The sequence below is a fragment of the Amycolatopsis sp. NPDC031561 genome (assembly GCF_055580625.1).
The window spans coordinates 161,543-215,927 of the sequence record NZ_JBVILA010000007.1 but is presented as its reverse complement, the minus strand read 5'-3'; the positions used below and the strand labels follow the sequence as shown (position 1 = coordinate 215,927).

General features: G+C 69.0%; 61 protein-coding genes (2 of these 61 cut by a window edge). 38 read left to right on the top strand and 23 right to left on the bottom strand.

Annotation, left to right across the window (positions count from 1 at the left end; genetic code table 11):
- A protein-coding gene (locus ACZ5IK_RS17855; protein WP_465488671.1) for a nitronate monooxygenase crosses the window boundary here: on the top strand, positions 1-902 show its 3' portion. It extends 148 nt beyond the left edge of the window; 902 of the gene's 1,050 nt are visible here — the last part of the coding sequence; its start codon lies beyond the left edge, outside the window; the stop codon is at positions 900-902.
- Here the strand turns inward: ACZ5IK_RS17855 and ACZ5IK_RS17850 are convergent.
- From ACZ5IK_RS17850 to ACZ5IK_RS17840, 3 genes are all read right to left on the bottom strand, one after another.
- The gene (locus ACZ5IK_RS17850; RefSeq protein ID WP_465488670.1) at positions 877-2,355 is read right to left on the bottom strand and encodes an amino acid permease; all 1,479 of its coding nucleotides are present in this window, start codon (positions 2,353-2,355) and stop codon (positions 877-879) included. The genes ACZ5IK_RS17855 and ACZ5IK_RS17850 overlap by 26 nt on opposite strands.
- Positions 2,356-2,490: 135 nt before the next feature.
- Complete coding sequence (locus ACZ5IK_RS17845; protein WP_465488669.1) at positions 2,491-3,537, bottom strand: alpha/beta hydrolase; 1,047 nt, start codon at positions 3,535-3,537, stop codon at positions 2,491-2,493.
- Between the two features lie 173 nt (positions 3,538-3,710).
- Entirely contained in the window at positions 3,711-4,676 is a 966-nt protein-coding gene (locus ACZ5IK_RS17840) for a zinc-binding dehydrogenase (protein WP_465488668.1), read from the bottom strand.
- 59 nt (positions 4,677-4,735) lie between these two features.
- Here ACZ5IK_RS17840 and ACZ5IK_RS17835 point away from each other — a divergent pair, with 59 nt between their 5' ends.
- Genes ACZ5IK_RS17835 through ACZ5IK_RS17825 form a run of 3 tightly spaced genes read left to right on the top strand, consistent with a single transcriptional unit; the run spans position 4,736 to position 5,789 of the window.
- Entirely contained in the window at positions 4,736-4,939 is a 204-nt protein-coding gene (locus tag ACZ5IK_RS17835) for a CDP-alcohol phosphatidyltransferase family protein (RefSeq protein ID WP_101606032.1), read from the top strand.
- Between the two features lie 11 nt (positions 4,940-4,950).
- On the top strand, positions 4,951-5,436 hold the full coding sequence (locus tag ACZ5IK_RS17830) for a guanyl-specific ribonuclease (RefSeq protein WP_465488667.1): 486 nt from the start codon (positions 4,951-4,953) through the stop codon (positions 5,434-5,436).
- The gene (locus tag ACZ5IK_RS17825) at positions 5,433-5,789 is read left to right on the top strand and encodes a barstar family protein (RefSeq protein WP_101606034.1); all 357 of its coding nucleotides are present in this window, start codon (positions 5,433-5,435) and stop codon (positions 5,787-5,789) included. The genes ACZ5IK_RS17830 and ACZ5IK_RS17825 overlap by 4 nt, the downstream gene beginning before the upstream one ends.
- 160 nt (positions 5,790-5,949) lie before the next feature.
- On the opposite strand, the gene ACZ5IK_RS17820 is transcribed toward ACZ5IK_RS17825, so the two are convergent.
- From ACZ5IK_RS17820 to ACZ5IK_RS17775, 10 genes are all read right to left on the bottom strand, one after another.
- Positions 5,950-6,723, bottom strand: coding sequence for an enoyl-CoA hydratase family protein (locus ACZ5IK_RS17820; protein ID WP_465488666.1), 774 nt, complete (start codon positions 6,721-6,723; stop codon positions 5,950-5,952).
- A 78-nt stretch (positions 6,724-6,801) separates the two neighbouring features.
- Positions 6,802-7,425 carry a cyclase gene (locus ACZ5IK_RS17815; RefSeq protein WP_465488665.1) on the bottom strand — a complete coding sequence of 208 codons (624 nt, stop codon included), beginning with the start codon at positions 7,423-7,425 and terminating at the stop codon, positions 6,802-6,804.
- A 194-nt stretch (positions 7,426-7,619) separates the two neighbouring features.
- Positions 7,620-8,369, bottom strand: a complete 750-nt coding sequence (locus tag ACZ5IK_RS17810) for a sirohydrochlorin chelatase (protein WP_465488664.1) — start codon at positions 8,367-8,369, stop codon at positions 7,620-7,622.
- Positions 8,366-9,628, bottom strand: a complete 1,263-nt coding sequence (locus ACZ5IK_RS17805; RefSeq protein WP_465488663.1) for a sulfate adenylyltransferase subunit 1 — start codon at positions 9,626-9,628, stop codon at positions 8,366-8,368. The genes ACZ5IK_RS17810 and ACZ5IK_RS17805 overlap by 4 nt, the downstream gene beginning before the upstream one ends.
- The gene (cysD, locus tag ACZ5IK_RS17800) at positions 9,628-10,548 is read right to left on the bottom strand and encodes a sulfate adenylyltransferase subunit CysD (protein ID WP_465488662.1); all 921 of its coding nucleotides are present in this window, start codon (positions 10,546-10,548) and stop codon (positions 9,628-9,630) included. Before cysD ends, ACZ5IK_RS17805 begins: the two co-directional genes overlap by 1 nt.
- 11 nt (positions 10,549-10,559) lie before the next feature.
- The gene (locus ACZ5IK_RS17795; RefSeq protein WP_410666080.1) at positions 10,560-11,255 is read right to left on the bottom strand and encodes a phosphoadenylyl-sulfate reductase; all 696 of its coding nucleotides are present in this window, start codon (positions 11,253-11,255) and stop codon (positions 10,560-10,562) included.
- Complete coding sequence (locus tag ACZ5IK_RS17790) at positions 11,252-11,404, bottom strand: eL43 family ribosomal protein (protein WP_101606041.1); 153 nt, start codon at positions 11,402-11,404, stop codon at positions 11,252-11,254. Before ACZ5IK_RS17790 ends, ACZ5IK_RS17795 begins: the two co-directional genes overlap by 4 nt.
- Positions 11,401-13,095 carry a nitrite/sulfite reductase gene (locus ACZ5IK_RS17785; RefSeq protein ID WP_465488661.1) on the bottom strand — a complete coding sequence of 565 codons (1,695 nt, stop codon included), beginning with the start codon at positions 13,093-13,095 and terminating at the stop codon, positions 11,401-11,403. The genes ACZ5IK_RS17790 and ACZ5IK_RS17785 overlap by 4 nt, the downstream gene beginning before the upstream one ends.
- Before the next feature lie 36 nt (positions 13,096-13,131).
- Entirely contained in the window at positions 13,132-13,218 is an 87-nt protein-coding gene (locus ACZ5IK_RS17780; RefSeq protein ID WP_350573702.1) for a putative leader peptide, read from the bottom strand.
- A 152-nt stretch (positions 13,219-13,370) separates the two neighbouring features.
- Positions 13,371-13,943 carry a TetR/AcrR family transcriptional regulator gene (locus ACZ5IK_RS17775; RefSeq protein ID WP_465488660.1) on the bottom strand — a complete coding sequence of 191 codons (573 nt, stop codon included), beginning with the start codon at positions 13,941-13,943 and terminating at the stop codon, positions 13,371-13,373.
- Positions 13,944-14,025: 82 nt separating this feature from the next.
- Here ACZ5IK_RS17775 and ACZ5IK_RS17770 point away from each other — a divergent pair, with 82 nt between their 5' ends.
- From ACZ5IK_RS17770 to hemW, 3 genes are all read left to right on the top strand, one after another.
- Complete coding sequence (locus ACZ5IK_RS17770; RefSeq protein WP_465488659.1) at positions 14,026-14,439, top strand: VOC family protein; 414 nt, start codon at positions 14,026-14,028, stop codon at positions 14,437-14,439.
- An 85-nt stretch (positions 14,440-14,524) separates the two neighbouring features.
- Positions 14,525-14,881 (top strand): hypothetical protein, encoded by a 357-nt coding sequence (locus ACZ5IK_RS17765; protein WP_465488658.1) that lies wholly within the window; start codon positions 14,525-14,527, stop codon positions 14,879-14,881.
- Between the two features lie 64 nt (positions 14,882-14,945).
- Positions 14,946-16,160: a radical SAM family heme chaperone HemW gene (gene hemW, locus ACZ5IK_RS17760; protein WP_465488657.1), complete on the top strand. Its 1,215-nt coding sequence runs from the start codon at positions 14,946-14,948 to the stop codon at positions 16,158-16,160.
- Positions 16,161-16,207: 47 nt separating this feature from the next.
- Here hemW and ACZ5IK_RS17755 read toward each other — a convergent pair whose 3' ends face one another.
- Positions 16,208-16,882 carry a TetR/AcrR family transcriptional regulator gene (locus ACZ5IK_RS17755; protein ID WP_465488656.1) on the bottom strand — a complete coding sequence of 225 codons (675 nt, stop codon included), beginning with the start codon at positions 16,880-16,882 and terminating at the stop codon, positions 16,208-16,210.
- A gap of 113 nt (positions 16,883-16,995) precedes the next feature.
- Between ACZ5IK_RS17755 and ACZ5IK_RS17750 the strand changes: the two genes are divergently transcribed.
- The 5 genes from ACZ5IK_RS17750 (at position 16,996) to ACZ5IK_RS17730 (ending at position 21,156) form a co-directional block, all read left to right on the top strand.
- Entirely contained in the window at positions 16,996-17,409 is a 414-nt protein-coding gene (locus tag ACZ5IK_RS17750; RefSeq protein ID WP_465488655.1) for an SgcJ/EcaC family oxidoreductase, read from the top strand.
- Positions 17,406-17,762 (top strand): hypothetical protein, encoded by a 357-nt coding sequence (locus ACZ5IK_RS17745; RefSeq protein WP_465488654.1) that lies wholly within the window; start codon positions 17,406-17,408, stop codon positions 17,760-17,762. Before ACZ5IK_RS17750 ends, ACZ5IK_RS17745 begins: the two co-directional genes overlap by 4 nt.
- Before the next feature lie 30 nt (positions 17,763-17,792).
- Positions 17,793-18,593: a siderophore-interacting protein gene (locus tag ACZ5IK_RS17740; protein ID WP_465488653.1), complete on the top strand. Its 801-nt coding sequence runs from the start codon at positions 17,793-17,795 to the stop codon at positions 18,591-18,593.
- Between the two features lie 10 nt (positions 18,594-18,603).
- Positions 18,604-19,839, top strand: a complete 1,236-nt coding sequence (locus ACZ5IK_RS17735; protein ID WP_465488652.1) for a serine hydrolase domain-containing protein — start codon at positions 18,604-18,606, stop codon at positions 19,837-19,839.
- An 87-nt stretch (positions 19,840-19,926) separates the two neighbouring features.
- Complete coding sequence (locus tag ACZ5IK_RS17730) at positions 19,927-21,156, top strand: styrene monooxygenase/indole monooxygenase family protein (protein WP_465488651.1); 1,230 nt, start codon at positions 19,927-19,929, stop codon at positions 21,154-21,156.
- Here ACZ5IK_RS17730 and ACZ5IK_RS17725 read toward each other — a convergent pair.
- Positions 21,132-22,601, bottom strand: coding sequence for an alpha/beta hydrolase (locus tag ACZ5IK_RS17725; protein ID WP_465488650.1), 1,470 nt, complete (start codon positions 22,599-22,601; stop codon positions 21,132-21,134). The genes ACZ5IK_RS17730 and ACZ5IK_RS17725 overlap by 25 nt on opposite strands.
- A gap of 216 nt (positions 22,602-22,817) precedes the next feature.
- On the opposite strand from ACZ5IK_RS17725, the gene ACZ5IK_RS17720 reads away from it, so the two are divergent.
- The gene (locus ACZ5IK_RS17720) at positions 22,818-24,308 is read left to right on the top strand and encodes an FAD-dependent monooxygenase (RefSeq protein ID WP_465488649.1); all 1,491 of its coding nucleotides are present in this window, start codon (positions 22,818-22,820) and stop codon (positions 24,306-24,308) included.
- Positions 24,309-24,384: 76 nt separating this feature from the next.
- On the opposite strand, the gene ACZ5IK_RS17715 is transcribed toward ACZ5IK_RS17720, so the two are convergent.
- Genes ACZ5IK_RS17715 through ACZ5IK_RS17700 form a run of 4 tightly spaced genes read right to left on the bottom strand, consistent with a single transcriptional unit; the run spans position 24,385 to position 29,136 of the window.
- Positions 24,385-25,374 carry a TIGR03842 family LLM class F420-dependent oxidoreductase gene (locus ACZ5IK_RS17715; protein ID WP_101606061.1) on the bottom strand — a complete coding sequence of 330 codons (990 nt, stop codon included), beginning with the start codon at positions 25,372-25,374 and terminating at the stop codon, positions 24,385-24,387.
- Positions 25,375-25,386: 12 nt separating this feature from the next.
- Positions 25,387-26,772: a dihydropyrimidinase gene (hydA, locus tag ACZ5IK_RS17710; RefSeq protein WP_465488648.1), complete on the bottom strand. Its 1,386-nt coding sequence runs from the start codon at positions 26,770-26,772 to the stop codon at positions 25,387-25,389.
- Positions 26,772-27,614 (bottom strand): nitrilase-related carbon-nitrogen hydrolase, encoded by an 843-nt coding sequence (locus ACZ5IK_RS17705; protein WP_465488647.1) that lies wholly within the window; start codon positions 27,612-27,614, stop codon positions 26,772-26,774. Before ACZ5IK_RS17705 ends, hydA begins: the two co-directional genes overlap by 1 nt.
- A complete protein-coding gene (locus ACZ5IK_RS17700) occupies positions 27,565-29,136 on the bottom strand; it encodes an NCS1 family nucleobase:cation symporter-1 (RefSeq protein WP_465488646.1) in 1,572 nt (523 codons plus the stop codon). The genes ACZ5IK_RS17705 and ACZ5IK_RS17700 overlap by 50 nt, the downstream gene beginning before the upstream one ends.
- Positions 29,137-29,378: 242 nt before the next feature.
- Between ACZ5IK_RS17700 and ACZ5IK_RS17695 the strand changes: the two genes are divergently transcribed.
- The 3 genes from ACZ5IK_RS17695 (at position 29,379) to ACZ5IK_RS17685 (ending at position 32,736) form a co-directional block, all read left to right on the top strand.
- Positions 29,379-30,062, top strand: coding sequence for a response regulator transcription factor (locus tag ACZ5IK_RS17695; RefSeq protein WP_168214530.1), 684 nt, complete (start codon positions 29,379-29,381; stop codon positions 30,060-30,062).
- Positions 30,059-31,096 (top strand): HAMP domain-containing sensor histidine kinase, encoded by a 1,038-nt coding sequence (locus ACZ5IK_RS17690; protein ID WP_465488645.1) that lies wholly within the window; start codon positions 30,059-30,061, stop codon positions 31,094-31,096. The genes ACZ5IK_RS17695 and ACZ5IK_RS17690 overlap by 4 nt, the downstream gene beginning before the upstream one ends.
- A gap of 68 nt (positions 31,097-31,164) precedes the next feature.
- A complete protein-coding gene (locus ACZ5IK_RS17685) occupies positions 31,165-32,736 on the top strand; it encodes a DUF4153 domain-containing protein (RefSeq protein WP_465488644.1) in 1,572 nt (523 codons plus the stop codon).
- A 161-nt stretch (positions 32,737-32,897) separates the two neighbouring features.
- On the opposite strand, the gene ACZ5IK_RS17680 is transcribed toward ACZ5IK_RS17685, so the two are convergent.
- Both ACZ5IK_RS17680 and ACZ5IK_RS17675 read right to left on the bottom strand, forming a co-directional pair.
- Entirely contained in the window at positions 32,898-33,263 is a 366-nt protein-coding gene (locus ACZ5IK_RS17680) for an SSI family serine proteinase inhibitor (protein ID WP_465488643.1), read from the bottom strand.
- Between the two features lie 59 nt (positions 33,264-33,322).
- Entirely contained in the window at positions 33,323-34,945 is a 1,623-nt protein-coding gene (locus tag ACZ5IK_RS17675; protein ID WP_465488642.1) for a PucR family transcriptional regulator, read from the bottom strand.
- 142 nt (positions 34,946-35,087) lie between these two features.
- Between ACZ5IK_RS17675 and ACZ5IK_RS17670 the strand changes: the two genes are divergently transcribed.
- From ACZ5IK_RS17670 to ACZ5IK_RS17565, 22 genes are all read left to right on the top strand, one after another.
- The gene (locus tag ACZ5IK_RS17670) at positions 35,088-36,584 is read left to right on the top strand and encodes a CoA-acylating methylmalonate-semialdehyde dehydrogenase (RefSeq protein WP_465488641.1); all 1,497 of its coding nucleotides are present in this window, start codon (positions 35,088-35,090) and stop codon (positions 36,582-36,584) included.
- A 156-nt stretch (positions 36,585-36,740) separates the two neighbouring features.
- Positions 36,741-37,604 carry an aldo/keto reductase gene (locus ACZ5IK_RS17665; protein WP_465488640.1) on the top strand — a complete coding sequence of 288 codons (864 nt, stop codon included), beginning with the start codon at positions 36,741-36,743 and terminating at the stop codon, positions 37,602-37,604.
- Between the two features lie 108 nt (positions 37,605-37,712).
- Positions 37,713-38,738, top strand: coding sequence for a heat-inducible transcriptional repressor HrcA (hrcA, locus tag ACZ5IK_RS17660; RefSeq protein ID WP_465488639.1), 1,026 nt, complete (start codon positions 37,713-37,715; stop codon positions 38,736-38,738).
- Between the two features lie 40 nt (positions 38,739-38,778).
- A complete protein-coding gene (gene dnaJ / locus ACZ5IK_RS17655) occupies positions 38,779-39,945 on the top strand; it encodes a molecular chaperone DnaJ (protein WP_410604241.1) in 1,167 nt (388 codons plus the stop codon).
- Positions 39,946-39,948: 3 nt separating this feature from the next.
- The gene (locus ACZ5IK_RS17650; RefSeq protein WP_465488638.1) at positions 39,949-40,701 is read left to right on the top strand and encodes a 16S rRNA (uracil(1498)-N(3))-methyltransferase; all 753 of its coding nucleotides are present in this window, start codon (positions 39,949-39,951) and stop codon (positions 40,699-40,701) included.
- A gap of 898 nt (positions 40,702-41,599) precedes the next feature.
- Positions 41,600-41,950 carry a histidine triad nucleotide-binding protein gene (locus ACZ5IK_RS17645; protein WP_465488637.1) on the top strand — a complete coding sequence of 117 codons (351 nt, stop codon included), beginning with the start codon at positions 41,600-41,602 and terminating at the stop codon, positions 41,948-41,950.
- 114 nt (positions 41,951-42,064) lie between these two features.
- Positions 42,065-43,165: a PhoH family protein gene (locus ACZ5IK_RS17640; RefSeq protein ID WP_465488636.1), complete on the top strand. Its 1,101-nt coding sequence runs from the start codon at positions 42,065-42,067 to the stop codon at positions 43,163-43,165.
- Positions 43,162-43,716 (top strand): rRNA maturation RNase YbeY, encoded by a 555-nt coding sequence (gene ybeY, locus ACZ5IK_RS17635; RefSeq protein WP_465488635.1) that lies wholly within the window; start codon positions 43,162-43,164, stop codon positions 43,714-43,716. The genes ACZ5IK_RS17640 and ybeY overlap by 4 nt, the downstream gene beginning before the upstream one ends.
- A gap of 2 nt (positions 43,717-43,718) precedes the next feature.
- A complete protein-coding gene (locus ACZ5IK_RS17630; RefSeq protein WP_465488634.1) occupies positions 43,719-45,071 on the top strand; it encodes a hemolysin family protein in 1,353 nt (450 codons plus the stop codon).
- Positions 45,064-45,390, top strand: a complete 327-nt coding sequence (locus ACZ5IK_RS17625) for a cytidine deaminase (protein WP_101606079.1) — start codon at positions 45,064-45,066, stop codon at positions 45,388-45,390. The genes ACZ5IK_RS17630 and ACZ5IK_RS17625 overlap by 8 nt, the downstream gene beginning before the upstream one ends.
- A complete protein-coding gene (era, locus tag ACZ5IK_RS17620) occupies positions 45,390-46,289 on the top strand; it encodes a GTPase Era (protein ID WP_101606080.1) in 900 nt (299 codons plus the stop codon). The genes ACZ5IK_RS17625 and era overlap by 1 nt, the downstream gene beginning before the upstream one ends.
- A gap of 156 nt (positions 46,290-46,445) precedes the next feature.
- Entirely contained in the window at positions 46,446-46,781 is a 336-nt protein-coding gene (locus tag ACZ5IK_RS17615; protein ID WP_465488633.1) for a CD225/dispanin family protein, read from the top strand.
- A 25-nt stretch (positions 46,782-46,806) separates the two neighbouring features.
- Complete coding sequence (locus tag ACZ5IK_RS17610) at positions 46,807-47,157, top strand: CD225/dispanin family protein (RefSeq protein WP_020629387.1); 351 nt, start codon at positions 46,807-46,809, stop codon at positions 47,155-47,157.
- Positions 47,154-47,606 (top strand): DUF2752 domain-containing protein, encoded by a 453-nt coding sequence (locus ACZ5IK_RS17605; RefSeq protein ID WP_465488632.1) that lies wholly within the window; start codon positions 47,154-47,156, stop codon positions 47,604-47,606. The genes ACZ5IK_RS17610 and ACZ5IK_RS17605 overlap by 4 nt, the downstream gene beginning before the upstream one ends.
- A 147-nt stretch (positions 47,607-47,753) precedes the next feature.
- Positions 47,754-48,950: an RDD family protein gene (locus ACZ5IK_RS17600; protein WP_465488631.1), complete on the top strand. Its 1,197-nt coding sequence runs from the start codon at positions 47,754-47,756 to the stop codon at positions 48,948-48,950.
- Between the two features lie 55 nt (positions 48,951-49,005).
- A complete protein-coding gene (locus tag ACZ5IK_RS17595) occupies positions 49,006-49,512 on the top strand; it encodes a CD225/dispanin family protein (RefSeq protein ID WP_410604251.1) in 507 nt (168 codons plus the stop codon).
- A gap of 27 nt (positions 49,513-49,539) precedes the next feature.
- Positions 49,540-49,980: a CD225/dispanin family protein gene (locus ACZ5IK_RS17590; protein ID WP_465488630.1), complete on the top strand. Its 441-nt coding sequence runs from the start codon at positions 49,540-49,542 to the stop codon at positions 49,978-49,980.
- A gap of 49 nt (positions 49,981-50,029) precedes the next feature.
- Positions 50,030-50,791, top strand: coding sequence for a DNA repair protein RecO (gene recO / locus ACZ5IK_RS17585; RefSeq protein ID WP_101606087.1), 762 nt, complete (start codon positions 50,030-50,032; stop codon positions 50,789-50,791).
- Between the two features lie 39 nt (positions 50,792-50,830).
- Positions 50,831-51,652, top strand: coding sequence for an isoprenyl transferase (locus ACZ5IK_RS17580; RefSeq protein ID WP_465488629.1), 822 nt, complete (start codon positions 50,831-50,833; stop codon positions 51,650-51,652).
- The gene (locus ACZ5IK_RS17575) at positions 51,649-52,071 is read left to right on the top strand and encodes a hypothetical protein (protein WP_410604253.1); all 423 of its coding nucleotides are present in this window, start codon (positions 51,649-51,651) and stop codon (positions 52,069-52,071) included. The genes ACZ5IK_RS17580 and ACZ5IK_RS17575 overlap by 4 nt, the downstream gene beginning before the upstream one ends.
- 37 nt (positions 52,072-52,108) lie before the next feature.
- Positions 52,109-53,125, top strand: a complete 1,017-nt coding sequence (locus ACZ5IK_RS17570) for a permease (protein ID WP_465488628.1) — start codon at positions 52,109-52,111, stop codon at positions 53,123-53,125.
- Positions 53,122-53,847: a TIGR03943 family putative permease subunit gene (locus tag ACZ5IK_RS17565; protein ID WP_465488627.1), complete on the top strand. Its 726-nt coding sequence runs from the start codon at positions 53,122-53,124 to the stop codon at positions 53,845-53,847. The genes ACZ5IK_RS17570 and ACZ5IK_RS17565 overlap by 4 nt, the downstream gene beginning before the upstream one ends.
- A 79-nt stretch (positions 53,848-53,926) precedes the next feature.
- Here the strand turns inward: ACZ5IK_RS17565 and ACZ5IK_RS17560 are convergent, their stop codons facing one another.
- Entirely contained in the window at positions 53,927-54,340 is a 414-nt protein-coding gene (locus tag ACZ5IK_RS17560; RefSeq protein ID WP_101606092.1) for a Fur family transcriptional regulator, read from the bottom strand.
- A 2-nt stretch (positions 54,341-54,342) separates the two neighbouring features.
- Positions 54,343-54,385, bottom strand: the 3' portion of a protein-coding gene (locus ACZ5IK_RS17555; RefSeq protein WP_101613013.1) for an ArsR/SmtB family transcription factor. Its footprint extends 341 nt past the window's final position; the window shows 43 of its 384 coding nt (coding positions 342-384); the start codon falls outside the window, past its right edge — the gene reads right to left on this strand; it ends in the stop codon at positions 54,343-54,345.

Here is a 54,385-nt window from a genome sequence, read left to right as displayed (position 1 = left end):
TCGCGAAGACGGCCGAACTCACCGGTGAGTCGTTCGGGGTGAACCTTTTCGTCCCGGGTGGCGCCGCGACCGCGGATCTCGGCGGCCACCTCGAGCGCTGGCGCGCGGAGGCCGAGCGCTACGGCGTCGAGCCGGGCGAGCCGCGCTGGGACGACGACGCCTACACCGCGAAGCTCGAGGTCGTGCTGGAGCGGAAGGTGCCGGTCGTTTCCTTCACCTTCGGCACGCCCTCACCCGAGGACGTCGAACGCCTGCACGTCAACGGGAGCAAGGTGGCCGTCACGGTCACCAGTCCGGCGGAGGCCGACCAGGCGGTGGCGGCCGGTGCGGACGCGCTCGTGGTCCAGGGATTCGAAGCCGGAGCGCATCGAGGGCTCTTCGCTGACGAGCCCGGAGCCGAAGGCGGGGGAGCGCAGTACGGCGTGCTCAGCCTGCTTCGCCTGGTCTCGGCGCGGACGGACTTGCCGCTCGTCGCCACCGGTGGGCTCGTGCACGGCGCCGACATCGCGGCGGTGCTGGCGGCGGGCGCCGTCGCGGCGCAGCTGGGTACCGCGTTCCTGCGGGCGGACGAAGCCGGGACGCAGCCCGCGCACCGGCAGGCGCTCGCGGACGGGGGAAGGGCGACGGCGTTCACCAGGGCGTTCAGCGGACGTCCCGCCCGGTCACTGGTCAACCGCGCGGTCGCGGACTTCTCGGCCACGGCGCCGTCGGCGTATCCGGAGGTCAACAACCTGACCAAACCGATCCGCGCGGCGGCGGGCAAGGCGGGTGACCCGGAAGTGATGTCCCTCTACGCGGGGCAGACCTACGAACTCGCGGGCTCCGGCCCGGCGGCGTCGATCGTCGAACGCCTCCAAGCCGAAGCCCGCGAAGCCGCTACGCGTTTGAGTCGTCTCCGCTGACCTGCTTCGCGTTGCCGTTGCCCGGGTTCATCGCGGAGTGACGGCGGCTGTAGGCGAAGTAGACGATCAGGCCGAGGCCGAACCAGGCCGCGAACCGCAGCCAGGTGTGGTAGTTCAGGAACGTGATCAGCCAGATCGAGAAGACGATGCCGATGATCGGCACGACCGGCATGCCCGGGGTCTTGAACGTCCGCGGCAGGTCCGGCTGCTTGTAGCGCAGCACGATCACCGCGACGCAGACGACGACGAACGCGAGCAGGATGCCGATGTTCGTCAGTTCCGCGGCCTCGCCGATGGGCAGCAGCCCGGCGATGATCGCCGACGCGACGCCGAGCACCCACGTCATCCGGCTCGGCACCTTGCGCACCGGGTGGGTCTTGCTGAACCACTTCGGCAGCAGGCCGTCGCGGCTCATCGAGTAGCCGACCCGGCTCGCGCCCATGAGGAAGGTGAACAGCACCGTGGTGATACCGATGATCGCGCCGACCGCGATGATCAGGCCGAGCCACTTCATCCCGACACCGGCGAAGGCGCTGGAGAACGCGGCTTCGCTGTCGATGTCCTTGTAGTTGACCATTCCGGTCAGGACCAGGCAGGCCAGCACGTAGAGCACCATCGAGATGGCGAGCGAGTAGATGATCGCCTTCGGCATGTGCTTCTGGGAGTCGGTCGACTCCTCGGCCGCGGTGGACATGGCGTCATAACCGAAGACCGCGAAGAACACCGTCGCCGCGCCGGTGAACGCGCCGCTGAGGCCGAACGGGAAGAAGTTCGAGTAGTTGTCGGTGTTGATGTGGAAGACGCCGACGACGATCACCAGCAGGACCAGGCCGACCTTCAAGTAGACCAGCAGCGTCTCGAACCGGGCCGCGTTCTTCATGCCCTGGTTGAGGATGAAGGCGATCAGCAGGCACAGCAGAACGGCGAACAGGTTGATCTTGTAGGACCCCGGCTCCACGCCGGCCTTTTCGGTGCCCGGAGCGCCCAGCATCCACGTTGGGAGGTCGATGTTGAGATAACCCAGCAGCTCGTTGAAGTAGCCGGAGATGCCGATCGCGACCACCGCCACGATCGCGGTGTACTCCAGCAGCAGGTCCCAGCCGATGAACCAGCCGACGATCTCGCCCAGGACCGTGTACCCGTAGGTGTACGCGGATCCGGCGCGGGGGATCAGCCCGGCGAACTCGGCGTAGGAGAACGCGGCGGCCGCGCTGGCGATGCCGGCGATGAGGAACGAGATGAGCACGGCGGGGCCGGCCGTCTGGTTCGCGACCGCGCCGGCCAGGGAGAAGATCCCCGCGCCGATGATGCCGCCGACGCCGATCGCGGTCAGCTGGCGCAGGCCCAGCGTGCGCTGGAGCCCGCCACCGCCGTCACTGAGTTCTTGGATCTGGTCGATCGGTTTGCGGCGGAACATCCCGGATCCCGTGCCCAGGCTGCGCGGTGCGGACATCGTCGTCTCCCAACAGATTGTGACTTTCGGACTGGGTCACAGTCCGAGTGGAGACTAGGCAAGTGCCGCGAAGCGGCTCCGTTGAGGGTGGCGGCGGGGGCATGGATGGACGTAGCGGGAGTCGGGACACCGCACCTATCCGGCGACGGTGTCCTCGCTCACTTCGGCGGCCACGCGAGCGGCGGCGATCTTCGACGGCCTCGACGCGCTGGCGGAGAAGTAGGTCAGCAGCTCCGAGATCTCGACGGGGTCGTCCAGCTGCGGGCAGTGGCCCCAGTCCTCGCGCACCATCAACCTGCTGTGCGGGACCAGTGCGTGCAGCTGCCGTCCGGAGGCGGCGCTGACCAGCTTGTCCTTGCCGCAGACGACCACCAGGAGCGGGATGCGGACCTCTTCGAGCCGGTACGCGTTCGTCAGCTCCTCGACGAGTTGCCTCGCCTGTTCGAGCCGGCTGGTGGTGGAGCGGTAGTCCGGGAATAGCGACGTGAACCGGCGCACCTGCTCGGCGTCCGCGGCGGTGGCGTTGGCGTACAGCAGCCGGGGGACGACCTGCTCGGCGACGGCGCGCACGAGGAAACCGGGGATCGGCAACGGCAGGGCCGAGTACATCCTCAGCGGCAGTGGGTAGCGGGCCACGGTGCGGATCAGCCAGCTGTCCACGAAACCGGGCGCGGCGATCGACACCACGCCCGAGACCGGCAGCCGGTGGTTCTCGGCGGCACGCAGGCTCATCGTGCCGCCGAGCGAGTTGCCGGCGAGCACCACCGTGCCGAGTACGGCCTGCTCCTTGATCACGGCCGCGGTGAAGGCGTCCAGCTGCGGGAGCATCGGGCCCGGCCGGAGTGGCTGAGCGTCACCGAAGCCGGGCAGATCGACCGCGACCGCCGGCACACCGGCGGCCGCGAGCAGCTCCAGAACCGGGCGCCAGGTGTCGGCGCTGTCGCAATAGCCGTGCAGCAACACCAGTCTCGGCGCCGTCGGCTTGGCGTGCCCGCGCGCGGTGGCCCGCTTGCCGAGTACCCGCCGGGGCGCGCGGTCGGTGGATTCCACCGGCTGCGGCCCGACTTCGAGCACTCTGGTGCGGACACCGGCATAGCGCCGGAAAGAGACGCGGATCGGGTCGGCGTCGGCGATGTTCCGGCCCCCGGGGTCCGCCGGTTCGGGCCGCTGCGATGCGGTCATGGTTCCAGGTTAACCGCGAGAGGTCGGATTTTGGTCGAACTTTGGTCGTGAGAATCTTGCTGAGTCATAACATTCTTGACACTTGACAAGACCGGGAAATCGCGGTTTGACCTGCGAGGAACGCGTGGATGTGCGTCTGCGTGCGCAGTGAAAGGGAGGCCGCACCCCTCCGATCAATGCGCGAAGACGACCTTTCCTGAAGTTTCCCCGTCGAGCATGTTCTTAAACCCGGTTTCCGCTTCCGAAAACGGCAATTCCGCGCCGATCTGCGGCCGAACCCCGGTGAGCTCCAGATAAGCGAGGAGATCGGTCAGTTCGTCCCTGGTCCCCATCGTCGAACCCGCGATACGCAGTTGCAGAAAGAACACGCGCTGCAACTCCGCGTGAGCGTCCGGACCGCTGGTCGAGCCCGAAACCACGATGATCCCGCCCGGTTTGAGCGACTTCACCGAGTGGGACCAGGTCGCCTTCCCGACGGTCTCGAAGACCGCGTCGACCCGCTCCGGCAGCCGCGCGCCGGACTCAAAGGTCTGATGTGCGCCCAGATTCTCGGCCAGCGCACGCTTCTCTTCGCTACGCCCTGTCACCCAAACCCGGAATCCGGCCGCACGCCCGAGCTGCACGAGGGCGGTCGAGACGCCGCCGGAGGCGCCCTGGACCAGCATCGTCTGTCCCGGCCGCAGCCCGGACTTCACGAACAGCATCCGGTACGCGGTCAGCCATGCCGTGCCCATGGTCGCGGCTTCCGCGAAGCTCAGGCTCGACGGCTTCGGCACGACATTGCGCGCCGGGACCACGACCTGTTCGGCGAAGGAGCCTTGGTGCTTCTCGGTGAGCAGGGTGCGCTTCGGGTCGAGAGTGTCGTCGCCCTGCCAGCCCGGGGCGTTGATCACCGAGTGGAGGACGACCTCGGTGCCGTCGTCGAGGGTGCCCGCCCCGTCACAGCCCAGGATCATCGGGAACTGCTCGGGTTTGATGCCGACGCCGCGCAGCGTCCACAGGTCGTGCATGTTGAGGCTGGCGGCCTTGACGTTGACCCGCACCCAGCCTTCGGGCACCTCGGGCTCCGGTCGCTCGCCGATCACGAGCGAGTCCAGCGGCTTTTCGGCGTTGGGTTCGGAAGCGTAAACGGCGAACATTCCAGCAACCTACATGGCCTGACCGGCGGTGGCAGGGGGTGCGAGCGTAGGCTCACAGCGTGTTCAACGGGCTTGCAGACTGGTGGGACGGCGTCGAGCTGTGGCTCGCGCAGGCCCCGTTTCCCGTGCAGTTCGTGCTGGTCATGGCGGTCGTGGTGCCGCTGTGCCTGGTCGCGGCCTGGTTGCTCGACACGCTCTTCGGGAAGGTCGCCCGGCTCTTCGGCACGGCCCGCGATGCGAACGACCCCGACCGGCCCTCCTAAGCTGGCGCACCATGTTCAACCGTAGGCGGATCACCGCCGCCCTGATCGGCCTGATCGTGCTGGTGCTCGCCGGCTGGTTCGTCAAGGACGGCATCAGCGGTGACGATTCGAAGAGCACCTCGGCCCCGGCGAGCTCGTCCGCTTCGGCGAAGCCGTCGGGCGAGACCGGAGCGAACCGGGCCAAGGGCAAGATCGCGGGCGAGGAGTCCGGTCTCCCGGTCAAACCGCTCACGGGACTGCCCCCGCAGGCATCCGAGACCTGGGGACTCATCAAGGCGGGCGGGCCGTATCCGTATCCGCGTAACGACGACGTCCTCTTCCAGAACCGGGAAAAGGTCCTGCCCGCCAAGGCGTCCGGCTACTACCGGGAATACACGGTCAAGACGCCGGGCAGCCCTGATCGCGGCGCGAGGCGGCTGGTGACCGGTACCGGAAAAGAGCTGTACTACACCGAGGACCACTACAAGTCCTTCGTCGTAGTGGACACCGCTCGATGAGCGCGGCGAAGGACGCGGCGGACAAGGCGTTCACCCGCGGCGCGCATCCGCATCTGATCGACGGCGGCCGGACGGTCGACAAGGCCACCACGCTCGACGCGATCGCGGAGGCGCTGTCGTTCCCCGACTACTTCGGGAAGAACCTCGACGCGCTCTACGACTGTCTCACCGACCTGTCGTGGCTCCCGACGGGTGAGCACGTGCTGATCTGGTCCGGTTCCTCGGTGCTCAAGGATCGCGATCCGAAGGCCTACCTGGCCGTCCGGAGCGTGCTCTCGGACGCACAGCGGGCGCTGGGACCGACCGGGGACCGATCGGATTCCCGGCGCCTCACCGTGGTCCTGCCGGACTAGGGCGTGTTTCATAAGCCAAGTTCGCGGTCTTCGCGCCCAGGCGGCCCCTGACGGCACGGGCGGACGCGGCCGAGTACGACCCGGTACGAGGCCGATCCGCCCGCACCGTCAGGAACCACCTGGATCACGAAGCCCATCGAACAGCCTCATGAAACACGCCCTAGGCCTCAGGGACCCAGTTCGGTTTGCGCTTCTGCGCGAAGGCCGTGATGCCCTCCTGGCCCTCTTCGCTCGCGAAGAACCCGGCGGACAGCTTGTTCATCGCCTCGAAGCCTTCGCCAGGTGTCGCCGGGCGGGGCTTGCTGAGGAGCTCCTTCGTCGCCGCGAGCGCCTTCGGGCCGCCGAGGGCGAGCGCCTTGACGTAGCGGGCGACCTCGCCGTCGAGCTCGTCGGCCGAGACGGCCGAGTTCAGCAGGCCGATCTCGACGGCGCGCTTCGCGTCGAAGGTGTCGCCGGTCAGGAACAGCTCGTGCGCGGCGCGGGCGTTGAGTCGCGGCAGCACGGTGAGCGAGATGACCGCGGGTACGACGCCGATCCGCACCTCGGAGAAGGCGAAGGTCGCTTCGCGGGTGGCGACGGCGATGTCGGTCGCGGCCACCATGCCGATGCCGCCCGCCCGCGCCGGGCCCGCCAGCCTCGCCACCACGGGCTTGGGGCTGGTCCACAGCTGCTCGAGGATCTTCGGGAACTCGTTGACGCCCTGGGCGCCCGCACCGGCGCCACGGGCCTCCTTGAGGTCCATCCCGGCACAGAACACCGGACCGGTGTGGGTGAGCACGATGACCCGTACCGCGTCGTCCGCCTGGGCCTTGTCCAGCGACTCGCTCAGTTCACGCCGCAGCTGGGCGGAGAGCGCGTTGCGGTTGTGCGGGGAGTCCAAGGTGATCGTGGCGGTGCCGCCCACCACGTCGTAGTGCACCAGTTCGTCAGCCATGGCCACACCTTCGCACGGGCGAAGTCGGGCCGGGCAGTGGCCTGCGCCACCATGCTCCGATGGTGGCGCAGGCGTTGCTCAGCCGATGGTCGTCGTGGTGAAGGTGGGGCTGGGGTTCGGGAAACACGACGTCGGCGCCGAGACGTCGAAGCCGGCGCTGACCACCGCGGTGAAGGTCAGGCCCGGGTCGCCGTAGCCGCTGCCCGCCAGTTTCGTCTCGATGGTGCCGGACGAGCCCGCGGTGAGGTGCGCCATGACGGTCGGCAGTTCGAACGTCGAGCCGCCCGCGATCGGGCCGGGGAAGCTCAGCGTCGCGACGCTGCCCGAGACGGTGATCTTCGGTGGGGTCGAGCCGATACCGGAGCCGCCGCTGAGCTCGGCGCCCACCCAGGTCGAGTTCGCCGGGATCGGGATCTTCAGCGCGAAGTCCTTGATGTGCTTGACCTTGTACCCGCTGACCTCGGCCGGGACGGTGTTGGCCGCCGGGTCGATGACGACGTCGAGGGCGGCACCGGGCGCGACCGTGGCGGGCGCGGTGACGTCGGCGTCCTGGTTCAGCTTGAGGTACTTGTTCCCGACGAGCGGCGGTTTCGCCTCGCAGTCGAAGACGACGGTGGTCGCCGCCGAAGCCGGGGCGGAGAGACCGACTAACGGGACGAGGACGGCCGAAGCGCAGACGAGGGCACGGATGGCAGCCTTCATGTTCCACCTACCTGGGGGTTCGATGGGGAGAAAGGGCGCTGCGCAGCGTTTAGAGAGTTACCGGCAAGTTAAGTAACTCGTCAAGAATTCTCCGTTCCCATACGCGGGGCGTCACGGAACTGGGAACAAGACCCTCCGAAGATCGGCATCAAGCGCCCGAATGGGACAGGCCGGGCTACTGTGCCGATGAATGATCAGGCGGCGAGCCGGGCGGCGGCGACGTCGTAGCGGTCCAGGACGAGTCCGGCGATCCGCGGATCCGGTCCCAGCGGGCCGGCGACGATCACCGACGGGTCGGCTTCGCGGGCCAGGCGCGCGATCCGGTCCGGCAGCAGTCCCGGCGCGAGGAACCAGCCCGCGACGGCGAGCCGCCGCGCGCCGTTGAGCCGCAACCGCGCGATGGCGGTGGGGACGTCCGGCTGTGCGGCGCTGGCGAACGCGGGCGTCGCGAGCAGTCCGCGACGCAGGTGCCAGCGGGTGGTGATCCCGGCGACCGCGTCGTTCGCCGCGACGTTCGACGAGCCGACGCCCGCCAGCAGGACCCCCAGCCCGGGATCGTCCAGGTCGGCGCCCGCCTCGGTGAGCCGGTCCAGCGCGACCGTCTCGATGATCGGGTCGATGCCCAGCACCCCGGAAACCCGCACGTCGAGGCCGGGACAGTCCGCGGTCGCCTCGGCGACGAGCGCGGGCAGGTCGACCCGGGCGTGGTAGGCCACGCCGAGCAGCAGCGGAACCACGACGACCTCGCGATGCCCCTCGGCGTAGAGACCGCGCAGGGCGTCGGTGAGCAACGGCTCCGAGAGGTCCAAAAAGGACTCACGGATGTCGAGGCTCGGTGCCAGCCCGCGGGAGACGTCGAGCAGGGCGCGGATGGTCGCGGCGGACCGCGGATCGCGGCTGCCGTGGGCGACGGCGACCAGTGGCGGAGTGGGGCGTGGGGTCATGCGAACCTTTCGCCGACGAGCCCGGCGGCGAGGGTGTCGCCGTCCTTCGGGTCGATGACCAGGAACGCGCCCGTCCGCGGGCTGACGCCGTAGTCGTCCACGCCGATCTCCTCGGCCAGCCTCAGCGTGACCCGGCCGATGTCGTTGAGCTCCAGGGTGGCTGGATCGTCCACACTGGACAAAGTCTGCTCGTCGAAGCGGGCGTGGAGTTCGCCGACGAGGGCCTGTACCGTCCGCGTGCCGTGCTTCACCAGCACCCGCGCGCCCGGTTTGAGCGGCTTGGCCGAGAGCCAGCACAGGGTCGCGGTGATCTCGTCGGTCACCGTCGGCTGCCGGTCGGCGGCGGCGATCAGATCACCCCGCGAGATGTCGAGGTCGTCCGCGAGCAATAGGGTCACCGAGGTGCCCGACCCGGCTTCGGAAAGCGGCCCGTCGGCGGTGTCGATACCCTCCACCCGGCTCCGGATGCCTTGCGGGAGCACGACGATCTCGTCACCCGGCCGGACCGTGCCCGCCGCGATCTGTCCCGCGTAACCCCGGTAGTCGGGGTGATCGGCCGTACGCGGCCGGATCACGTACTGCACCGGGAAGCGGAACGCCGAATCGTGCGGATCCGGCGCCACGGGCACGGTTTCCAGGTGCTCCAGCAGGGTCGGGCCGGAGTACCACGGGGTCTTGTCCGACTTCTCCGCGACGTTGTCGCCCTCCAGCGCCGAAACCGGCACCGCGAGCACGGAACCCCGCTCGTAGCCCAAGGACGCGGCGTGCTCGGCGAACTCCTCGGCGATCACCGTGAAGGTCGCCTCGTCGTAGCCGACGAGGTCGATCTTGTTCACCGCCAGCACCAGATGCGGGACACCCAGCAGGGCGAGCACCGCCGCGTGACGGCGGGTCTGCTCGATGACGCCCTTGCGCGCGTCGACCAGCAGCACCGCCAGTTGCGCGGTGGACGCCCCGGTCACCGTGTTCCGCGTGTACTGCACGTGGCCCGGGGTGTCCGCGAGCACGAAACTGCGCCTCGGCGTCGCGAAATACCGGTACGCCACGTCGATCGTGATGCCCTGCTCGCGTTCCGAGCGCAGGCCGTCCACGAGCAGCGAAAGGTCCGGAGTGGACAGTCCTTTGTCGACACTGGCGCGGGTGACCGCGTCCAGCTGGTCGGCGAGAACGGATTTGGTGTCGTACAGGAGCCGCCCGACCAGGGTCGACTTCCCGTCGTCCACGCTGCCCGCGGTCGCGAGCCGGAGAAGGCTGGACATCAGAAGTACCCCTCACGCTTGCGGTCTTCCATCGCCGCCTCCGACATCCGGTCGTCGGCGCGGGTGGCGCCGCGTTCGGTGAGCCGGGAGGCCGAGACCTCGGCGATGACCTCGTCCACCGTGGCGGCGGTCGATTCGATGGCGCCCGTGCACGAGCCGTCGCCGACGGTCCGGTAGCGCACGGTCAGTTCTTTCACGTCTTCGCCCGGCCGCGGCCCGCCCCAGGGCCCTTCGGTGAGCCACATGCCGTCGCGCTGGTAGACCTCGCGCCGGTGCGCGTAGTAGATCGACGGAAGTTCGACCTTCTCCCGCGCGATGTAGTTCCAGACGTCCGCTTCGGTCCAGTTGGACAGCGGGAAGACGCGGACCTGCTCGCCGGGGCGGTGCCGCCCGTTGTAGAGGTTCCACAGTTCGGGGCGCTGCCGACGCGGCTCCCACTGGCCGAAAGCGTTGCGGAGACTGAAGATCCGCTCCTTGGCACGGGCGCGTTCCTCGTCGCGGCGCCCGCCGCCGAAGACCGCGTCGAACTTGTTCTCGGCGATCGTGTCGAGCAGTGGCGTGGTCTGCAGCGGGTTGCGCATCCCGTCGGCGCGCTCTTCGAGCCTGCCGTCGTCGATCCAGTCCTGCACCTTCGCCACGTGCAGCCGCAGCCCGTGCTGCTCGACCACGCGGTCGCGGAAGTCGATGACCTCGTCGAGGTTGTGCCCGGTGTCCACGTGCAGCAACGGGAACGGCACCGGCGCGGGCCAGAACGCCTTGATCGCCAGGTGCAGCAGGAGCGTCGAGTCCTTGCCGCCGGAGAACAGGATCACCGGCCGGTCGAACTCGCCCGCCACCTCGCGGAAGATGTGGATGGCCTCGGATTCCAGCGCCGCCAGGTTGTCCGTGGCGGCGTCAGCGGCCGGTTCGAGCGTGGTCATGTCGTCCCTTCTCAGCCGTGCAAGCCGCACTCGGTCTTGCCCTGCCCGGCCCACCGGCCACTGCGCGGGTCCTGACCCGGAGCGACCTTCGCGGTGCACGGCGCGCAGCCGATCGACAGATAGCCGATGGACACCAACGGGTTCTCGAGGATTCCGTGTTCGTCGATGTAGTCCCTGAACTCGTCGTCGGACCACGGCGCGATCGGGTTGATCTTCACCAGCCCGTTGCGGTCGTCCCAGGTGACGATGGGGGTGTTCGCGCGGGTCGGCGCGTCGACCCGGCGGACGCCGGTCACCCACGCCGAGTACTTCGCGAGCGTGTTCCGCAGCGGCACGACCTTGCGCAGCTGGCAGCACTGGGTCGGGTCGCGTTCGTGCAGTTTCGGGCCGTACTCCGCGTCCTGTTCGGCGACGCTCTGCGCGGCCTGGGCGTTCACGATCCGCACGCCGGGATAGACCGCCTGCACCGCGTCGCGGGTGCCGATGGTCTCCGGGAAGTGATAGCCGGTCTGCAGGAACAGCACGTCGACGTCGGGTTTGACCTGGGTGGCCAGATCGATGAGGACGGCGTCCTGCATGTTCGACGCGACGATGAAGTCGTCGCCGAACGTCTCCGCGGTCCAGCGCAGGGCCTCGGTGGCTGTCGCTTCGGCGAGTTCCTTCGAGGCCCTTTCGGCAAGGGTCTTGTAGTCGGCAGTGGCGGTCATCCTGGTGACACCTCCGGGAAGGACAGTCCGAGGAATTTCACGGTGAAGACCCGGCGGCAGGCCGAGCACAGCCAAGAGCCGCCCTCTTCCGGCCGAAGGTCTTCATCGCCACAGAAAGGGCAGTGATACGGCGTCGCTCGTTCGGTCACTGCAGGGCGCTTTCTTCGGCCCGCGTGACCCACTGGGCGAACCGTTCGCCGGGTTCGCGGCCGGCGAGGTACGCCCGCACGATCCGTTCGACGTACACGGTCAGCTCCGACGCGGTCACCTTGTGCCCGCGCAGTTTCCGGCCGAACCCGGCGTCCAGGCCGAGCCCGCCGCCGAGGTGCACCTGGAAGCCTTCGACCTGCTTGCCGTCCTCGTCGGTGACGATCTGGCCCTTGAGCCCGATGTCGGCGGTCTGGATCCGCGCGCAGGAGTTGGGGCAGCCGTTGAGGTGCACGGTCACCGGGTTCTCGAACTCGGCCTGGATGTCGGCGAGCCGCTTCTCCAGTTCGTCGACCAGCTGGATGGCGCGGGCCTTGGTCTCGACGATGGCGAGCTTGCAGTACTCCAGCCCGGTGCAGGCCATGATCCCGCGTCGCCACGGCGACGGTTCGGTCTGCAGGCCGAGGTCGGCGAGTTCGGATTGCAGCCCCCTCACCTCGGCCTCGGGGACGTCGAGGACGACGAGTTTCTGTTGCGGCGTAAGCCTGACGCGGTTCGATCCGGCGCGTTCGACGGCCTTCGCGACCGCCAGCAGGGTCGAGCCGGAGACGCGGCCCGCGATCGGCGCGGCGCCGACGTAGAACTTGCCGTCGGTCTGCGGGTGCACGCCGACGTGGTCGATCTGGGTGGCGGGCACCTCGGGCGCAGGCCCGTCGGTCAGCTTGCGCTTGAGGTACTCGTCCTCCAGTACCTGGCGGAACTTCGCGGCACCCCAGTCCTTCACCAGGAACTTGATGCGGGCGCGGGCGCGCAGGCGCCGGTAGCCGTAGTCGCGGAAGACGCTGATCACGCCTTCCCAGACGTCGGGGACCTCTTCCAGGGGGACCCAGGCGCCCAGCCGCTGCCCGATCATCGGGTTGGTGGACAGGCCGCCGCCGACCCAGAGGTCGAAGCCGGGACCGTGCTCGGGGTGGTTCACCCCGACGAAGGCGATGTCGTGGATCTCGTGGGCGACGTCCTGCTGGCCCGAGATCGCGGTCTTGAACTTGCGCGGCAGGTTCGAGTAGCGCGGGTCGCCGATGTAGCGGCGCTTGATCTCGTCGATCGCGGGCGTGCCGTCGATGACCTCGTCCGCGGCGATGCCGGCGACCGGGGAGCCGAGGATGACGCGCGGGCTGTCGCCGCAGGCCTCCATCGTGGTCATCCCGGCCTTCTCCAGCTTGGCCCAGATCGTCGGGACGTCCTCGACCTGGATCCAGTGGTACTGGATGTTCTGCCGGTCGGTGATGTCGGCGGTGTCGCGCGCGTGGGTCTGCGAGATCTCGGCGAGCACGGCGAGCTGATCCGTGGTCAGCGCGCCGCCGTCGAGCCGGACCCGCAGCATGAAGTAGCGGTCGTCGAGCTCTTCGGGCTCCAGCGTCGCGGTGCGGCCGCCGTCGATGCCCGGTTTGCGCTGGGTGTAGAGGCCGAACCAGCGGAACCGGCCGCGGAGGTCACCGGGGTCGATCGAGTCGAACCCGCGGTGGGCGTAGATGTTCTCGATCCGCGCCCGGACGTTGAGCGGGTCGTCGTCCTTCTTGGACCGTTCGTTGGGGTTCAGCGGTTCGCGGTACCCCAACGCCCACTGTCCCTCGCCCCGTTTTTGTTTGACCCGGGGCGTGCGGGCAGGGGTCTCGCGCGTGGGCGACGACATGGGAGTCCTCCGGCAGATCGTGGTGGTGGCGGGGAGTCAGCGGTTCGTCGCACAGAGCGCGCTGGCCACGCGACGGAGATCCACGTGGCGGCGTGCCACGAGGCTGATTCCGGCGCGGGTCATTCGTTCAGCGTGCCACGCGCCCACTATGTGGTCTAGGCCGGTCCGAATGCTGGGAACAGGGTTCGGATACGACTGTTTCCGCTGGTCAGACGCCTGTTTCGAAGGTCAAGTGCGGGTTCGCCGCCGCCACTGTGACGCAGAACGCGCAAGCCTCAAGAGGGGAGGACGCGGTCCACGATGAGCCGGATGACGTCTTCGTCGGTGACGTCCGCGAGGACTTCCGGGAGGGTGAGCCGTTCGACGGTGAGCCCGGTCAGCGCGAGATACATCAGCAATACCTCCGCGCGCCCGCCCGGCATGCCCGCCGAGACGTGCCAGTCGACGCTCATGTCGATGCCCTCGCGGATCGTCTTGGTCAGCTCGGCCGCCAGCTCCGGGCGCCGGGTGGCTTCGAGCCGGAGTTCGAGCAGGGCGAGATACGGCTCGCGGTGGCCGGTCAGCCGTCCCATGAGTTCGCCGAGCAGTACGCCGACCCGGTCGTGGGACGGCGTCTCGGCCTGAGGATTCACCATGACGTCGGCCGGTGCCGACAACCGCTCCTGCACGCGGACGCCGACCTCGCCGAGCAGCTGGTCCCGGTTCCGGAAGTAGTTGGACGTCGTGCCGGGCGGGACGTCGGCTTCGACGTCCACGGCGCGGTAGGTGAGCCCGCGGGCGCCCTCGCGGGCGAGGACGGTGATGGCGGCGTCGGTGAGGGCGGTCCGGCGCTCCGGGTTCTGTCGCATCGGAACATTCTCCTTGCTTCGATCAAACCACTATGTCTATAGTACTACGCATCAAGTGGTTCTTCTGGGAGGAAAACACCAAATGCAACTCAGCGGTTTCGGTGCCTGTGTGCTCGTCGACGACATCGTCGAGACCACCGCCTGGTGGAAGCGGCACCTGCAGTTGACGGTGACGATCGAGCTCGACTGGTTCTCCAGCCTCAACGTCGGAGTGCCGGGCTATGAGATGAGCTTCGCGAAGCGCGGCCACAAGGCCACGCCGGAGCCTTGGCGCGCGCAGGAGGCGGCCGGATCGATGGTCGGGTTCATGGTCGCCGACGCGGCGGCCGAGTACGAGCGGCTGCGCGGGGAGGGGGTCAAGATCGTCACGGAGCTCGTGGACGAGGAATTCGGTCAGCGGCACTTCTACATCGAGGACCTCAACGGTTTCCTCATCGACATCATCGAGGTCATCCCGCCGGCTCAGGAGTGGCTGGCCGCGAACGGGTTGGCCTAGTACCGCTTCGGGTGAGTGAGGCCGCGCGGACTCTCCGTCGCCGCTAGCTTCGGTCTCCGATCCACACTGGACGGAGGAGTTGCGCATGCGCCGATGGGTGGTCGCCGCGATGGTGCTGGCGTCCCTGCTGATCCCGGGTACGGCTTCCGGGGCCGAGCAGGGGTGCAGGCTGGTTTCGCCCGACGAGGGGGCGGTGCTGCACAAGGGCGGCTCGTACCGGTTCGAGGCGGTCGGCTGCTCGCCGAACGCCCGTGGGCACCTCGCCAACGTGGTGCTGGTCGAGGTGAACATGAGCCGTGACGTCCAGTCCGACGAGTACGGCGACTGGTCGCTCGACTACGTGGTCAACGACTACTCGTTGAGCATGGAGACCCTCGTCTGGGTGCGGTTCGAGGACGGCACACGCTCGACGTCGGTCAAGGTGCACATCGCCGACAGATAGCGCGATCCGTGAAGGCCTCTTTCCCCGGGGAAGGAGGCCTTCACGGCGTGGGGGACACTGGGGTGTGCCCGCACTACTGCCCGAAACCACCACGCCCGTCGAGTCAGCGCTCCCCGAGAGCGCGCTGGAAGGGCTCGGCACCCGGCCGTTCGGTGTCTACGTGCACGTCCCGTTCTGCGCGACCCGGTGCGGCTACTGCGATTTCAACACCTACACCGCCGGTGAGCTCGACAGCGATTCGTCGCCGCAGTCCTGGCTCGAAGGCCTCAAGCGCGAGTTCGATCTGGCTGCGCGTGTACTCGGGAAGCCACCCGCGGTCGACACCGTCTTCGTCGGCGGAGGCACTCCGTCGCTGCTCGGCGCCGAAGGGCTCCGAAGCGTCCTCGACGCCGTACGTGACACGTTCGGTCTCGCGCCCGACGCCGAGGTGACGACGGAGTCCAATCCGGAGTCGACGTCGCGGGAGTTCTTCGACGGCATCCGCGACGCCGGGTACAACCGGATCTCGCTCGGGATGCAGTCGGCCGCGCAGCACGTGTTGCGGATCCTCGACCGCGTGCACACCCCCGGCCGTCCGGTCACGGCGGCGGAGGAAGCACGGGCCGCCGGATTCGAGCACGTCAACCTCGACGTCATCTACGGCACGCCGGGGGAGCGGGTCGAAGACCTCCAGGCTTCGCTGGACGCGGTGCTGGCCGCCGGTGTCGACCACGTCTCGGCGTACGCGCTGATCGTCGAGGAGGGCACCGCGCTCGCCCGCCGCATCCGCCGCGGCGAACTTCCCGCGCCGGACGACGACGTGCTGGCCGCCGACTACGAACTGATCGACCGCGTCCTCGCTTCGGCGGGGTTGCGCTGGTACGAGGTGTCCAACTGGGCGACCTCGGAGGAAGCCCGCTGCCGGCACAACATCGGCTATTGGCGCGGCGGCGACTGGTGGGGCGCCGGGCCGGGCGCGCACAGCCACGTCGGCGGCGTCCGCTGGTGGAACGTCAAACATCCGGCCCGGTACGCCGCCTCGCTCGCCGCCGGGGACTCGCCTGCCGCCGGTCGCGAACTGCTGACCGGCGAAGACCGGCATCTGGAACGCGTGATGCTGGAACTCCGGCTGTCCGAAGGACTTCCGCTCGACGCCCTCGACGACGACGGCCGGGCCGAAGCCCGGGTCGCGGCCGCCGAGGGGTTGCTCGATCAGTCCGCTTTGGACGGTCAGGGCCGGGCGGTGCTGACCGATCGCGGGCGGTTGCTCGCGGACGGACTGGTGCGACGGCTCACCTGAGCGGTGGGCTCGTGAGTGGTAAGGGCGGTTCTAACCGTCCGTGCCACTCACGAGGCCTTGGCCGCGAGGCCGGCGAGGAACAGGTCGATGGCGAACTCGAACCGTTCCTGGGCCGTCTCCGCGGTGAAGTACTCGCCCGAGCCGAGCATGTTCGGGAACGTGCCGGGTGGGAACGACGTCATGTACTCGACCATCTGCTTGCCGCGTTCCTCCTGCTCGGCCAGGTTGATGTCGCCGTGCTGCCAGCCCGCGCCTTCGTAGGCGAAAGCCTTGGCGTAGAGCCATAACGCGTCCGCCGCGAACAACGCCTGCTTGAGGTCGAGGCCACCCGCGCGCAGCACCGCGAGCATGGCTTCGGCCTGCTGCAAGGCGTTCGCGCCCACCGGAACCGGGATGGCCCACGCGATCTTGGCGATTCCGGGGAACGACGTCAGCGCGCGCACGTTCTCCCGCAACAGGTCCTTCGCCTGCTCGATCCACCGCTCCGGTTCGGGTTCGGGCACCGGGCCGAAGTCGAGGACGTGGTCGACCATCAGCTCGTGGAGCTCTTCCTTGTTCGCCACGTGGGCGTAGAGCGACGCGGGGCCGGTTTCCAGCGCCTGGGCCACGCGCCGCATGCTCACCGCCTCCAGCCCCTCGGCGGCGAGGAGGTCCAGGGCCGTCTTCACCACGAGCTCCTGGGACAGCACGGGTTTCTCGGCGCGACGCCGGGGCCTGCTCACTTCGTTCGCCTCCTGATCCGGGGTACTCCCGGGAACTCTACTTGACGCGAACGCTGTTCGTCTGTAGAACAGTGTTCGTCACACGAACACCGTTCGCCCCACTGGAGGACATCATGACCGAACGACGGGCCGAGGTCCTGGCCGTCCTGGGCAAGCTCGCCGACGCGTGGAACGACGGCGACGCGGCCGCGTACGCGTCGCTGTTCACCGAGGACGCCGACTACGTGACGTTCTTCGGCATGAACATGCCTGGCCGCGTGATCATCGAAAGCGCGCACCGCTCCCTGTTCGAGGGGCTGCTGAAGGGATCGAAACTGGTCGCCGGGGGCGAGGAGCCCAGGGTTCGGTTCGTGCGGCCCGACGTCGCGATCGTCGTGTCCGGCGGTGAATCGTCGCTGGCGGGCGGCGAGCCAGGACCAGGCCGGGAATCGACGCTGACGTATGTCCTGGTGGAGGAGTCCGAAGGCTGGCGGATCGCGTCGTTCCAGAACACCCGGGTGAGTGATCCGGCCGCGAGCGCGGCGTGAAACCGCTGGTCGAAGTCGACGACGTGGTGCCCGCGTCCGCCGATGAGGTCTTCGCCCGGATCGCGGAATTTCTTCAAGCGCAGCAGTACAACCCAGGCTTCGAGATGGACGCCGAGCGCGGCCTCATCGCCCAGCAGGGCGGGTGGTGGTACCGCGGTGAGTACATCGTCGTGGATGATCCGGCCGGTGTGCGGGTAACCCATCGGGTGTACAACGTCGCTACCCGGGGCCGGTGGGCGGTCCCGCTGGCCAACCGGTTCTTCGCCGGGTTCGACGGGCGGGTCCGGGAGAGCTTTGATCGGATGATGGGAGACGTCGCCCGCTCGATCCGGGATCGGCGTACGCTCAGTTAGGTTCACCTAACCTCATGAAAGGAATCGTGAATGGCCGAGGCGCGGAGATCAGTGTCGGCGACCCGGTTGCGGGTGCTGCGCACCGAGCGGATCACCCCGCATATGGTCCGGATCGTCGCTGGGGGCGAAGGGATCGCCTCGTTCCAGCCCAACGAATTCACCGACGCCTACGTCAAGGTGCACTTCCGGGTGCCCGGCGTCACCTATCCCGAGCCGTTCGACCTGGCGCGCGTCCGCGAAGAACTGCCGCGTGAGCAGTGGCCGCGGATGCGTTCCTACACCGTCCGGGCCTTCGACCGGGATCTCGGCGAGCTGGTGCTCGACTTCGTCCACCACGGTGACGAGGGTGTCGCCGGACCGTGGGCCGCCGCCGCGAAACCGGGCGACGAGCTGCTGATCTCGGGTCCCGGCGGGGCGTACGCGCCGGGCGAAGAAGCCGACTGGCACCTGCTCGCGGGTGACGAGAGCGCCCTTCCGGCGATCGCCGCGTCACTCGAAGCGATGCCGGCGGGCGTTCCCGTGCACGCGGTCATCCTCGTCGAGGACGCCGCCGAAGAGCAGTCGCTGACCACCAAGGGCGACGCGCGGATCACCTGGCTGCACCGGAGCAAGGGCGACGATCTCGCGGCAGCCGTCCGGGCGCTCGAGTGGCGTGACGGTGTCGTTCAGGCGTTCGTGCACGGCGAGGCCGCGTTCGTCCGGGATCTGCGACGTCACCTTCTCGACGACCGGGGAATGCAGCGTGACCTGCTGTCCATCTCCGGATACTGGCGGATCGGGAAGACCGACGAGGCGTGGCGACTGGAGAAACAGGCCGAACGGAACGCGTAGCCTCGGTCGCATGATCGAGCTGAAGGTGGACGTCGACCCGGCCGAGGTGGGCTTCGACGCGGAGCGGCTACGGCGGATCGACAAGCACTTCGACGGGTACCTGGAGCGAAATCTGCTTCCCGGGTATCTGGCCGTGGTGACCAGGAACGGGAAGGTCGCGCATCTCGCGTCGAACGGGCTGCGCGACATCGAGGCCGGGCTCCCGGTGGAGACCGACACGATCTGGCGCGTCTTCTCGATGACGAAGCCGGTCACCTCGGTCGCCGCGATGATGCTCGTCGAAGAGGGGCTCATCGACCTCCGGGACCCGATTTCCCGGTGGCTGCCGGAATTCGCGGAACCGCGGGTCTTCACGACGGGCTCGTCCGTCCGGGTGGCGACCGAGCCTGCGACGGAACCCATCCGGCTTTGGCACCTGCTCACCCACACCGCCGGGCTGACCTACGGATTCCACCGCACGCATCCGGTCGACGCGCTCTACCGCGAGGCCGGCTTCGACTGGGGTACCGCGCCGGGGCTCGACCTCGCCGGTGTCTCCGAGGCGCTCGCGAGGCAGCCGTTGCAGTTCCAGCCCGGTTCGGAATGGAACTATTCGGTCGCGACGGACATCCTCGGCAGGCTCGTCGAGGTCGTCTCCGGTCAGTCTCTCGACACCTTCTTCAGCGAGCGGATCTTCACCCCGCTCGGCATGCACGAGACCGGATTCCAAACCGACCCGGCCGCCCTCGACAGGCTGGCCGCCCTCTACGTGCCCAACCCGAAGACGAAGGCCCCGTTCCGCCACGACGAGATGGGCACCATCGGCCGTGTCACGCCCACTTGCCTGTCGGGCGGCGGGGGGCTGGTCTCGACGGCGGGCGACTACCACCGCTTCACGCAGATGCTGCTGCGTGGCGGCGAACTCGACGGCGTCCGGCTGCTCGGTCCGCGCACGGTGGAGGTCATGGCGAGCAACCACCTGCCGGGCGGGGTGGATCTGGAGACCTACGGTCGCGTCGGGTTCTCCGAGACGCCGTACGACGGTTTCGGCTTCGGACTGGGCTTTTCCGTGCTCGACGACCCGGTGAAGGCCAAAACCCTCGCCAGCGCCGGGGAATTCGCCTGGGGTGGCGCGGCGAGCACCGCCTTCTGGGTCGATCCCGACGAGGACGTCACGGTGCTGTTCTTCACCCAGCTGCTGCCGTCGTCGACCCATCCGATCCGCGCCGAACTGCGCAACCTGGTGTACCAAGCCCTCGCGGGCTGATCCTTTTCGGGCAGCCCATCAGGCGGATCCTTTACCGCGCGGTGGAAACCCGGCCACACTGGACCCAGCCGAAGGGGAGGGGTCCTCATGCGCCGGATCGCGGTGGTCGGGGCCGGGCAAGCCGGTCTGGTCCTGGCCTTGGGCCTGCAGCGGCACGGATACGCCGTCACCGTGGTCACCGACCGCGACGCCGGAACGATCCGTGCCGGCGGCCTCATCTCGAACCAGTGCTTGTTCCATCCCGCCCTGACCCGGGAACGCGCGCTGGGCATCAACTTCTGGGACGGCACCGCCCCGGAGATGCTCGGCGCGTCGTTCGGGCTCGCCGGGGACTCCCCGGAGCCCGCCGTCTCGTGGCGCGCCCGCTTCGAGCATCCCGCGCAGTCGGTCGACCAACGGGTCAAGGTGTCCGACTGGCTGACCGCGTTCACGGCCCGCGGCGGTGAGGTGCGGATCGGCACGGTGACGCCCGACGGGCTGGAGGAGTACGCCCGCGAGTTCGATCTCGTGCTGGTCGCGGCCGGGCGAGGGCCGCGGTTCGACCGTCTCTTCCCGCGTGACGACGCGCGTTCCCCGTATCGCGAACCGCAGCGGACCATCGGGATCCTGTACCTCGTCTCCGGGCGCGACGAGCCGCTTCCGGTGTATCCGGGCCTGACGTTCGGGCTCTCCCGGGCCGGTGAGCTGTTCGGGCTGCCGGTCCAGTCGGTGCGTGGGCCCGTCTTCGGTCTGGGGTTCTTCGGCGTTCCCGGCGGCCCCATGGACGTCTGGGACGACGTCACCGACGTCGACGAGCATTTCGCTCTCGCGATGACGGTGCTGCGCAAGCAGTTCCCGTGGGTCGAGGAGTCGCTCGCCGGCGCACGCCCGAGCGGGCCGCTGGACGTCCTGCGCGGCCGGGTCCTGCCGATCGTGCGCGACCCGGTCGGGACGCTGCCGTCGGGGGCGAAGGTACTCGCGATGGGCGACGCCGCGGTGACGAACGACCCGATCGCCGGGCAGGGCGCGAACATGGCGGCGCACGCGGCCGCGGTCTACGAACAGAGCATCCTCGACCACGGCGACCGCCCGTTCGACGAAGCGTTCCAGCGCCGTACTTTCGCGAAGTACTGGGAAAAGGCACAGCACGCGACCCGGCTGAGCAACGATTTCCTCGCGCCGCCACCGGATCACGTGCTGGCCACCCTGGACGCCGCGCAAACGGCGCCCGAGGTGGCACGCCGGTTCGCGCACGTCTTCTCCGACCCCGCCGACTACACCGCTTGGCTGACCGACGAGGAAGTCGCGCTCGCCTACCTCGGGTCGAACGGCTTCTGATCCGGGGCGCAGACGGTGCCGCGCGCCGGAAGGCGGCCGTTGATCAGGTAGGCGTCGAGGGCAGCGTCGACACACTTGCTGCGGTTCGCGGCGCCGTGCCCCCAGGCGTCCAGCGTCAGGAGCCGGGCGTTCCCGAGGATGCGTTCGGTCCGTTTCGCTCCGGCGTACGGCGTTTCCGGATCGCCCTTGCCGTTGGCCAGCAACAGGATCGGCGCGGTCGGCCGGTTCCATGGTCCCGTGTAGCGGGCCGGGTCGGAGGCGGGCCAGAAAGCACACGGCAGCGAGAGATACGTGTCGTACGAACCGAAACCGCGGCTTTCGCGATCGGCCTCGCGGGCCGCCTTCGGCCACGCCGCCGGGTCACGCGGGTTCGTGGTGTCGGCACAGATCGTCCCACCGCCGCCGAGTGCGGAGTCGAACGGCGTCACGATGGCTTTCGCCGAGGCCGATTTCGTCTCGGACTGAAGGAATTCCGCCAGCGCGGGCGAGTCGGCCTCGTCGGTCAGCGCGTTGTGGGTGCGCCGGATGACGTCCTGATAGGTGATCGCGCCCGGCGTGGCCTCGAGCCGGTCGAGGATGCCGTCGTATTTGGCCCGCAGGTCCGTCCCGGGTTCGCGGAACGCGCACCGGACGTCGGCCGCGCAGGCGTCGAGGAACGCCTGCAGCGCGCGGTCCGCGTCCCGGAAACCGCCGAGCCTGGTGCTGAACGGGACGTTCGCGTCCTCCGGACGGTGCCCGGTGGACCAGGCGATCGGATCGTCGACGGCGTCGAGGGCCAAGGCCCCGACGCGATGCGGGAACAGGTTGGCGTACACCTCGCCGAGGTACGTGCCGTACGAGAGGCCGTAGTACCGCAGGCGGGGCTCACCGGCGGCCTCGCGGAGCTTGTCGAGGTCCCGGGCGACGTTCGTGGTCGACAGATGACCCAGCAGCGGCCCGGCGTTGCGGCCGCACGAGGCGGCGACCTCACGGACGTCGGCGATCTGCCGGGTTTCCTGCTCGACGGTGATCGGGAACTGGCCGAGCACCCGCTTGAGCGGCTCGAGTTCCGCTTCGCTCGCGAAGCAGCGGACAGGCGTGCTGGCGCCGACGCCGCGCGGGTCGAAGCCCACGATGTCGAACTGCCGGTGCAGCGACGCGGTCTGGAACTCGCTGAAGCGGCCGGGATTCCCGGGACCGCCGGGGTTGGTGAAGACGGTGCCGCGTTTGTGCTTCCGGTCGGTCGCGGGAAGACGGCCGAGCGCGATGGTGATCCGAGGGCCGCCCGGATCCCGGTACGAAAGCGGGACTTCCAGTTCGGCGCAGTCGTAGCCGGATGGCGATCCCGCCGGACAGGGGCCCCAGGCGATGCCTTTCGGCGCGGCCGAGACCGCGGGCGCGATCGTGACGGCGGCGAGTGCGGTGAGGGTGATCAAAGCGGCGGTGCGGACTCTGCTGGTGGTCACCGGTCCAGCGTCTCGGCTCGCGGGCGCGAGATCCCTGGTGCGCGTACCCGGAAAGACGGTGGAGCAGCCCCCACCCCGCCCTCCGCCAGGCACGAAAAAGGAGGGGCGCGCCCCTCCATGTTCAACATATAGCGCACCTGGGGGCTTGCGGCAAGACCCCGGTGTTGCCGCAGAATCCTCGGCCGTAGCCAGTACAGGCCGAACAGGAGTGAAGATTTGACGGACGTCGACGTGATCATCGTGGGTGCCGGCCCGACCGGTCTGATGCTGGCCGCGGAGCTGCGGCTGGCCGGAGTGCGCCCGCTGGTCCTGGAACGGCGGCCGGAACAGGGGAAGACACCGAAGGCCCACGGCCTCAGCGGGCAGATCCTGGACCTGCTGAAGTACCGCGGCCTGCTGGACCGGGTCCGGGGGCTCGTCACCGACCCCGTCCCGCCCCACCGGTTCCCGTTCGGCGGCGTGCACGTCGACCTCACCCGGTTCGACGAGCCCCCGCTCAAGGCGTTGTCGGTGCGACAGCAGTTGTTGGAGCGGCTGCTGGAGGAACACGCCCTCGAACTCGGCGCGGAAGTGCGCCGCGGGCACGAGGTCACCGGGCTGTCCCAAGACGGCACCTCCGTGACGGCCCGGGTCCGCGGGCCGGAGGGGGAGTACGAAGTCACCGCCCCGTACCTCGCCGGATGCGACGGCGGCCGCAGCCCCGTCCGCGCGCTCGCCGGGATCGGCTTCCCCGGGACCACCTATCCCGAGGTCAACCGGATCGGGCAGGTCAAGATCCCCGAGGGGCTGACCGTGCACGACGACGGCGACATCGAGACACCGGAGCTGGGCCGGATCAAGGCGGGCTACACCCGCACCGACGACGGGGTGTTCGCGCTCGGTTCGCTGACGCCGGGGATCTTGTTCATCCAGACCACCGAGGACGATCTCGGCGAGATCGACGAAGACGTGCCGATGACGCTGACCGAACTCGGCGACAGCATCCGTCGCGTGCTCGGCGGGGAAGTCCCGCTGGGCGACCCGGTCCGGCTCTCGCGCTACCAGTTCTCCGCCCGACAGGCGGAGCGCTACCGCGAGGGGCGGATCCTGCTGGCGGGCGACGCGGCCCACCTGCTGCCGTCGACCGGTACGGCGATCAACGTCGGCATGTCCGACTCGGTCAACCTCGCCTGGAAGCTGGCCGCCGAGATCCAGGGGCGGGCGCCGGAGGGGCTGTTGGACACCTATCACGCGGAACGGCACGCCGCCGGTGCCCGCGCGCTGCTGCAGTCCCAGGCGCAGGTCGCGCTGCGGCGCGGGCACGACGAGGCCGCCGAGGCGCTCCGGACGGTCTTCCAGGAACTGCTGGACGACGAGCAGCCCGCGCGACGGCTGGCCGCGCATCTCGCCGGGACCGACCTGCGCTACCCGATGCCCGGTTCCGGGCACGCGCTCGCCGGTACCTTCGTCCCGGATCTCGCGCTGGAGACCGACCAGGGCGCGACCAGCGTCGGGGAGTTGCTGCGCCCGGCGCGGCCGGTCCTGCTCGACCTCGCCGGACGGCCGGAGCTCCGCGAGCTCGCCGAAGGACTCGTCGACGTCCACACCGCCAAGGCCGAGGACCGGCCCGCCGATGTCCTCCTGATTCGCCCGGACGGGTACATCGCCTGGGCGGGGGACACCGAGGACGGCCTGCGGGAAGCGCTCGCGGCCTGGTTCGGCGCCTGATTTCACGCGATTAGTCCTCTACTTGCGGTAGTTGCACGCGCAAGGACCGCAAGTAGAGGACTGATCGCAGAGGGGGTCAGCGGCCGATGACCTCCGAGCCGTAGCGTTTCAGCGTTTCTTCGCGCTGATCGTGCATGAGGTACAGCGCGAACTGGTCCACCCCGAGCGAAGCCAGCTCCTCCAGCCGCTCCACATGCGCCGAAGACGGTCCGAGCAGGCAGAACCGGTCCACGATCTCGTCCGGCACGAAGTCGGTCGAGGGATTCCCGGCCCGTCCGTGGTGCGAGTAGTCGTACCCTTCCCGCTCACGGATGTAATCGGTCAGTTCGCGTGGCACCGGCCCGGAATCGCCGTACCGCGCCACGAGATCCGCGACGTGGTTGCCGACCATCCCGCCGAACCAGCGCAACTGTTCGCGCTGGTGCGCCAGATCGTCCCCGACGTACGCCGGTGCGGCGAGGCAGATCGTGATCCCGCCCGGATCCCGTCCCGCCGCACGGGCCGCCTCGCGGACGGCGCCGATGGTCCACCGGGCGATCGCGGGATCGGCGCACTGGAGGATGAAGCCGTCGGCGTGTTCGCCGACCGTCTTCAGCGCCTTCGGCCCGTATCCCGCCATCCACATTTCGAGCCTGCCGTTGCGGATCCAGGGAATTTGGACCGGCTTGTCCCGCAACAGGACCTCCCGGCCCTCGGCGAGTTCCTTGACCACGTGCATGCAGTCACGCACGGTGGCCAAAGTGGACGGTGCCAGGCCGACGACCCGGTGCGCCGAATCGCCCCGGCCGATCCCGCACACCGTCCGGTTGCCGTACATGTCGTTGAGCGTGGCGAAGGTCGACGCCATCACCGACCAGTCCCGCGTGGCCGGGCTGGTCACCATCGGGCCCACGATCATCGACGACGTCGCCGCGAGGATCTGCGAGTAGATGACGAACGGTTCCTGCCACAGCACGCACGAGTCGAACGTCCAGCCGTAGCGGAAACCCTGGTCCTCGGCGGCCTTCATCAGCCGCACCAGGTCGCGCGCGGGCGGGTCGGTCTGGAGCACTATCCCGAAGTCCATCCGGCCACCGCCTCAGTTCAGGTACTGGTTCAGGTCGCGCGAGAGGAATTTCCCGTGCGTCGTACTGCCCGAGAACCCGGACGGCGACACCACCACGCGGCCGCGCGAGAGCACCGTCTCGACCTTGCCGGTGATCTCCGTGCCTTCGTAGGCCGAGTAGTCCACGTTCATGTGGTGCGTTTCGACCGACAAGGTCTGTTTCGCCGACGGGTCGTAGATGACGATGTCCGCGTCCGAACCCGCCGCGATGACGCCCTTGCGCGGGTACAGCCCGAACATCCGCGCCGGGGTGGTCGAGCAGGTCTCGACCCAGCGGCCGAGGGTGAGTTCGCCCGCCACGACACCCTGGTGCAGCAGGTCCATCCGGTGCTCGACGCCGGGGATCCCGTTGGGGATCGCGCGGAAGTCGCCGCGGCCGAGTTCCTTCTGGTCCTTGAAACAGAACGGACAGTGATCCGTCGACACCACCGAGAGGTCGTTGGTGCGCAGCCCTCGCCACAGGTCCGCCTGATGTGACTTCTCGCGCAGCGGGGGAGAGGCGACGTACTTCGAGCCCTCGAAATCCGGTTTCGCCAAGTCCTCGATGGACAGATAAAGATACTGAGGACACGTCTCCGCGAACACGTTCTGGCCGTCGTCGCGCGCCTCCGCGACCGCCGCGAGCGCCTGCGACGCCGAGAGGTGCACGATGTACAGCGGCGCCCCGGTCACCTTGGCCAGCTGGATCGCGCGCGAGGTCGCCTCGCCCTCCAGCTCCGGCGGGCGGGTGAGGCCGTGCTGCACCGGGTCGATCTTCCCGGCGGCGAACGCCTGCGCGGCCAGCTGGTCGATCGCGATGCCGTTCTCCGCGTGCATCATGATCGTGGCGCCGATCTCGCGCGCCTTCTGCATGGCCAGCAGGATTTCGCCGTCGGTGGAGTAGAACACCCCCGGATACGCCATGAACATCTTGAAGCTGCCGACTCCGCCGTCGACACAGGCCTGCATCTCCTTCAACGACGAATCGTTGACGTCGGAGACGATCATGTGGAAGCCGTAGTCGATGGCGCAGTTGCCGTCGGCCTTCTCGTGCCACTTGTCCATTGTGGACAGCAGTGAGGTGCCCTTGGCCTGGACGGCGAAGTCGATGATCGTGGTCGTCCCGCCCCACGCCGCCGCCGTCGTCCCGGTGCCGAAGGTGTCGGCGGACTGCGTCCCGCCGAACGGCATCTCCATGTGGGTGTGCGCGTCGATCCCGCCGGGCAGCACGTACTTCCCGGTGGCGTCGATGGTCTCGTCGGCCGGTCCCAGGGTGCCGGGTGCGCCGACGGCCACGATCGTCTCGCCGTCGACGAGGACGTCCGCCGCCGAAGCGCCAGCTGTGCTGAGTACTTGCCCGCCGCTGATGAGGGTGGTCATCACGCCTCCGCGAGGGGTCCGTAGCTGTCGGGACGGCGGTCTCGGTAGAAGGCCCACAGATCACGGACCTCGGCGAGCAGACCCATGTCGAGGTCGCGGATGACGATCTCCTCTTCGGTGTCGGAGGCGGCCTCGCCGATCAGCTGGCCGCGCGGGTCCGCGAAGTACGTCTGACCGTAGAAGTCGTTGTCGCCCAGCGGTTCCACGCCGACACGGTTGATCGTGCCGACGAAGTACTCGTTCGCGACGGCGGCCGCGGGCTGCTCCAGCCGCCACAGGTACTCCGACAGGCCGCGGCTGGTCGCCGACGGGTTGAACACGATCTTCGCGCCCGCCAGGCCCAGCGCGCGCCAGCCCTCCGGGAAGTGCCGCTCGTAACAGATGTAGACGCCGATGCGGCCGACTGCGGTGTCGAACACCGGGTAGCCCAGGTTCCCGGGCCGGAAGTAGAACTTCTCCCAGAAGCCCTTCACCTGCGGGATGTGGTTCTTGCGGTGCTTGCCGAGGTACGTCCCGTCGGCGTCGATCACCGCGGCGGTGTTGTAGTACACGCCGGGCTGCTCGACCTCGTACATCGGGACGACCAGCACGACACCGTGGCGTTCGGCGACCTCCTGCATGAGCTTCGTCGTCGGCCCGTCGGGGATGCCCTCGGTGTAGGAGTAGTAGTCGGTGTCCTGCACCTGGCAGAAGTACGGGCCGTAGAACAACTCCTGCAGGCAGATGACCTGCGCGCCCTGCGAAGCGGCCTTGCCGATGGCTTCGACCGCGTTGGCGATCATCGACTCCTTGTCACCCGTCCACCGCTGCTGGATCAATCCGGCTCGGACCAGGTCGCTCACTTGCTTCCTCCTCTGTGTAGGCGGTGCGCTTGTGCTCGGGCAGGGCCAGCAGCAGGTAGACGACGAAGGCGCCCGCCAGTCCGACGACCCAGTTGTAGTCGTAGAGCGGTTTCAGGAACGGGATCAGCCCGTCGGCGGGGAACGGCCCGCCGTACGCGCCGCCGACCGAGAGCACGGCGCCGACCAGCGTCGCGACCAGCGCGCGCCAGTTCCAGCCGCCCTTGAACCAGTAGGCGCCGCGCTCGGTGTAGAGGTCTCGCAAGTTGAGGCGTGTGCGTTTGACCACCCAGTAGCCGGCGACGAGCACCCCGGCGACCGCGCCGAGCAGGCCGCCGTAGAAGCCGAGCCACGCGAAGATGTAGATGTTCGGGTCGGAGTAGAGCCGCCACGGCTGGATGAGGATGCCGATGACGCCGGTGATCAGCCCGCCGACGGCGAAGGTGATCTTCTTCGGGAAGGCGTTGGAGAAGTCGTAGGACGGGCTGACCACGTTGGCCGCGAGGTTCGCCGACACGGTCGCCAACACCAGCGCGATCAGCGCGACCACCACGACGACGGGGGAGTCGAACCGGTCGGCCAGTTTCGCCGGGTCCCAGATCTGCTCGCCGTAGAGGACACTGCCGCCCGAGGTGGTCAGGATGGCCACGACCGCGATGAAGGTCATCGTGGTCGGCAGGCCGAAGATCTGCCCGCGGACCTGCTTGCCCTGGCTGCCGCCGAAGCGGGTGAAGTCCGGCATGTTGAGCGAAAGCGTCGACCAGAACGCGATCATCGCCATCAGCGACGGCGCGAACACCTTCCAGAAGTCCGGTCCCCAGCCCAGTTTCCCGGGTTCGGACAGGATCGGGCCGAGTCCGCCCGCCTTGACCAGCACGTAGCCCAGCAGGATCAGGAAGCCGACCGAGACCAGCGGGGCCGTCCAGTTCTCGAACCGGCGGACCGCCTCCATCCCGCGCCAGATGATGAGCATTTGGAACAGCCAGAACAACCCGAAGGACAGCCACAGGGTCCAGTGCTGGCCCAGGACGACGGTGGAGTCCTTCCAGCCGGAGCCCGCCAGCCGTCCGACGATGATGTAGACGGCCTCGCCGCCGACCCAGGTCTGGATGCCGAACCAGCCGCACGCGATGAACGCCCGCAGCAACGCCGCGAGGTTCGCGCCGCGCATGCCGAAGAAGGCGCGGGCGAACACGGGGAACGGGATGCCGTACTTCGTCCCGGCATGGCTGTTGAGCAACATCGGGGCGAGCACGACGAGGTTGCCGATGGTGATCGTCAGCAAAGCCTGGAGCCAGTCCATGCCGAGCGCGATCAAGGAGGCGGCGAGCGCGTACGAGGGGATGTTGTGCGCCATCCCCATCCACAGCGCGAAGTAGTTGTAGGTCGTCCAGGTCCGCTTTTCGACCGGGACCGGGGCGAGTTCTTCGTTGTAGAAGCGGCTGTCCTTCAAGGACTCGACCTCGCCGAGTTCGACCCGGCCATCAGGATGCACGAGCTGGGTTCCGCGTGCCGTCGGCTCCATTGCGGAATCGTGCTCGCCCTCGCCGCGCGGGTGGGACTGGCAGACTGTTCACTGTTGGTGGCGTCGGAACGCAGACTGTCGATTGCGTTCGCCGGGTCCGGAGTGCATGACCTGCGTCACACACACGGTCGTCGTAATCCGGCAATCCGGGTGAAACATCTCCACAGGATCTCCACAGCTCACCCGAACGTTCTCCACGGTCGCTGCTTACAGTCATCCCCATGGAACTGGGAGGACGCCGGGTGCTGGTCGTCGAGGACGACGTGACCATCGCCGAAGCCATCGCCGCGCGGCTGCGCGCGGAGGGCTTCACCGTCGATCTGGCGCACGACGGCCCTTCCGGCGTCGAGACGGACGCCGCGCGGGAGCCGGATCTGGTGGTGCTCGACGTGATGCTGCCGGGCTTCGACGGTCTCGAGGTCTGCCGCCGGATCCAGGCCCGACGCCCGGTCCCGGTGCTGATGCTGACCGCCCGGTCGGACGAGACGGACATGCTGATCGGCCTCGGCGTCGGCGCGGACGACTACCTCACCAAGCCGTTCTCCATGCGGGTGCTCTCGGCCAGGGTGCACGCGCTGCTGCGCCGCGTCGAACGGTCGGCACGGACCGACGTGAGCGAAGCGGGTACGAAGATCGTGCTCGGCGACCTCGAAATCGACGTCGAACAGCGGCGGGTCACGCGGGCGGGCACACCGGCCCAGCTGACCCCGATCGAGTTCGACCTCCTCGTCCACTTCGCGAAGCGCCCCAGGGCGGTGCAGCCGAGGGAACGGCTGCTGAGCGAGGTCTGGGACTGGGACGTCGCGGGCACCGGTTCGGGCACCCGCGCGGTCGACAGTCACATCAAGGCGCTGCGCCGCAAACTGGGCGCGGACCTCATCCGCACCGTGCACGGTGTCGGGTACGCCCTGGAGGTGGGATCGTGAAACTCCGCCCGCTGTTCGGCCGGATCGTCGACGCGCTTCCGAGGCCGCTCGACCCGGTCCGTTCCATCAAGCTCAAGCTCGCGATCCTGCTGGTCTCCTCGGGCGGTATCGCGTTCGCCTTCTTCAACTGGCAGATCGGCTGGCTGCCGCCGCGCACCACGATCGCCGCGATGGTGCTCGCGGTGGTCACCTCGCAGATTTTGGCGCACGGGATGACCCGGCCGCTGCGCGAGATGACGGCCGCCGCCAGGGCGATGGCCAAGGGCGACTACACGCGGCGGGTCCGGGCGACCGCCCGCGACGAGGTCGGCGAACTCGCCCACGCCTTCAACCAGATGGCCGCCGACCTCGACGCCTCGGACCAACGGCGGCGCGAGCTGATCGCGAACGTCTCCCACGAACTTCGCACGCCGATCACCGCGCTGAACGGCGTGCTGGAGAACCTCGTCGACGGCGTCGCCAAGCCCGATCCGGCGACGCTGAAAACCGCGCTGCAGCAGACCGAACGGCTCGGCAGGCTGGTTTCGGAACTGCTCGACCTCTCGCGCATCGACGCCGGCGCGTTCCCGTTGCAGTTGGAGGAGTTCGATCTCGAACTGCTGCTGGAAGAGGTCGCCGCCGAAGCCGGGGTGACCTCCGCCGCGACGGGCCGCGGCGTGCGGTTCGCCGTCGACGTCCAGCCGCCCGGCGCGGTGGCCGTCGCCGACCGCGGCAGGCTCTACCAGGTCGTGGTCAACCTGCTCGACAACGCCGTCCGGCACGGGCCTGCCGGGGGCGAGGTCCGGGTGCGAGCGGAGGCCCGTGAGGCCGACGTCGTCATCGAGGTCGAAGACGAGGGCCCCGGGATCCCGCCGGGGGAGCGGGACAGCGTGTTCGAACGGTTCACCCGCGGCGAGCGGGCGGGCGGCGGGGGCACCGGCCTGGGGCTCGCGATCGCCCGGTGGGTGGTCGACCTCCACGACGGCAGCATCGCCGTCGTCGCCCCCGAACGGCGTCCGGGCTGCGTCATCCGCGTCGTGATCCCGGTTCCGTAGCCCATTCCGCTTTCTTTCCGCGGCTCCGCACACCCACTCGGATGTGCTTTCGCAAACTGGAGGGTTCGATGAGCGAAGAGCAAGAGGAGAAACAGGCGCACGCGCCGCCCCCGTCGGCGACGGCCACCTTGCCGCCCGCGCCACCGGTCCCGGTCCCTATCCCGGTCCCGGTGCTGATGCGGCCCCGGGTGCCGCCGAAGTCGTCGATCGTCCCGCTGCCCGGTTCGGTGCTGCCCGCCGCCGTCGCCGCCGGGCTGATCGCCGCGGTCGCCATGCCGGACGATCCCGGAGTCGGCTGGTTCGTGGCCGGGCTCGCCTTCGCCGTGGCCGTCTACGTCGCCGACAAACGGGCCCGCGGTGACGCCGAGCCGCACTTCCGCCTCACCAGCGCGTTGTGGGCGGCGGTCGCGCTCGGGCTGCTCGCGGTCGGGATGTTCCGCGCGTCGGCGTGGCTGAACGTGCTGTGCGTGCTGGCCGCCTGTGTCGCGGGATCTCTGGCGGTGGTCGGGAAGCGCACGGTGAACACGATCATCTACGACGTCTTCGCGGTCCCGATCGAAGCGCTGCTTTCGGTCCCGTGGATCGGACGCGGGCTCGTGAAGCTCGGCAAGAAGCCGGAAAGCCGTACGCGGCCGAGGTTCCTGGTGCCGGTGCTGGCGAGCGCCGGGCTGCTGCTGGTGTTCGTCCCGCTGCTGCGGGGCGCGGACGCCGCGTTCGCGAGCGTCGTCGACTCGGTGATCCCGGAACTCGACCCGGGAACCTTCGTGCGCTGGGGATTCCTGTTCGTCGTGGCCGCGTTCGCCGTCACCGGGGCGTGTTACCTGCTGGCGGCGCCACCGTTGCCCGCCGAGGACGACGCGCCACGCAAGCGGCTGGCGCACCGGCTCGAGTGGGCGCTGCCGCTGGGCGTGCTGGTGGCGCTGTTCGCGAGCTTCGTCGTGGTCCGCCTGGTCGTGCTGTTCGGCGGCAGCGACTACGTCCTGCGGACGAGCGGGCTGACGGCGGCCGAATACGCCAGGAGCGGGTTCTGGCAGCTGTCCGCGATCACCGTGCTGACCCTGCTGCTGGTCGCCGTGGCGCTGCGGTGGGCGCCGAAGTCTTCGGTGGCCGATCGTGCCTGGCAGCGCGGGCTGCTCGGCGTGCTGAGCGTGCTCAGCCTGGTGCTGGTCGCGTCGGCGTTGAGTCGCATGTGGACATACCAGCAGGCGTACGGGTTCACCGTGCTGCGGCTGCTGGTGGAGGTCTGTGAACTCTGGATCGGCCTGGTGTTCCTGCTGGTACTGGTGTCCCTGGTCCCGCTGCGGTCGTCCTGGCTGCCGCGCGCGGCCATCGGTGCCGCGGCCGCGGCGCTGCTGGGGCTGGCCGTCCTCGATCCGGAACGGTTCATCGCCGACCGCAACATCGACCGGATCGCGCACGGCAAGACGCTCGACACCCGTTATCTGTCAGGGTTTTCCGCCGACGTCGTCCCTGCGGCGGACAGGCTCCCGGAGCCGCTGCGGTCCTGCGTGCTCAGACCGGTCGTGACGGGTATCTCGGAAGATGATTGGCGAGGATGGAACCTGAGCCGGTCTCTCGCGCGTCAGACCCCCGTTGCCGCGAAGGACGGGATCGGGTGCCGGTACCTGCCCCGTTCTTGAGCCGTGACACCACGGCCTTGATCGCCTTCTTTGGGGGTGAGGGCGATCAAGGCGGTGGTGAACGGCGGCCGCCGGGCCACCGAGGGGGAGGCCCGGCGGTCACCTGTGTGCCGCGAGGGCCTTATCGGACAAAAGCCTTTCGTGGCAACGATTTACCGCGGTCAGAAGGTGAAGACGCCGGCCGACTCGGTGTCGGCGACGCAGCGGTTGGCGTACGAGGTGCGGTAGGTGACCGGTTCGCCCCGCCACTTGCCGACGGCGGAGACGTCCACCGGGTTGTACTCCAAGGTGCAGGCACGCGGTTCCGCGCGTAGCCTGTCGAACTTTCCGTCCACTTCGGACAGTTTGGCGCAGGCGCTGCCGCGGCCGGGGTGTGAGCCCCCGGTGGGGCCGCAGCTGAGCGAGACGGTGCCGACCCGGCCGCGTGCGTCGTGGCTGGTCAGCTGGAACGTGGATTCGGCGGGTTGCGCCGGGGCCATGCAGGCCAGCGCGAGGACGCAGGCGCCGATCGGTTCGAAGAAAGCCATACTTCCACTATCGGCTGAGGTGACCCGATCACTGTGGTCCACGCTTGGGTGAGATTTGCTCACCCGGTCGTGTGGTCGTTTACCTCTCGAATGTCGTGTGCGAGCAGAGCGACATACAGGGAGAGCATCGATTCCGGGTCTTCGAGCCGCACCCCGAGCACCTGCTCGATCCGGGCCAGCTGCTGGTAGTAGGCGGTGCGGGAGGTGTGCGCGGCGGCCGCGGCGGCCGATTTGTTGCCGCCGTGTTCGCAGTAATGTCTCAACGCCTGAACGAGTCTGCTGCCCTGCGCGGCGTCGCGGCCCAGCAGCGGGCCGAGTTCCCGCGCGGCGAACGCGGTGATCCGTTCGTCCCCGGCCAGCAGGTGCAGCAGGCCGCGCAACCGGACGTCGTCGAGGCGGTGGACCACCCGCTCGGCGTTCTCGGCCAGCGCCGCGGCGGCGACCTGGGCGGCCTCGACGAGCGTCCGGCGCGCGTCGGCGGGCCCGGCGCCCGTCGTCCCGACCGCGACCACCGCGGGCGCGCTGGAACGGGCCTCGTGGACGTCGGTGGCCAGCCGCCGAAGGACCGCGTCGACCCCCGCCTCCGGCGAGAGCGCGATCAGCGCGCGCACCAGCGTGTCGTCGGTGGCCACGAGCGCGGACACCTTGGCGCGCCGGGCGGCGAGCGCGGTCGCCTCGGCGAGTTCCCTCAGCAGCACCGGAGTCGACTGCGCGGTCTTGGCGGTCGCGGTGATCCGGGGCCGCACGGCGACCCCGACCAGCAGCCGTCCCGTCAGCGGGACCCCCAGCGCGGAAGCCCGCGCCGTCAGTTCCGCGGGCGGCACCGGATTCGCCAGCAGTTCGGTCAGGATCGCGCGGTGCGCCTGGCGTTCGAGGCTGTCGGTGTCCTTGGCGACGAGCCGGTGGACCGCGAGCGCGGACGCGGCGCGTTCGGCGACCACGACGTGCCGCCGCGACGGCGGATCCCCGCAGACGACGACCAGCCGTCCCCAGTCGTGCCCGCGCGCGCCGACCACGGTGATCAGCCAGCCCGCGCCCGGGTGGAAGCCGGTCCGCTCGCCGACCTGCACCGGCCGCGATCGCGACGGCCAGCCGGGCAGCAGTTCGCCGGGATCCGTCCCCGCCGTGTCGTAGGCGAGGACTTCGTGCGACAGCGTCTCCAGCACGACGGGATGCTCGGTGAGCCTCGCGACCTCGCGAAGGATCTCGCCGGGCTCGGCACCGGCGACCGTCAGCGCGGTGAAGGTCTCGTGGACCCGTTCCGCCGCCCGGAGTTCGTCGACCTGGGCGTCCACGATCAGCCCGTTCACCGCCTCGGTGACCGACACGAAGCGCGTCTCCCGCGAAAGGGTGATCAGCGGGACGCCGTGGCGGTCCGCGGCGTCGACCAGCGCGGGCGGCAGCTTGTCACTCCAATGACGGACCAGTTCGACGACGACCCCGGCCACGCCGACCCCCGCCAGGTCGGCGACGTACCTGGCGAGCGCGGTGCCGTCGTCGGGCAGCGCGACCCCGGTGGTGAGCACGAGTTCCCCGCCCCGCAGCAGGGGGGCGATGTCCGCGACCTCGGCGACGTGCGCCCAGCGGACCGGCGCGTCCAGTCCCGCCGCCCCCGCCACCACATGGGGCCTGCCCTGACGCAGCACCGGCAGCGCGAGCACCTCGGCGACGGTCGGGTACATCGGCCTCCCACCTGGTCGGAACGCAGGAGACAGACTGTACGGCCGGGAGCGGGAGTCCGTACACGTTGCCGATGGCGTCGGTGTGGCGCGCGCACCCAGACTCGACCGGGAGCAGGCACCGGCGATCAGGAGGGCGGAATCCGTGACCGACCGCATCAACCACTGGATAGACGGCAAACCGTCCGAGGGCGTGAGCGACCGATCCGGTGACGTGTTCGATCCGGCCACCGGACAGGTACGGGCGAAGGTCCCCTTCGCCGCGCAGGACGACGTCGACGCCGCCGTCGCGGCCGCGTCCCGGGCGCTGCCGGGCTGGCGCGGGACGTCGCTGGCCGGGCGGACGCGGGTGCTGTTCGCCTTCCGCGAGCTGCTGTCGGCGCGGCGTCACGAGCTGGCGAAGATCGTCACCAGCGAACACGGCAAGGTCGAATCCGACGCGGCGGGCGAAGTCGCGCGCGCCATCGAGAACGTCGAGTTCGCTTGTGGCGCGGCGCAAATGCTCAAGGGCGGGTTCAGCGAGAACGCGTCCACCGGCGTCGACGTCTACTCGATCTCGCAGCCGTTGGGCGTTGTCGGGGTGATCTCGCCGTTCAACTTCCCGGCGATGGTCCCGCTGTGGTTCGTGCCCAACGCGCTCGCCTGCGGCAACACCGTCGTGCTCAAGCCGAGCGAGAAGGACCCGTCCGCGGCCAACTTCATCGCGGAACTGTTCGCCGAAGCGGGTCTGCCCGACGGCGTCCTGAACGTCCTGCACGGCGACAAGGTGGCCGTCGACGGCCTGCTGGAACACCGCGACGTCAAGGCGATCTCGTTCGTCGGGTCGACGCCGATCGCGAAGTACGTCTACGAAACCGGGACCAGGCACGGGAAACGCGTGCAGGCGCTCGGCGGCGCGAAGAACCACATGGTCGTCCTCCCGGACGCCGACCTCGACCTCGCCGCCGACGCGGCCGTCTCCGCGGGCTTCGGCTCGGCGGGGGAGCGGTGCATGGCGGTGTCGGTCGTGGTCGCGATCGACCCGGTCGGCGACGAACTGGTCGCGAAGATCGCCGAGCGGATCACACGCCTGCGCGTCGGCGACGGCATGCGTCCCACCTCGGAGATGGGACCGCTCGTCACCGCCGCACACCACGAACGCGTCGAGTCCTATGTGGAGGCAGGCGTCGAAGCCGGTGCCCGCCTCGTCGTCGACGGCCGCGGCATCGAGGTCGACGGCGAGGACGGCGGCTTCTGGCTCGGCCCGACGCTGTTCGACCACGTCACGCCGGAGATGTCGGTCTACACCGACGAGATCTTCGGCCCGGTGCTGACGGTCGCGCGGGCCGACGGGTACGACGCGGCGCTGGACCTGATCAACGCCAACCCCTACGGCAACGGCACCGCGATCTTCACCAACGACGGACGGGCCGCGCGGCGGTTCCAGAACGAGGTCGAGGTCGGGATGGTCGGCGTGAACGTGCCGATCCCGGTGCCGGTGGGCTACTACTCGTTCGGCGGGTGGAAGGACTCGCTGTTCGGGGACAGCCACGCTTACGGACCGGAAGGGTTCCACTTCTTCACACGGACGAAGGTCGTCACTTCGCGGTGGCCTGACCCGTCGCAGGGCGGGGTTAACCTCGGGTTCCCGCGCAACAGCTGACGCCTTCGCGCTCCCGCGCGCTATGAAAGGCCCGTTACTTGCAAAATTTGCAAGTAACGGGCCTTTCATAGCATCCCGAGGAGCGGCCAGGCTGGCCTTCACCGCCCGAGAGAGCGAGGGTGGACGAAGTCAGCCGAGGAAGCTTCAGGAGGCTCCATGTCCGCACAGCCCGCTCGCCACTCCGGAACGTTCGCGCTCGGCGGTGATCTCCCCGTCTTCCGCCTGGGGTACGGGGCGATGCAGCTGACGGGCCCCGGCGTCTGGGGCGACCCGAAGGACCCCGAAGAGGCCATACGCGTGCTTCGCCGCGCAGTCGAACTCGGTGTCACGCTGATCGACACCGCCGACTCCTACGGCCCGTTCGTCGCCGACCACCTCATCAAGAAGGCGCTCCATCCGTACGCCGAAGACCTCGTCATCGCGACCAAGGTCGGCTTCACCCGGCAGGGGCCCGGCCAGTGGACCGTCGTCGGCAGGCCGGAGTACCTGCGCCAGCAGGTCGAGCTGAACCTCCGTCACCTCGGCGTCGAACGGATCGACCTGCTGCAGCTGCACCGCATCGACCCCCAGGTGCCGGTGGCCGACCAGCTCGGCGTGCTCGCCGAGCTGCGGGAGGAAGGCAAGATCCGGCACATCGGGCTGTCCGAGGTCAGCGTGTCCGACCTGGCAGAGGCGCAGAAGACGGCGCCGATCGTGTCGGTGCAGAACCTGTTCAACCTCGGCAACCGCCGCTCCGAAGCCCTGCTCGACCACGCCACCGAACACGGCATCGGCTTCATCCCCTGGTATCCGCTGGCCACCGGCGGACTCGCGGGCGACGACAGTCCCCTCGCCGCGCTGGCGAAGGAGCACGGCCGCTCTCCGTCGCAGCTCGCGCTGGCGTGGCTGCTCAAGCGGTCGCCGGTCGTGCTGCCCATCCCGGGGACGTCGTCGGTCGCGCATCTGGAGGACAACGTCGCCGCCGCGGAGATCGAGCTGACCGACGCCGAATACAACGCGCTTTCCGCCGCCGCGAGCTGAGGGGACCAGGCGCTTTCCTCTCAGGTCATGCGGGGAAAGCGTCCTTCGGCACCCCGGGCACTATGCCTTCCGTAAACTCGTTGTGAGGACGAGCCGAGGGAGGTGCGGATGGCCAACGCGGAAGAACGCCGTTTCGAAGTACTGCGCGCGATCGTCGCCGACTACGTGTCCAACCAGGAGCCCGTCGGGTCCAAGGCGATCGTCGACCGGCACAACCTCGGGGTGTCGAGCGCCACCGTGCGCAACGACATGGCGGCGCTCGAAGAAGAGGGCTACATCACACAGCCCCACACCAGCGCCGGCCGCATCCCCACCGACAAGGGGTACCGGCTGTTCGTCGACCGGATCGCCGAGGTCAAGCCACTGAGCACGGCCGAACGCCGGGCCATCACGGCCTTCCTCGACAGCGGCACCGACGTCGACGACGTCCTGCGCCGGTCCGTCCGGCTGCTCGCGCAGCTGACCAGGCAGGTCGCGGTCATCCAGTACCCGATGATGACCAACTCCGCCGTCCGTCACCTGGAAGTGGTCCCGCTCACCCCGGCCCGGCTGATGCTCGTGCTGATCACCGACTCCGGCCGCGTCGACCAGCGCACGGTCGACCTCGGGGACGTCATCACCGAGGAGAACGTCGGCAGGCTGCGCACGGTGCTGAACGGGGCGCTCGCGGGCCGCCGTCTTTCCGAGGCCGCGGCGGCGGTCGCCGAACTGCCGGAGAAGTCGCCGGGAGCGCTGCGCGACAACCTCACCCGCGTCTGCACGGTTCTGGTGGAATCGCTGGTCGAGCACCCCGAAGAACGCCTGGTCCTCGGCGGCACGGCGAACCTCACCCGCAACGTCTCGGACTTCCCCGGATCGCTGCGGCAGGTGCTGGAGGCGCTCGAGGAGCAGGTCATCGTCCTCAAGCTGCTCGCGGCCGCCCGCAACCCCGGTGCGATCACCGTGCGCATCGGTGAGGAAAATGAGGACGAGCAGATGCGCAGCACCTCGGTGGTGTCCATCGGCTACGGCATGGACGACCTGCTGCTGGGCGGGATGGGCGTCGTCGGTCCGACCAGGATGGACTACCCGAACACCATCGCCGCGGTGCGCGCGGTGGCGAACTACGTGGGGCAGATCCTCTCCGGCCGCTGAGCCGAGTTGAGGTCGAAGTCAGAAGGAGAAGGCGAAGACGGTGGCGAGGGACTATTACGGCATTCTCGGGGTTGCGAAGAACGCGACGGATCAGGAGATCAAGCGCGCATACCGCAAGATGGCCCGTGAACTGCACCCCGACGTCAACCCGTCGGAGGACGCTCAGCATCGCTTCGGTGAGGTGACCACCGCCTACGAGGTGCTGTCGGACCCGCAGAAGCGCAAGGTCGTCGACCTCGGCGGCGACCCGATGGACGGCGGGGCGCGCGGCGCGGGCGGCGGTGACCCATTCTCCGGCTTCGGCGGACTCGGCGACATCATGGACGCCTTCTTCGGCGCCGCCGGGGGAGGCGGCGGTCGCGGCCGTGGCCCGCGCAGCCGCGTGCAGCCCGGCTCCGACGCGCTCATCCGCCTCGGCCTGACGCTCGAGGACTGCGCCACCGGTGTCGACCGCGAGATCACCGTCGACACCGCCATCGTGTGCGACCTGTGCCGCGGCGCCGGCTCGACCGAGGGCACCGGCAGCCAGACCTGCGACACCTGCGGCGGCGCCGGCGAGGTCCAGTCCGTGCAGCGGTCGTTCCTCGGCCAGGTCGTCACCGCCCGCCCCTGCCCGGTCTGCCGCGGCTTCGGCGAGGTCATCACCGACCCCTGCCGCCAGTGCGGTGGCGACGGCCGCGTCCGCGCCCGCCGCAACGTCACCGCCAAGATCCCGCCGGGCGTCGGCGACGGCATGCGCATCCGGCTCTCCGGCCAGGGCGAGGTCGGCCCCGGCGGCGGCCCGGCAGGCGACCTGTACGTCGAGATCGACGAGGCACCGCACGAGGTGTTCGTCCGGCAGGGCAACGACCTGCACTGCAACTTCCGCATCCCGATGACCACCGCCGCCCTCGGCGCCACGGTGCCCATCGAGACGCTCATCGACGGCGACTACGAACTCGACATCGAGCCGGGCACCCAGCCCGCCACCGAACTCGTGCTCACCGCCAAGGGCATGCCGCGGCTGCGGTCCTCCGGCCGCGTCGACGGCCGGGGCGACCTGCACGTCCACATCGACGTCGTCGTGCCGACCAAACTCGACGACGCCCAGCGGGACCTCCTCGTCGAACTGGCCCAGCAGCGCGGCGAAGACGTGCCTTCGCTCTCCTCCAACGGGTCGAAGCCCGGCGGGCTGTTCTCCAAGCTGCGCACCAAGAACCACCGGTAACCCGTGCCCGAGACGACACTGCCGGTCTTCCTCACCGCCGCGCTGCCCGGTTCCGGGCGCACCACGCTCGACGGCGAGGAAGCCCGGCACGCCGCCACCGTCCGGCGGCTGCGCGTCGGCGAACGTCTCGTGCTTTCCGACGGCGAAGGCGGCATGGCGCGCTGTGTCGTCGAAGCCGTCCAGGCGGGCCGAGACGCGGCACTCACCCTCGCCATCGAAGAACACTGGATCGAAGAACCGCCCGCACTGCGCGTCATCGTCGCCCAGGCACTCGCCAAAGGCGACCGCGGCGAACTCGCCGTCGAACTCGCCACCGAAGCCGGCGCCGACGCGATCGTCCCGTGGCGCGCCGCCCGCAGCGTCGCCCGCTGGGAAGAAGGAACCCGCGGCGACAAAGCCCTCACCCGCTGGCGCGGCACCGCCCGCGCCGCCGCCAAACAAGCCCGCCGCGCCCACGTCCCCGAAGTCGCCGAACCCGCGAACACCCGCGAACTCGCCGAACTCGTCCAGACCGTTTCCCGCGCACTGGTCCTCGAATCCGGCATCACCACCCGGCTCACCGAGATCGAGCTCCCGCCACAAGGCGACATCCTCCTCATCGTCGGCCCCGAAGGCGGCATCACCGACGACGAACTCACCACCCTCACCGACGCCGGCGCGACCGCCATCCGGTTGGGCCCCACCGTTTTGCGCACCTCCACCGCGGCCGCCGTCGCGCTCGGCGCGCTGGGAGTTCTCACCGACCGCTGGAAGTGAAAAAACACCCCACTAATTTGCGGCGAGTTATGGCGCGATCACGCAAACAGCCGTTACTCTCGTTAACTGACGCGCAACACACGGTTTCGGCGCGCCACTGGGGATGAAGCCCAGTCGCGCGCGTGAATCCCCGCCGGGCACCTCCCCCCTCGGTCCGGCGGAGCCGCGGCGACGGTGGAGCGACCCCCAGGCTCCACCGCGCCGCGGCGTCTTCATTTGGGGGCTTCGCAGGTCGCTTCGCTCATGCTCTGCCCCAAATTTCGACGCCGCGGCGCGGTTCCGCGTGTTGACCCGGGGGGCCGAGCCCCCCGGACCCCCCACGGTGCGTCCGGCGGCGGTTGGCGGCCGGGAGACAGAGCAAAAGCGAAGCGTGCGTGGGGGTGAAGCGTGCGTAGGTGGTGAAGCGTGCGTGGGGGTGAAGCGTGCGTAGGTGGTGAAGCGTGCGTGGTGGTGACGTGGCCGCCCTACGGCGGCGCTGGCGCATCGTCGTGGGCTGGTGAGTGGCAAGGGTTTCGCAAGTAGTCCTCTAGTGGCGGTTGTTCTTTTGGTCGTGAAGGCCTCCTTGCCTAGCTTGAAAGTAGTGAAGGGGTCCTTCGCTACTTTCCGGTGTGATTCTTGGTGACATTGGGGCGGCCGTGGCGTGGCGCCTCGATCCCAAGTCCGTGGAGGCCTCCTTGAGGGACCCAGAGTCCCTCAAGGAGGCCTTCACGGACTTGCCGCTAACCCAACGCCGGTCACGGTGGGCATCGGGGTTGTGGGGACGGGGGTCTGGGGCGGCGGTGGTCTTTGGTATCGGCCCTCGCCTGGTGAGTGACGAGGGTTTCGCAAGTAGTCCTCTAGTTGCGGGCCTTCATGGACTTACCGGTGGGGTGGGCCGGGTGGGGGATAGGGTGGGGGAATGAGTGACGCGGAGACGTTGTTCGAGCGGATCATCGCGGGGGAGATCCCGTCCGAAAAGGTGTACGAGGACGCGACGACGTATGCGTTTCGGGACATAGCGCCGCAGGCGCGGGTGCATGTGCTCGTGGTGCCGAAGAAGCGGTACCGGAACGTGGCCGAGCTGGCCGCGGCGGATCCGCAGGTGCTCGCCGACATCGCCTTGGCCGCCAAGAAGGTGGCGGAGCTCGAGGGGATCGCCGAGTCCGGCTATCGGGTGGTGTTCAACACCGACGGTGACGCAGGGCAGACCGTCTTCCACGTGCACGCGCACGTGCTCGGCGGCGAGCAGCTGGGGCATTTCGGGCGCTGAAGCCCGCGGCCAGGAGAAACCGGACTGCGTGCCGCCACCCGCAACCAGTAGCATCGACCTTGTCAGTGTCGTTGAAAATCGCAGCGTAAGCGCAGGAAGTAGGCCCGAGGCCACGTGGCCGGAACCGTACCGGGTGAAGCCGCCCGACCCGACGTCACAGCGGACGTCACAGCGACGAAGGCCGACGAGGCCGCCGTCACCGAAGCGGCCCAGTCCCGATTCCCCATCCCCGACGCCGCCGCGCTCAGCCTGCTCGGCTCGAGGGACGAAAACCTCCGCGTCGCCGAAGAACTCCTCGCCGCCGACGTCCACGTCCGCGGCAACGAGGTCACCCTGACCGGCGCCCCCGCCGACGTCGCCTTCGCCGAGCGTGTCTTCGCCGAACTCGTGACGCTCGCCGGCCGCGGCCAGCAGGTCGACCCGGCCACCGTCCGCCGCACCGTCGGCATGCTCTCCACCGGTGACTCCGAGTCGCCGGCCGAAGTGCTGAGCATGAACATCATCTCCCGGCGTGGCAAGACGATCCGGCCCAAGACGCTCAACCAGAAGCGCTACGTCGACGCCATCGACAAGCACACCATCGTGTTCGGCATCGGCCCCGCCGGTACCGGCAAGACGTACCTCGCCATGGCGAAGGCCGTCCAGGCCCTGCAGGCCAAGCAGGTCAGCCGCATCGTGCTGACCCGGCCCGCGGTCGAAGCGGGCGAGCGCCTCGGTTACCTGCCGGGCACGCTCAACGAGAAGATCGACCCGTACCTGCGCCCGCTCTACGACGCGCTGCACGACATGGTCGAGCCCGAGTCGATCCCCCGGCTGATGCAGGCGGGCACCATCGAGATCGCGCCGCTCGCGTACATGCGCGGCCGCACCCTCAACGACGCCTTCATCATTCTCGACGAGGCGCAGAACACCACGCCGGAACAGATGAAGATGTTCCTCACCCGGCTCGGGTTCGGCGCCAAGATCGTCGTCACCGGCGACGTCACCCAGGTCGACCTCCCCAACGGCCAGAAGAGCGGCCTGCGGGTGGTCCGGGACATCCTCGAAGGCGTCGAGGACCTGCACTTCGCCCAGCTCACCAGCCAGGACGTGGTGCGGCACAAGCTCGTCGGCGACATCGTCGACGCGTACGAGAAGTGGCAGGCAGTGCAGGACAGCCAGGACCAGGGCAACCGGGGCCAGGGCAGTGGCTGGAAAGGGCAACGCCGTTCATGAGCATCGAGATCGCCAATGAATCGGGCGTGAACGTCGACGAGACGTCGATCGTGTCGGCCGCCCGCTTCGCGCTCGACAAGATGGAGGTCAGCCCGCTCGCCGAGCTGTCCATCCTGCTCGTCACCCTCGAGGTGATGGAGGACCTGCACGAGCGGTGGATGGACCTGCCGGGTCCCACCGACGTGATGGCCTTCCCGATGGACGAGCTCGACTCGTCGCGCCGTCCCGACGCGCCCGACGCCTCACCCGCGCTGCTCGGTGACATCGTGCTCTGCCCGGCGTTCGCGAAGGACCAGGCCAAGACCGCCGGGCACGCGCTGATCGACGAGCTGCACCTGCTCACCACGCACGGTGTCCTGCACCTGCTCGGCTACGACCACGCCGAACCCGCCGAGGAACGCGAGATGTTCGGTCTGCAGAAGCGGATCCTCGGCGAGTTCCAGGCGGCCGTGGCCGCGGTGAACCGGCGCGACGCGCAGCGCACCGCGGACGACAGGCTCCTCGGTACGGCCGGCCTGGACCCCTTGCCCGCCGACGAACCCCCCGCCTAGACATGGGCAGTCCGACCGCGCTGCTGGTCATCGCCATCGCGCTGATCCTGCTCGCCGGGGTGTTCGCGGCCGCCGACGCGGCCGTCAGCACGGTCTCCAAGGCCCGCGCCGACGGTCTCGTCCGCCTCGGGCGCCCCGGCGCGCGTCAGCTCGCGCTGGTCATCGCCGAACGCCGCCGCCACATCAACCTGATCCTGCTGCTGCGGATGACCTGCGAGCTGACGGCCACCGTGCTGGTCACCGTCGACATCCTCGGCTGGATCGAGCCGCTGTGGCTCGCCATCGTGGTCGCCGCCGGCGTGATGGTCGTGGTGAGCTACGTGCTCATCGGTGTCGGCCCGCGCACCCTCGGCCGCCAGCACCCGTACCGGATCGGCCTGGTCGTCGCGGGGCCGGTCCGGGTCCTCGGTTCGATCCTCGGCCCGCTCAGCAGGCTGCTGATCGTCCTCGGTAACGCCATCACCCCCGGCCGCGGCTTCCGCGAAGGCCCGTTCACCTCCGAAGTCGAACTGCGTGAACTGGTCGACCTCGCCCAGGAACGCGGCGTCGTCGAGGAATCCGAACGCGAAATGATCCACTCGGTGTTCGAACTCGGCGACACCGTCGCGCGCGAGGTGATGGTGCCGCGCACGGAGATCGTCTGGATCGAGCACGACAAGACCGTGCGCCAGGCGCTCGCGCTGGCCCTGCGCACCGGGTTCACCCGGCTGCCGGTGATCGGCGAATCCGTCGACGACATCGTCGGCGTGGTCAACATCAAGGACCTCATGCCCGCCTACATGGGCGAGGGCGGTCCGCAGCGCGTGGTCGAGGAGCTGATGAACCCGGCGAGCTTCGTGCCGGACTCGAAACGGCTCGACGATCTGCTCAAGGAGATGCAGGTCTCGCACAACCACATGGCGATCGCCGTCGACGAGTACGGCGGCACCGCCGGCCTGCTCACCATCGAGGACATCCTCGAGGAGATCGTCGGTGAGATCACCGACGAATCCGACACCGACGAACGCCCCGAGGTCGAGGAACTCGAAAACGGCGCTGTCCGCGTCTCGTCCCGGCTCTCGATCGACGACCTGGGCGAACTGTTCGGGATCGACCTCGAAGACCACGACGTGGAGACCGTGGGCGGGCTGCTCGCCGAGCGACTGGGTAGGGTCCCGCTGCCGGGGGCCGAAGCCGAGGTCGCCGGACTTCGGCTGTTCGCCGAAGGCGGTAAGGACCGGCGCGGGCGGATGCGGATCACCACGGTGGTCGTCCATCCCGCCGACGCGACCGCGGTGACCGACCCTGCCCAGGGCAGGCGCCGCACCCGGGTCCCGCAGCCCGATGAAAGTGACAGGAGTGTCGAACATGCCTGAGCTGGACGCCGAGGACGAGAAGCTGGTGACCCTGGCCAGGTCCGCGCGAGCCCGCACCCAGGCCGAGGAAGGCGCCGCGCTGCGCGACACCGACGGCCGCACCTACGCGGCGAGCACGGTCGACCAGCCGTCGTTCAAGCTCACCGCGCTGCAGGCCGCCGTCGCCGCCGCCGTTTCGAGCGGAGCCGAAGGAATCGAGGCCGCCGTCGTGGTCACCGCCGAAGGCCTGCTCAAAGAGGCCTCCGTGCACGCGGTCCGCGACATCGCCGAAAAGGCGCCCATTTATCTCGCCGATCCCAGTGGCAAGGTGCTGAACTGATGGCCGAGCCGCACCGTTCCGGTTTCGCCTGTTTCGTCGGGCGCCCCAACGCGGGCAAGTCCACGCTGACCAACGCGCTCGTCGGCAGCAAGGTGGCGATCACCTCCAGCAAACCGCAGACCACCCGGCACGCCATCCGCGGCATCGTCCACCGTGACGACGCCCAGCTGGTCATCATCGACACGCCGGGGCTGCACCGGCCGAGGACGCTGCTCGGCGAGCGGCTCAACGACATCGTCCACTCGACATGGTCCGAAGTGGACGTTGTCGGGCTTTGCGTGCCCGCCAACGAAAAGGTCGGTCCCGGTGACCGGTTCATCGCCGCCGAACTCAAGAAGATCGCCAAGCGCACACCGGTGATCGGTGTCGTCACCAAGACGGATCTCGTGAAACCCGAACAGGTCGCCGAGCAGTTGCTCGCCCTGCAGGAGGTCATGGAGTTCGCCGAGCTCATCCCGGTGTCCGCTGTGGACGGTTTCCAGGTCGGCGCGATCGCGGACCTGCTGGTGCGCCACCTTCCCGAAGGCCCGCAGCTGTACCCGGGCGGGGAACTCACCGACGAGCCCGAGCAGACCCTGGTCGCCGAGCTGATCCGTGAGGCCGCGCTGGAGGGTGTCCGGGACGAACTCCCGCACTCGATCGCCGTCACCGTCGAGGAAATGCTGCCGCACGAGGGCAGGGACGACATGATCGACGTGCACGCGTTCCTCTATGTGGAACGACCGAGCCAGAAGGGCATCATCCTCGGGCACAAGGGTGAGCGTCTCAAGGACGTCGGCGCCCGCGCCCGGCAGCAGATCGAAGGACTCCTCGGGACGAAGGTCTACCTCGATCTGCACATCAAGGTCGCCAAAGAGTGGCAGCGCGACCCCCGTCAGTTGCGACGACTGGGCTTCTGACTGAACGGAATGTCTCGATTCGGTCGCGGAGACCGGTTGATGATGTGGAACCGGACGGGTGACCTTAGAGTCTCACTCCTCGACTCCGGTGATCGCTGATCGGGCGGCGGCGCGCGGGTCGATTTCCACATCTCATTCGTGAAGGGAAAGCGGTAAATGACCGACAACCAGGGCCTGCCCAACTACTCCGGCGACCCTCAGGGCGGTGGCGGCTTCAACAACCCCGGCCCGCCGCCCAACAACAACCTGGTGTGGGGGATCCTCACCACCATCCTGTGCTGCCTGCCCTTCGGTATCGTCTCGATCATCAAGGCGACCCAGGTGAACACGCTCTGGGCGCAGGGGCAGCCCGCCGCCGCGCAGGAATCCGCCGACGCCGCCAAGAAGTGGGCCATCATCGCCGCGATCGTCGGTGTCGTCGTCGGCATCCTGTACTTCGTCCTGGTGGTCGCCCTCGGCGTCTTCTCGACCGATATGAGCAACTACCGCTGATCAGGGCGATAGAGGGGGAGATTTCATGACCGACCAGTACCCGAACTACCCGCCTCCGGGCGGGCCTCCACCGCAGCAGCCGTACTACGGCGGCGTGCCGAACTACGGTCCGCCGCCGGACAACAACCTGGTGTGGGCCATTCTCTGCACGGTGTTGTGCTGCCTGCCGCTGGGTATCGTGGCGATCGTGAAGTCGAGCCAGGTGCAGACGTTGTGGGCGCAGGGCTTCCACGCCGAAGCCCAGAAGGCCGCCGACGACGCGAAGAAGTGGTCGATGTGGGGAGCGATCGCCACCGGTGGTCTCTTCCTGTTGTACATCATCTTCATCGTGGTGATGATCATCATCGGAGCGTCGGCGGGAAGCTTCACGCCGTGACGACGTCCGTCTACACGGGATTCCCGGCGCGCGGGTTCAAAGCACGGGCCCGCGCGCTGGGACCGCCCCTGGCCATCGCCGCCGGCGCCGGTCTCGGCTGCGTCGCCCTCTGGCTGGGCGATCCCACCACCCCCGGTGGGCCGCTTCCGGTCTGTCCCACCAAGGCACTGCTGGGCATCTCCTGCCCCGGCTGCGGTGGCATGCGCATGGTCTACAGCGTGCTGCACGGCGACATCCCCGCCGCGCTGCACTACAACGCGGTGTCCTTTGTGGTCGTTCTGCTGCTCGTCTGGAGCACCGTCGTCTGGGCGGTCGGCAGGCTCCGCGGTCGTACGATGGACAGCTGGCTGCACTGGCGTTGGACACCGCTCGCGTTCGGCGTCGTGTTCGTCGTCTGGTTCGTCATCCGTAACCTGCCCTTCGCCCCGTTCACCTCGCTCCACGTGTGAGTGCCGGGCCGAGCCCCGGATCGTCGGTGGCACCGAGTACGCTCCCGCGCACCGGTCTGCTCGGCGTGTACCCATGCCGTACATTCAGCCCGGGTCGCCGCACGAGGCCCCGTGCGCCAGGGGCGAGGAACCAGCGAGGGGATTTCGATGACCACTCCCTACGGCCAGCAGCCGCCGGGACAGCAGCCGCCACCCGGATCCGGGCCCCAGCCGGGGGACGGGCAGCAGCAGTCACCGCAGCCGCAGCAGCCGTTCGGACAGCCGTCGTCGGGGGAGCAGCCTTCACCGTTCGGGCAGCAGCCTCCCCAGGGTGACCAGCCTTCGCCTTTCGGCCAGCAGCAATCCTCGCCGTTCGGCCAGCAACAGCAGTCGCCGTTCGGGCAGCAGCCGCAGCAGCCTTTCGGCGCGCAGCAGCAGACGCCGTTCGGGCAGCAACCGCAGCCGTCTCCGTTCGGCCAGCCGCAGCAGGCCCCGTTCGGCCAGGCCTCCCAGTTCGGTCCGCAGCAGGACTACGCCCACTGGGGCCTGCGCGCGGCGGGGACCTTGATCGACTTCGGCCCGATCGTCGTACTCCCGGTCGTCGGCGCCATCATCGCCACGAACGTGAGCTCGGTCATCGGCGGCGTCATCGCCGGTATCGGCTACCTCGCGGGTCTCGTCTGGACCGTCTACAACCGGTGGTTCAAGATGGGCACCACCGGCCAGTCGCTCGGCAAGAAGATCCTGAAGATCAAGCTCGTCCGCGAGGCCGACGGGCAGCCCATCGGCCCGTTGATGGCCTTCGTCCGGGACCTGTGCCACAACCTGGACGGCTGGGTCTGCGGCCTCGGTTATCTCTGGCCGCTGTGGGACCAGAAGAAGCAGACGTTCGCCGACAAGATCCTCAGCACCGTCGTCGTCCCCGGCGAAGCCACCGCGCCCGCGTCGGCGCCGTTCGGCCAGAGCCCGGGATTCCCCGCGCCGTCGCAGTCGTTCCCCGCGCAGCCTTCGCCGTTCGGTCAGCCGCAGCAGCCGTTCGGCGCGCAGCCCCAGCAGCCGCAGCCGGGCCAGCCGGGTCAGTTCGGGCAGCAGCCCGCGCAGCCGTTCGGACAGCAGCCCTCTCAGCCGTCCCAGCCGTTCGGTCAGCAGCCGCAGGGAACCGCGGCGCCGTCCCCGGAGTCCCAGCCGGGACCGGCTTTCGGCGAGGCCGAGCCCACCCAGGTGCTTCGTCCCGGTCAGCAGTCTCAGCAGGCGCCGTCCGGGTTCGACGAAGCCGAGCCGACGCAGAAGATCACGCCGGAGCAGCTGAGGCAGCAGCTGCCGGGGGCGAACGGGCCGAACGGGCCCGGAACGCCGCAGCAGTAACGGAACGACCGGCGGGATCCACCCGCCGGGAAGCACGACACAAATGGGGAACCCGATGACGAACCCGTACGGCCAGCAGCCTGGCTACGGCCAGCAGCAGCCCTATGGCCAGCAGCCTCAGCCCGGATACGGACCTCCGTCCGGCGCCACGCCCGCGCCGTACGGTCAGCCCTCCGGCGCCACCCCCGCGCCCTACGGTCAGCCGTCGGGGGCGAACCCGATGCCCTACGGCCAGCCCGCTCCCTATGGTCAGCCTTCGCCCTACGGCCAGCCCGCGCCGTACGGTGCCCCGGGTGGCATGCCCGGTGGCGGCGGTGACATCAACTCGATCCCCGACTACAAGGGCTGGGCGATCGGCTGCATCTTCCTCTGCTGGATCATCGCGATCTTCGCGATCATGAAGTCCAACGAGGTCAACACCTACAAGATGCAGGGCAACTACACCGCTGCCATGGACGCGTCGAGGTCGACGAAGACCATGTGCATGATCGCGTCGATCATCGGTGGTGTCGGCTGCCTGTTCTCCCTTCTCTATTTCGTCGTGATCGCCGCGTCGTTCTAGTCCGAAAAACAACGAGGAACACTTCACATGACCAACCCTTACGGCCAGCAGCAGCCCTACGGCCAGCAGCCTCAGCCGGGCTACGGCCCGCCGTCCGGCGGCATGCCCTCTCCCTACGGCCAGCCGGCCCCGTACGGCCAGCCTTCTCCCTACGGCGCTCCGGGCGGCATGCCCGGTGGCGGCGGTGACATCAACGCCATCAAGGATTACAAGGGCTGGGCGATCGGCTGCATCTTCCTCTGCTGGATCATCGCGATCTTCGCGATCATGAAGTCCAACGAGGTCAACACCTACAAGATGCAGGGCAACTACGCGGCCGCCGCGGACGCGTCGAGGTCGACGAAGACCATGTGCATGATCGCGTCGATCATCGGCGGGCTCGGCTGTCTCGTCGGCATCGTCATCTTCGTCTTTTCGATCATCGCGGCTTCGACGGCGACCTACAGCTGCTACGGCAGCTACTGCTGATTCCGGGGCGCACCACCCCGATGTCGGTCCCAGGTGGGACGATGTCGGGGTGGTGAACCTCTATCGCGACACCGGAGTGGTGTTGCGGACGCACAAGCTGGGTGAGGCCGACCGGATCATCACCCTGCTCACGCGGCGGCACGGCAAGGTCCGTGCGGTCGCGAAAGGCGTGCGTCGGACGTCATCGCGCTTCGGGGCGCGGTTGGAGCCGTTCGGGCACGTCGACGTCCAGTTCTACACCGGCCGCTCCCTCGACGTGATCACCCAGGTCGAGACGGTCGACGCCTTCGCGCTGCCGCTGGTGGCCGATTACCAGCGCTACACCGCCGCGAGCGCCATCGCCGAAACGGCGGACCGGCTGTCCGCCGAAGAGGGCGAGCCGGTGCTGAAGCTCTACATGCTCGTCGTCGGCGCCCTTCGGGCACTCGCGGGCGGCGAGCGGGACAGTTCCCTCGTGCTCGACGCCTTCTTCCTGCGGGCCATGGCCTACGCGGGATGGGCGCCCGCGATCACCGAATGCGCCCGGTGCGGCCTGCCGGGTCCGCACAAGGCGTTCAGCGTGTCCGCCGGCGGCTCGATGTGCCCGGACTGCCGGGTTCCCGGCTGTGTCCACCCCTCCCATGAGGTACTGACCCTGCTCGCGGCGCTCCTGCACGGGGAGTGGCCGGTGGCCGAAGCGTCGCAGCCGGTGCCGCGGCGGGACGCTTCCGGCCTGGTCGCGGCGCATCTGCAGTGGCATCTGGAGCGCCAGTTGCGCTCGCTGCCGCTGGTGGAGAGGCGTGCGCGGGAGGGCGTCACTCCGGCGCAGTAGGGTCGCAGGCACAGGTTCACTCGATCAGGAGGCTCGAAGGTGCTGCGCAGGGGACGCGAGAACAAGGCGTCGCAAATCGAGCTTCGCGCGCCGGAGCCGCATCCGTCCGGTGCCCGGCCGCCGGAGATCCCCCGGGAACTCCTCCCGAAGCATGTGGCGCTGGTGATGGACGGCAACGGTCGCTGGGCCAACCAGCGGGGCTTGCCCCGGATCGAGGGCCACAAGCGCGGTGAAGCGGTGATGATCGACGTCGCCAGCGGTGCCGTGGAACTGGGCGTCAAATGGCTGTCGGTGTATGCGTTCTCCACCGAGAACTGGAAGCGGAGCCCGGAAGAGGTCCGCTTCCTGATGGGCTTCAACCGCGACACCATCCGCCGCCAGGTCGACTACCTCGGCTCGATCGGCGTCCGCATCCGCTGGGCGGGCCGCCGCCCGAAGCTGTGGGCGAGCGTCATCAAGGAACTGCAGGTCGCCGAGGAGAAGACCAAGGACAACACGGCGCTGAACATGACCATGTGCGTCAACTACGGCGGCCGTGCCGAGCTGGCCGACGCCATGCGCCGGATCGCCCAGGACGTCGCCGACGGGAAGCTGAACCCGGACAAGGTCACCGAGAAGACCATCGGGAAGTACCTGTACCAGCCCGACATGCCGGACGTGGACCTGTTCCTGCGGCCGTCGGGGGAGCAGCGGACGTCGAACTTCCTGCTCTGGCAGTCGGCCTACGCCGAGATGGTCTACCAGGACACGCTCTTCCCGGACTTCGACCGCACCCACCTGTGGCGGGCGTGCCTCGAGTTCGCGAAACGGGACCGCCGCTTCGGCGGCGCCATCGACAAGGCTTCGGAAGGAACCGAATGACCACCGAAGCGGCGGACACGGCGGCCCTGCTCACCTCCGCGCGGGAAGCCCTCGAGCGCTATCTCGAAGTCCACGTCGACGACGACGGCGCGCTGACCTTCTCGCACGCGGACGTTCCCTGCGTCATCCAGGCGACCCGGCTGGCCGAAGGGCTGACCGTGCTGAGCCTGACCTGCGTGGTCGCCTGGGATCTGCCGGACGATCCGGCGATCGCGGTTTCGGCGGCGGAACGCGCCGGGCAGGGCCTGTTCGGGACGCTCGGGGTCGTGCGCTCGGAAAAGGGCATCGACATCACGCTGAGGTACGCGTTCCCGGCCGAGGGCATGGACTCCTCGCCGCTCGGGACACTGCTCATGCTGGTGATCTCGACCGCTTCGCAGCTGCGCACCGACCTGCTGGGCACCGCTCCCGGGGAGTGACCGCCGGGACACAGGGTCACCTGGCATCATTTCGCGCATGGAAACCATTTCCAGGAGCGCCCCGGAGAAGAAGCCGGCCCGGCGGTTCAAGATCACCTCGATCGAGGTGCTCTGCGCGATCCTGCTGATCGCGATCCTCGGGCAGAGCTGGCTCCAGCAGGTCTTCGACGTGCCCGCGCTGCGGACCGGCTCGACGGTGTTCGTCGCGGTCTGCGTGCAGGCGCTGCCGTTCCTGGTGCTCGGGGTGCTGATCAGCGGCGCGATCGCGGCGTTCGTCCCCGCGCGGGTGCTGGAGAAGGTGCTTCCCAAGCGAGCCGGTGCGGCGGTCGGCGTCGCGGGGCTGGCCGGGGTCGCCCTGCCGGGCTGTGAATGCGCGTCGGTGCCTGTCGCGCGGCGGCTGATCGGGCAGGGCGTCGCGCCCGCGGCCGCGCTGACGTTCCTGCTGGCCGCGCCCGCGGTGAACCCGGTGGTGCTGGTCGCGACCGCGGTGGCGTTCCCCGGGAACCCGGAGATGGTGTTCGCCCGGTTCGCCGGTTCGCTCGCCACGGCGATGGTGATGGGCTGGCTGTGGGCGAAGTGGGGCAAGCTCGACTGGATCGCCGAACGGGCGCTGCGTCGGCTGCCGGAGGTCCAGCACGGTTCGCGCTGGAAGACCTTCGCCGAGACCGCGCGCGGCGATCTGGTCGAAGCGGGCGGTTTCCTCGTGCTCGGCGCGATGATCGCGGCCACGATGAACGTGCTGGTGCCCGCCAAGTGGTTCGGCGTGCTGGGGGAGCAGATCGTGCTCGGGGTGCTGGTGATGGCCGTGCTCGCCGTCGTCCTGGCCCTGTGCAGTGAGGCCGACGCCTTCGTCGCCGCGTCGCTGACCGCGATGCCGCTGCTGCCGAAACTGGTCTTCCTGGTGGTCGGGCCCGCGATCGACGTGAAACTGTTCGCCCTGCAGACCGGCACCTTCGGCAAATCCTTCGCGCTGCGGTTCGCGCCGGTGACGTTCGTCGTCGCGCTGTCCTGCGCCGTGGTCTCGGGCGTGCTCATCCTCGGAGGTGGCGTGTGAAACGCGAGACCCAGAACATCCTGCTGATCCTGCTCGGCGGGGCGCTGCTCAAGATCACCGTCAACGGCGACTACCTGCGCTACGTCAAACCCGCGCAGCAGCCGTGGATCATCGCGGGCGGCGCGGTGATGGTCGCGCTGGGCGCGGTCGCGATCGTCCGCGACCTGCTGGCCGCCCGGGCCGCCGCCGCTGTCTCGGGGGACGTCCACGCGCACGACCACAACACGCGTTCGGCCTGGTTGCTGATGGTGCCGGTGCTGGCCGTCTTCCTGGTCGCGCCGCCCGCGCTGGGTGCCGACTCGGTGACCAGGACCGAGGCCAGAGCGCCGCAGAGCGCGTCGGCGAGCAACGCGGCCGCCTTCCCGCCCCTGCCCGCTGGCGACGTGGTGCCGCTGGAGGTCAACGAGTTCGTCAGCCGCGCGGGCTGGGACAAGAGCGGGTCCCTGAACGGGCGCACGGTGCGGCTGTCCGGGTTCGTCGTGCACAACGAAGGCAACACGATGCTGGCCAGGCTGGTGATCGGCTGCTGCGCGGCCGACGCCTTCCCGATCACCGTGCGGCTGGTGGGCGACGGCGTTTCGGCGTTCGGCAACGACACCTGGCTGGAGGTGACCGGCGTCGCCGTCCCGGGGACGGCCGTGCGGGAGAACAGCTACATGCCGGACCTGACGCTCACTTCGGTGCGGCAGGTTCCGGCGCCGAAGGACCCTTACGAGTACTGACCCGATGCGCCAGCGTGCAATGAAGGGGGACTTTCATTGCAAAATTTGCAATGAAAGTCCCCTTCATTGCACGGGCGCGTCAGTGATTCGAGCAGGTCCCGACGATCTCCACGGTGTGGCTGATGTCGGAGAAGCCGTGCTCCGAGGCGATCTTCTCGGCCCAGCGTTCGACCGCGGGGCCCTCCACCTCGACGGTGCTGCCGCAGAGACGGCACACCAGGTGATGGTGGTGGTGCGACGAGCAGCGCCGGTAGATGGCCTCGCCGGTGTCGGTGCGCAGGACGTCGATCTCGCCGGCCTCCGACAGTGACTGCAGGGTCCGGTACACCGTGGTGAGCCCGATACCGTCGCCGCGTTTGCGCAGCTCGTCGTGCAGTTCCTGGGCGGAACGGAAGTCGTCGATCGCCTTGAGCAGCTCGACCACGGCGGCCCGCTGTTTCGTCGACCGGCGTCCCGGTACCGGCGCGGAACTGTTGGCCGTCGTGGGACTCATGCTCACTTCCCCTCCTGAACGTGGGCTACGGCGTCCACCACGATA

Bases quoted from the DNA above. Each gene is read 5' to 3' on its own strand.
- ACZ5IK_RS17850 (WP_465488670.1), bottom strand. From the start codon at position 2,355: ATGTCCGCACCGCGCAGCCTGGGCACGGGATCCGGGATGTTCCGCCGC.
- ACZ5IK_RS17845 (WP_465488669.1), bottom strand. From the start codon at position 3,537: ATGACCGCATCGCAGCGGCCCGAACCGGCGGACCCCGGGGGCCGGAAC.
- ACZ5IK_RS17840 (WP_465488668.1), bottom strand. From the start codon at position 4,676: ATGTTCGCCGTTTACGCTTCCGAACCCAACGCCGAAAAGCCGCTGGAC.
- ACZ5IK_RS17830 (WP_465488667.1), top strand. From the start codon at position 4,951: ATGTTCAACCGTAGGCGGATCACCGCCGCCCTGATCGGCCTGATCGTG.
- ACZ5IK_RS17825 (WP_101606034.1), top strand. From the start codon at position 5,433: ATGAGCGCGGCGAAGGACGCGGCGGACAAGGCGTTCACCCGCGGCGCG.
- ACZ5IK_RS17820 (WP_465488666.1), bottom strand. From the start codon at position 6,723: ATGGCTGACGAACTGGTGCACTACGACGTGGTGGGCGGCACCGCCACG.
- ACZ5IK_RS17815 (WP_465488665.1), bottom strand. From the start codon at position 7,425: ATGAAGGCTGCCATCCGTGCCCTCGTCTGCGCTTCGGCCGTCCTCGTC.
- ACZ5IK_RS17810 (WP_465488664.1), bottom strand. From the start codon at position 8,369: ATGACCCCACGCCCCACTCCGCCACTGGTCGCCGTCGCCCACGGCAGC.
- ACZ5IK_RS17805 (WP_465488663.1), bottom strand. From the start codon at position 9,628: ATGTCCAGCCTTCTCCGGCTCGCGACCGCGGGCAGCGTGGACGACGGG.
- cysD (WP_465488662.1), bottom strand. From the start codon at position 10,548: ATGACCACGCTCGAACCGGCCGCTGACGCCGCCACGGACAACCTGGCG.
- ACZ5IK_RS17795 (WP_410666080.1), bottom strand. From the start codon at position 11,255: ATGACCGCCACTGCCGACTACAAGACCCTTGCCGAAAGGGCCTCGAAG.
- ACZ5IK_RS17785 (WP_465488661.1), bottom strand. From the start codon at position 13,095: ATGTCGTCGCCCACGCGCGAGACCCCTGCCCGCACGCCCCGGGTCAAA.
- ACZ5IK_RS17780 (WP_350573702.1), bottom strand. From the start codon at position 13,218: ATGACCCGCGCCGGAATCAGCCTCGTGGCACGCCGCCACGTGGATCTC.
- ACZ5IK_RS17775 (WP_465488660.1), bottom strand. From the start codon at position 13,943: ATGCGACAGAACCCGGAGCGCCGGACCGCCCTCACCGACGCCGCCATC.
- ACZ5IK_RS17770 (WP_465488659.1), top strand. From the start codon at position 14,026: ATGCAACTCAGCGGTTTCGGTGCCTGTGTGCTCGTCGACGACATCGTC.
- ACZ5IK_RS17765 (WP_465488658.1), top strand. From the start codon at position 14,525: ATGCGCCGATGGGTGGTCGCCGCGATGGTGCTGGCGTCCCTGCTGATC.
- ACZ5IK_RS17750 (WP_465488655.1), top strand. From the start codon at position 16,996: ATGACCGAACGACGGGCCGAGGTCCTGGCCGTCCTGGGCAAGCTCGCC.
- ACZ5IK_RS17740 (WP_465488653.1), top strand. From the start codon at position 17,793: ATGGCCGAGGCGCGGAGATCAGTGTCGGCGACCCGGTTGCGGGTGCTG.
- ACZ5IK_RS17735 (WP_465488652.1), top strand. From the start codon at position 18,604: ATGATCGAGCTGAAGGTGGACGTCGACCCGGCCGAGGTGGGCTTCGAC.
- ACZ5IK_RS17730 (WP_465488651.1), top strand. From the start codon at position 19,927: ATGCGCCGGATCGCGGTGGTCGGGGCCGGGCAAGCCGGTCTGGTCCTG.
- ACZ5IK_RS17715 (WP_101606061.1), bottom strand. From the start codon at position 25,374: ATGGACTTCGGGATAGTGCTCCAGACCGACCCGCCCGCGCGCGACCTG.
- hydA (WP_465488648.1), bottom strand. From the start codon at position 26,772: ATGACCACCCTCATCAGCGGCGGGCAAGTACTCAGCACAGCTGGCGCT.
- ACZ5IK_RS17700 (WP_465488646.1), bottom strand. From the start codon at position 29,136: ATGGAGCCGACGGCACGCGGAACCCAGCTCGTGCATCCTGATGGCCGG.
- ACZ5IK_RS17685 (WP_465488644.1), top strand. From the start codon at position 31,165: ATGAGCGAAGAGCAAGAGGAGAAACAGGCGCACGCGCCGCCCCCGTCG.
- ACZ5IK_RS17680 (WP_465488643.1), bottom strand. From the start codon at position 33,263: ATGGCTTTCTTCGAACCGATCGGCGCCTGCGTCCTCGCGCTGGCCTGC.
- ACZ5IK_RS17675 (WP_465488642.1), bottom strand. From the start codon at position 34,945: ATGTACCCGACCGTCGCCGAGGTGCTCGCGCTGCCGGTGCTGCGTCAG.
- ACZ5IK_RS17665 (WP_465488640.1), top strand. From the start codon at position 36,741: ATGTCCGCACAGCCCGCTCGCCACTCCGGAACGTTCGCGCTCGGCGGT.
- hrcA (WP_465488639.1), top strand. From the start codon at position 37,713: ATGGCCAACGCGGAAGAACGCCGTTTCGAAGTACTGCGCGCGATCGTC.
- ACZ5IK_RS17645 (WP_465488637.1), top strand. From the start codon at position 41,600: ATGAGTGACGCGGAGACGTTGTTCGAGCGGATCATCGCGGGGGAGATC.
- ybeY (WP_465488635.1), top strand. From the start codon at position 43,162: ATGAGCATCGAGATCGCCAATGAATCGGGCGTGAACGTCGACGAGACG.
- ACZ5IK_RS17630 (WP_465488634.1), top strand. From the start codon at position 43,719: ATGGGCAGTCCGACCGCGCTGCTGGTCATCGCCATCGCGCTGATCCTG.
- ACZ5IK_RS17625 (WP_101606079.1), top strand. From the start codon at position 45,064: ATGCCTGAGCTGGACGCCGAGGACGAGAAGCTGGTGACCCTGGCCAGG.
- era (WP_101606080.1), top strand. From the start codon at position 45,390: ATGGCCGAGCCGCACCGTTCCGGTTTCGCCTGTTTCGTCGGGCGCCCC.
- ACZ5IK_RS17615 (WP_465488633.1), top strand. From the start codon at position 46,446: ATGACCGACAACCAGGGCCTGCCCAACTACTCCGGCGACCCTCAGGGC.
- ACZ5IK_RS17610 (WP_020629387.1), top strand. From the start codon at position 46,807: ATGACCGACCAGTACCCGAACTACCCGCCTCCGGGCGGGCCTCCACCG.
- ACZ5IK_RS17600 (WP_465488631.1), top strand. From the start codon at position 47,754: ATGACCACTCCCTACGGCCAGCAGCCGCCGGGACAGCAGCCGCCACCC.
- ACZ5IK_RS17595 (WP_410604251.1), top strand. From the start codon at position 49,006: ATGACGAACCCGTACGGCCAGCAGCCTGGCTACGGCCAGCAGCAGCCC.
- ACZ5IK_RS17590 (WP_465488630.1), top strand. From the start codon at position 49,540: ATGACCAACCCTTACGGCCAGCAGCAGCCCTACGGCCAGCAGCCTCAG.
- ACZ5IK_RS17575 (WP_410604253.1), top strand. From the start codon at position 51,649: ATGACCACCGAAGCGGCGGACACGGCGGCCCTGCTCACCTCCGCGCGG.
- ACZ5IK_RS17570 (WP_465488628.1), top strand. From the start codon at position 52,109: ATGGAAACCATTTCCAGGAGCGCCCCGGAGAAGAAGCCGGCCCGGCGG.
- ACZ5IK_RS17560 (WP_101606092.1), bottom strand. From the start codon at position 54,340: ATGAGTCCCACGACGGCCAACAGTTCCGCGCCGGTACCGGGACGCCGG.